At 72.5% G+C, this 54826-nt stretch carries 55 protein-coding genes and 1 pseudogene (1 of these 56 running past the window's edge); 22 read left to right on the top strand and 34 right to left on the bottom strand.

The features are described 5' to 3' along the window. Positions 1–288: 288 nt before the first annotated feature. From ACWEVP_RS40175 to ACWEVP_RS40155, 5 genes are all read left to right on the top strand, one after another. The gene (locus tag ACWEVP_RS40175; protein WP_452067814.1) at positions 289–1671 is read left to right on the top strand and encodes an FAD-binding oxidoreductase; all 1383 of its coding nucleotides are present in this window, start codon (positions 289–291) and stop codon (positions 1669–1671) included. Then, positions 1668–3050: a carboxylesterase/lipase family protein gene (locus tag ACWEVP_RS40170; protein WP_452067813.1), complete on the top strand. Its 1383-nt coding sequence runs from the start codon at positions 1668–1670 to the stop codon at positions 3048–3050. The genes ACWEVP_RS40175 and ACWEVP_RS40170 overlap by 4 nt, the downstream gene beginning before the upstream one ends. Beyond that, complete coding sequence (locus ACWEVP_RS40165) at positions 3050–4612, top strand: helix-turn-helix domain-containing protein (protein ID WP_452067812.1); 1563 nt, start codon at positions 3050–3052, stop codon at positions 4610–4612. Before ACWEVP_RS40170 ends, ACWEVP_RS40165 begins: the two co-directional genes overlap by 1 nt. A gap of 117 nt (positions 4613–4729) precedes the next feature. Continuing rightward, positions 4730–4942, top strand: coding sequence for a DUF5988 family protein (locus tag ACWEVP_RS40160; protein WP_452067811.1), 213 nt, complete (start codon positions 4730–4732; stop codon positions 4940–4942). Between the two features lie 128 nt (positions 4943–5070). Continuing rightward, the gene (locus ACWEVP_RS40155; protein ID WP_452067810.1) at positions 5071–5196 is read left to right on the top strand and encodes a hypothetical protein; all 126 of its coding nucleotides are present in this window, start codon (positions 5071–5073) and stop codon (positions 5194–5196) included. 43 nt (positions 5197–5239) lie between these two features. Here the strand turns inward: ACWEVP_RS40155 and ACWEVP_RS40150 are convergent, their stop codons facing one another. The 4 genes from ACWEVP_RS40150 to ACWEVP_RS40135 form a co-directional block, all read right to left on the bottom strand. Next, entirely contained in the window at positions 5240–7984 is a 2745-nt protein-coding gene (locus ACWEVP_RS40150; RefSeq protein ID WP_452067809.1) for an alkaline phosphatase family protein, read from the bottom strand. Positions 7985–7989: 5 nt separating this feature from the next. Then, the gene (locus ACWEVP_RS40145; protein ID WP_452067808.1) at positions 7990–9342 is read right to left on the bottom strand and encodes an ABC transporter permease; all 1353 of its coding nucleotides are present in this window, start codon (positions 9340–9342) and stop codon (positions 7990–7992) included. After that, the gene (locus ACWEVP_RS40140) at positions 9339–10262 is read right to left on the bottom strand and encodes an ABC transporter ATP-binding protein (RefSeq protein WP_452067807.1); all 924 of its coding nucleotides are present in this window, start codon (positions 10260–10262) and stop codon (positions 9339–9341) included. Before ACWEVP_RS40140 ends, ACWEVP_RS40145 begins: the two co-directional genes overlap by 4 nt. A 174-nt stretch (positions 10263–10436) precedes the next feature. Continuing rightward, the gene (locus ACWEVP_RS40135) at positions 10437–11093 is read right to left on the bottom strand and encodes a response regulator (protein WP_452067806.1); all 657 of its coding nucleotides are present in this window, start codon (positions 11091–11093) and stop codon (positions 10437–10439) included. A 35-nt stretch (positions 11094–11128) separates the two neighbouring features. Here ACWEVP_RS40135 and ACWEVP_RS40130 point away from each other — a divergent pair, with 35 nt between their 5' ends. Further along, a complete protein-coding gene (locus ACWEVP_RS40130; protein WP_452067805.1) occupies positions 11129–11803 on the top strand; it encodes a hypothetical protein in 675 nt (224 codons plus the stop codon). Positions 11804–11846: 43 nt separating this feature from the next. Here the strand turns inward: ACWEVP_RS40130 and ACWEVP_RS40125 are convergent, their stop codons facing one another. The 3 genes from ACWEVP_RS40125 to ACWEVP_RS40115 form a co-directional block, all read right to left on the bottom strand. Continuing rightward, positions 11847–12503: a polysaccharide deacetylase family protein gene (locus ACWEVP_RS40125; RefSeq protein WP_452067804.1), complete on the bottom strand. Its 657-nt coding sequence runs from the start codon at positions 12501–12503 to the stop codon at positions 11847–11849. Between the two features lie 4 nt (positions 12504–12507). Next, positions 12508–13167, bottom strand: coding sequence for a glycoside hydrolase family 11 protein (locus tag ACWEVP_RS40120; protein WP_452067803.1), 660 nt, complete (start codon positions 13165–13167; stop codon positions 12508–12510). A 104-nt stretch (positions 13168–13271) separates the two neighbouring features. Further along, the gene (locus ACWEVP_RS40115; RefSeq protein ID WP_452067802.1) at positions 13272–13874 is read right to left on the bottom strand and encodes a hypothetical protein; all 603 of its coding nucleotides are present in this window, start codon (positions 13872–13874) and stop codon (positions 13272–13274) included. 246 nt (positions 13875–14120) lie between these two features. Here ACWEVP_RS40115 and ACWEVP_RS40110 point away from each other — a divergent pair, with 246 nt between their 5' ends. Both ACWEVP_RS40110 and ACWEVP_RS40105 read left to right on the top strand, forming a co-directional pair. Next, positions 14121–14981: a helix-turn-helix domain-containing protein gene (locus ACWEVP_RS40110; protein ID WP_452067801.1), complete on the top strand. Its 861-nt coding sequence runs from the start codon at positions 14121–14123 to the stop codon at positions 14979–14981. Further along, positions 14911–15213 carry a DUF397 domain-containing protein gene (locus tag ACWEVP_RS40105; protein WP_452067800.1) on the top strand — a complete coding sequence of 101 codons (303 nt, stop codon included), beginning with the start codon at positions 14911–14913 and terminating at the stop codon, positions 15211–15213. Before ACWEVP_RS40110 ends, ACWEVP_RS40105 begins: the two co-directional genes overlap by 71 nt. A gap of 38 nt (positions 15214–15251) precedes the next feature. Here ACWEVP_RS40105 and ACWEVP_RS40100 read toward each other — a convergent pair whose 3' ends face one another. Then, positions 15252–15908, bottom strand: a complete 657-nt coding sequence (locus tag ACWEVP_RS40100; protein ID WP_452067799.1) for a hypothetical protein — start codon at positions 15906–15908, stop codon at positions 15252–15254. Between the two features lie 148 nt (positions 15909–16056). Here ACWEVP_RS40100 and ACWEVP_RS40095 point away from each other — a divergent pair, with 148 nt between their 5' ends. Then, positions 16057–18915: a BTAD domain-containing putative transcriptional regulator gene (locus ACWEVP_RS40095; RefSeq protein ID WP_452067798.1), complete on the top strand. Its 2859-nt coding sequence runs from the start codon at positions 16057–16059 to the stop codon at positions 18913–18915. Between the two features lie 11 nt (positions 18916–18926). On the opposite strand, the gene ACWEVP_RS40090 is transcribed toward ACWEVP_RS40095, so the two are convergent. Continuing rightward, a complete protein-coding gene (locus ACWEVP_RS40090; protein WP_452067847.1) occupies positions 18927–21455 on the bottom strand; it encodes an ABC transporter permease in 2529 nt (842 codons plus the stop codon). Between the two features lie 2 nt (positions 21456–21457). Then, the gene (locus ACWEVP_RS40085) at positions 21458–22192 is read right to left on the bottom strand and encodes an ABC transporter ATP-binding protein (RefSeq protein ID WP_452067797.1); all 735 of its coding nucleotides are present in this window, start codon (positions 22190–22192) and stop codon (positions 21458–21460) included. A 124-nt stretch (positions 22193–22316) separates the two neighbouring features. Between ACWEVP_RS40085 and ACWEVP_RS40080 the strand changes: the two genes are divergently transcribed. From ACWEVP_RS40080 to ACWEVP_RS40070, 3 genes are all read left to right on the top strand, one after another. Then, the gene (locus tag ACWEVP_RS40080) at positions 22317–23516 is read left to right on the top strand and encodes a sensor histidine kinase (RefSeq protein WP_452067796.1); all 1200 of its coding nucleotides are present in this window, start codon (positions 22317–22319) and stop codon (positions 23514–23516) included. After that, a complete protein-coding gene (locus ACWEVP_RS40075; RefSeq protein ID WP_452067795.1) occupies positions 23504–24160 on the top strand; it encodes a response regulator transcription factor in 657 nt (218 codons plus the stop codon). Before ACWEVP_RS40080 ends, ACWEVP_RS40075 begins: the two co-directional genes overlap by 13 nt. A gap of 71 nt (positions 24161–24231) precedes the next feature. Continuing rightward, positions 24232–24429 (top strand): hypothetical protein, encoded by a 198-nt coding sequence (locus tag ACWEVP_RS40070; protein WP_452067794.1) that lies wholly within the window; start codon positions 24232–24234, stop codon positions 24427–24429. Here the strand turns inward: ACWEVP_RS40070 and ACWEVP_RS40065 are convergent. The 10 genes and pseudogenes from ACWEVP_RS40065 to ACWEVP_RS40020 all read right to left on the bottom strand — a co-directional run bounded on the left by ACWEVP_RS40065 (position 24395) and on the right by ACWEVP_RS40020 (position 33325). Next, complete coding sequence (locus ACWEVP_RS40065) at positions 24395–25441, bottom strand: MFS transporter (protein ID WP_452067793.1); 1047 nt, start codon at positions 25439–25441, stop codon at positions 24395–24397. The genes ACWEVP_RS40070 and ACWEVP_RS40065 overlap by 35 nt on opposite strands. A 173-nt stretch (positions 25442–25614) precedes the next feature. After that, the gene (locus ACWEVP_RS40060; RefSeq protein WP_452067792.1) at positions 25615–26559 is read right to left on the bottom strand and encodes a GlxA family transcriptional regulator; all 945 of its coding nucleotides are present in this window, start codon (positions 26557–26559) and stop codon (positions 25615–25617) included. 21 nt (positions 26560–26580) lie between these two features. Continuing rightward, the gene (locus ACWEVP_RS40055; protein ID WP_452067791.1) at positions 26581–27147 is read right to left on the bottom strand and encodes a TetR/AcrR family transcriptional regulator; all 567 of its coding nucleotides are present in this window, start codon (positions 27145–27147) and stop codon (positions 26581–26583) included. Between the two features lie 59 nt (positions 27148–27206). Further along, complete coding sequence (locus ACWEVP_RS40050) at positions 27207–28520, bottom strand: ABC transporter substrate-binding protein (RefSeq protein WP_452067790.1); 1314 nt, start codon at positions 28518–28520, stop codon at positions 27207–27209. Continuing rightward, entirely contained in the window at positions 28507–29577 is a 1071-nt protein-coding gene (locus ACWEVP_RS40045; protein WP_452067789.1) for a branched-chain amino acid ABC transporter permease, read from the bottom strand. Before ACWEVP_RS40045 ends, ACWEVP_RS40050 begins: the two co-directional genes overlap by 14 nt. Further along, on the bottom strand, positions 29574–30425 hold the full coding sequence (locus ACWEVP_RS40040) for a branched-chain amino acid ABC transporter permease (RefSeq protein WP_452067788.1): 852 nt from the start codon (positions 30423–30425) through the stop codon (positions 29574–29576). Before ACWEVP_RS40040 ends, ACWEVP_RS40045 begins: the two co-directional genes overlap by 4 nt. A gap of 28 nt (positions 30426–30453) precedes the next feature. Then, positions 30454–31160, bottom strand: a pseudogene (locus ACWEVP_RS40035) (ABC transporter ATP-binding protein). Continuing rightward, a complete protein-coding gene (locus tag ACWEVP_RS40030) occupies positions 31153–31944 on the bottom strand; it encodes an ABC transporter ATP-binding protein (protein ID WP_452067787.1) in 792 nt (263 codons plus the stop codon). Before ACWEVP_RS40030 ends, ACWEVP_RS40035 begins: the two are co-directional and overlap by 8 nt. A gap of 194 nt (positions 31945–32138) precedes the next feature. Continuing rightward, a complete protein-coding gene (locus ACWEVP_RS40025) occupies positions 32139–33110 on the bottom strand; it encodes an ABC transporter substrate-binding protein (RefSeq protein ID WP_452067786.1) in 972 nt (323 codons plus the stop codon). Next, positions 33050–33325: a hypothetical protein gene (locus ACWEVP_RS40020; RefSeq protein WP_452067785.1), complete on the bottom strand. Its 276-nt coding sequence runs from the start codon at positions 33323–33325 to the stop codon at positions 33050–33052. The genes ACWEVP_RS40025 and ACWEVP_RS40020 overlap by 61 nt, the downstream gene beginning before the upstream one ends. Before the next feature lie 127 nt (positions 33326–33452). Here ACWEVP_RS40020 and ACWEVP_RS40015 point away from each other — a divergent pair, with 127 nt between their 5' ends. After that, entirely contained in the window at positions 33453–34364 is a 912-nt protein-coding gene (locus ACWEVP_RS40015) for a Kelch repeat-containing protein (RefSeq protein WP_452067784.1), read from the top strand. Positions 34365–34368: 4 nt separating this feature from the next. On the opposite strand, the gene ACWEVP_RS40010 is transcribed toward ACWEVP_RS40015, so the two are convergent. The 4 genes from ACWEVP_RS40010 to ACWEVP_RS39995 all read right to left on the bottom strand — a co-directional run bounded on the left by ACWEVP_RS40010 (position 34369) and on the right by ACWEVP_RS39995 (position 37342). After that, on the bottom strand, positions 34369–34632 hold the full coding sequence (locus ACWEVP_RS40010) for a hypothetical protein (protein WP_452067783.1): 264 nt from the start codon (positions 34630–34632) through the stop codon (positions 34369–34371). Between the two features lie 11 nt (positions 34633–34643). Beyond that, a complete protein-coding gene (locus ACWEVP_RS40005; protein WP_452067782.1) occupies positions 34644–34973 on the bottom strand; it encodes a hypothetical protein in 330 nt (109 codons plus the stop codon). 127 nt (positions 34974–35100) lie between these two features. After that, positions 35101–36345, bottom strand: coding sequence for an MFS transporter (locus ACWEVP_RS40000; RefSeq protein ID WP_452067781.1), 1245 nt, complete (start codon positions 36343–36345; stop codon positions 35101–35103). A 19-nt stretch (positions 36346–36364) separates the two neighbouring features. Then, on the bottom strand, positions 36365–37342 hold the full coding sequence (locus ACWEVP_RS39995) for a methyltransferase (protein WP_452067780.1): 978 nt from the start codon (positions 37340–37342) through the stop codon (positions 36365–36367). 140 nt (positions 37343–37482) lie between these two features. Here ACWEVP_RS39995 and ACWEVP_RS39990 point away from each other — a divergent pair, with 140 nt between their 5' ends. After that, positions 37483–37656: a hypothetical protein gene (locus ACWEVP_RS39990; protein ID WP_452067779.1), complete on the top strand. Its 174-nt coding sequence runs from the start codon at positions 37483–37485 to the stop codon at positions 37654–37656. On the opposite strand, the gene ACWEVP_RS39985 is transcribed toward ACWEVP_RS39990, so the two are convergent. Then, on the bottom strand, positions 37605–38219 hold the full coding sequence (locus ACWEVP_RS39985; protein WP_452067778.1) for a thioesterase II family protein: 615 nt from the start codon (positions 38217–38219) through the stop codon (positions 37605–37607). The genes ACWEVP_RS39990 and ACWEVP_RS39985 overlap by 52 nt on opposite strands. Before the next feature lie 184 nt (positions 38220–38403). Here ACWEVP_RS39985 and ACWEVP_RS39980 point away from each other — a divergent pair, with 184 nt between their 5' ends. The 3 genes from ACWEVP_RS39980 to ACWEVP_RS39970 all read left to right on the top strand — a co-directional run bounded on the left by ACWEVP_RS39980 (position 38404) and on the right by ACWEVP_RS39970 (position 43192). Next, on the top strand, positions 38404–41487 hold the full coding sequence (locus ACWEVP_RS39980; protein ID WP_452067777.1) for a BTAD domain-containing putative transcriptional regulator: 3084 nt from the start codon (positions 38404–38406) through the stop codon (positions 41485–41487). A gap of 134 nt (positions 41488–41621) precedes the next feature. Beyond that, positions 41622–42389, top strand: coding sequence for a GntR family transcriptional regulator (locus ACWEVP_RS39975; RefSeq protein ID WP_452067776.1), 768 nt, complete (start codon positions 41622–41624; stop codon positions 42387–42389). A gap of 38 nt (positions 42390–42427) precedes the next feature. Continuing rightward, the gene (locus ACWEVP_RS39970) at positions 42428–43192 is read left to right on the top strand and encodes a hypothetical protein (protein WP_452067775.1); all 765 of its coding nucleotides are present in this window, start codon (positions 42428–42430) and stop codon (positions 43190–43192) included. Here ACWEVP_RS39970 and ACWEVP_RS39965 read toward each other — a convergent pair. From ACWEVP_RS39965 to ACWEVP_RS39950, 4 genes are read right to left on the bottom strand one after another with little or no spacing between them, the layout of a single operon-like run. Further along, positions 43155–44462: a hypothetical protein gene (locus tag ACWEVP_RS39965; RefSeq protein WP_452067774.1), complete on the bottom strand. Its 1308-nt coding sequence runs from the start codon at positions 44460–44462 to the stop codon at positions 43155–43157. The two genes, ACWEVP_RS39970 and ACWEVP_RS39965, sit on opposite strands and share 38 nt — an antisense overlap. Continuing rightward, positions 44459–44848, bottom strand: coding sequence for a PTS sugar transporter subunit IIA (locus ACWEVP_RS39960; RefSeq protein ID WP_452067773.1), 390 nt, complete (start codon positions 44846–44848; stop codon positions 44459–44461). Before ACWEVP_RS39960 ends, ACWEVP_RS39965 begins: the two co-directional genes overlap by 4 nt. A gap of 11 nt (positions 44849–44859) precedes the next feature. Next, a complete protein-coding gene (locus tag ACWEVP_RS39955; protein ID WP_452067772.1) occupies positions 44860–46479 on the bottom strand; it encodes a PTS system mannose/fructose/sorbose family transporter subunit IID in 1620 nt (539 codons plus the stop codon). 6 nt (positions 46480–46485) lie between these two features. After that, entirely contained in the window at positions 46486–46962 is a 477-nt protein-coding gene (locus tag ACWEVP_RS39950) for a PTS sugar transporter subunit IIB (RefSeq protein ID WP_452067771.1), read from the bottom strand. 527 nt (positions 46963–47489) lie between these two features. On the opposite strand from ACWEVP_RS39950, the gene ACWEVP_RS39945 reads away from it, so the two are divergent. Beyond that, on the top strand, positions 47490–48434 hold the full coding sequence (locus tag ACWEVP_RS39945) for an MBL fold metallo-hydrolase (RefSeq protein ID WP_452067770.1): 945 nt from the start codon (positions 47490–47492) through the stop codon (positions 48432–48434). Here the strand turns inward: ACWEVP_RS39945 and ACWEVP_RS39940 are convergent. Then, positions 48431–48610: a hypothetical protein gene (locus tag ACWEVP_RS39940; RefSeq protein WP_452067769.1), complete on the bottom strand. Its 180-nt coding sequence runs from the start codon at positions 48608–48610 to the stop codon at positions 48431–48433. The genes ACWEVP_RS39945 and ACWEVP_RS39940 overlap by 4 nt on opposite strands. Before the next feature lie 139 nt (positions 48611–48749). Between ACWEVP_RS39940 and ACWEVP_RS39935 the strand changes: the two genes are divergently transcribed. Genes ACWEVP_RS39935 through ACWEVP_RS39925 form a run of 3 tightly spaced genes read left to right on the top strand, consistent with a single transcriptional unit; the run spans position 48750 to position 50579 of the window. Beyond that, entirely contained in the window at positions 48750–49310 is a 561-nt protein-coding gene (locus tag ACWEVP_RS39935; RefSeq protein WP_452067768.1) for an RNA polymerase sigma factor, read from the top strand. After that, a complete protein-coding gene (locus tag ACWEVP_RS39930; RefSeq protein WP_452067767.1) occupies positions 49307–49744 on the top strand; it encodes a hypothetical protein in 438 nt (145 codons plus the stop codon). The genes ACWEVP_RS39935 and ACWEVP_RS39930 overlap by 4 nt, the downstream gene beginning before the upstream one ends. Positions 49745–49772: 28 nt before the next feature. Then, positions 49773–50579 (top strand): esterase/lipase family protein, encoded by an 807-nt coding sequence (locus ACWEVP_RS39925; RefSeq protein ID WP_452067766.1) that lies wholly within the window; start codon positions 49773–49775, stop codon positions 50577–50579. On the opposite strand, the gene ACWEVP_RS39920 is transcribed toward ACWEVP_RS39925, so the two are convergent. The 4 genes from ACWEVP_RS39920 to folP form a co-directional block, all read right to left on the bottom strand. Continuing rightward, positions 50569–51411 (bottom strand): ABC transporter permease, encoded by an 843-nt coding sequence (locus ACWEVP_RS39920; protein WP_452067765.1) that lies wholly within the window; start codon positions 51409–51411, stop codon positions 50569–50571. The genes ACWEVP_RS39925 and ACWEVP_RS39920 overlap by 11 nt on opposite strands. Further along, positions 51408–52319, bottom strand: a complete 912-nt coding sequence (locus ACWEVP_RS39915; protein ID WP_452067764.1) for an ABC transporter ATP-binding protein — start codon at positions 52317–52319, stop codon at positions 51408–51410. The genes ACWEVP_RS39920 and ACWEVP_RS39915 overlap by 4 nt, the downstream gene beginning before the upstream one ends. Next, positions 52316–53443, bottom strand: a complete 1128-nt coding sequence (locus ACWEVP_RS39910; protein ID WP_452067763.1) for a hypothetical protein — start codon at positions 53441–53443, stop codon at positions 52316–52318. Before ACWEVP_RS39910 ends, ACWEVP_RS39915 begins: the two co-directional genes overlap by 4 nt. A 102-nt stretch (positions 53444–53545) precedes the next feature. Beyond that, positions 53546–54418: a dihydropteroate synthase gene (gene folP, locus ACWEVP_RS39905; RefSeq protein ID WP_452067762.1), complete on the bottom strand. Its 873-nt coding sequence runs from the start codon at positions 54416–54418 to the stop codon at positions 53546–53548. Positions 54419–54514: 96 nt separating this feature from the next. Between folP and ACWEVP_RS39900 the strand changes: the two genes are divergently transcribed. Next, positions 54515–54826 carry the 5' portion of a rhomboid family intramembrane serine protease gene (locus ACWEVP_RS39900; RefSeq protein WP_452067761.1) on the top strand. The gene runs 342 nt beyond the window's last position, so only the first 312 of its 654 coding nucleotides appear in the window; its start codon is at positions 54515–54517; the stop codon falls past the right edge of the window.

Genomic DNA, 54826 nt, shown 5'->3' with positions numbered 1-54826 from the left:
GGTCGGCTTGCTCTGCCGGCTGCCCGTTCACAACTGGCGCGCGCGGGTCGGGAACGCCCCCACAGCCATCCCCGCCTGCCGGGCGAACCGACGCAGTAACGTCGCGCAGGACATCGACCCCTGCCGGCTGAGCCGCTCGATCGGCCAGTCCTGCCCCGGGTCGGTAACTGCCGTCCACGCCCTGTGGGGTGAGCACACCGGCGACGCCACCCGGTGGGCACTTTCCCCATGGCCAGACCGGCGCCGCCGCCCTAGCGTGGGAACCCGGTGACGAGGAGGTTCCCGCGGATGCTGATCGACGACCTGGCCGCCGTGCTGCCGGCGGACCGGCTGGTCCGTGACCCGGACGTCGTGGCGGGCTTCGCCCACGACGAGGCCGAGTGGGCGCCCTGCGGCCGGCCCGCGGTGGTCGTCCGGCCGCACACCGCCGAAGAGGTCCAGGCCGTGGTCGAGGTCTGTCTGCGGAGCCGGACCCCGCTCGTCACGCGCGGGGCGGGCACCGGCCTCTCCGGCGGGGCGAACGCCGTCGACGGCTGCGTCGTGCTGGTCACCGACCGGCTCACCGCGATCAAGGAAATCGACGAGCGGGAGCGGTACGCCGTCGTCGAGCCCGGCGTCGTCAACGACGACCTGCGCGCCGCCTGCGCCGGGCGCGGGCTCTGGTACCCGCCCGATCCGGCCAGCTCGCCGTGGTCGACCATCGGCGGCAACGTCGCCACCAACGCCGGCGGCGTCTGCTGCGTCAAGTACGGGGTCACCCGCGACTACGTCCTGGGCCTGCAGGTCGTCACCGGCACCGGCGAGCTCGTCCGGCTCGGCCGCCGCACCGCCAAGGGCGTCGCGGGCTACGACCTGACCGGGCTCATGGTCGGCTCCGAAGGCACGCTCGGGGTGATCACCGAGGTCACCGTGCGGCTGCGGCCCGCCCGCGCGGCCGAGCGGACGGTCGCCGGGTACTTCGACACGACCGTCGCCGCCGGGCAGGCCGCCGCCGCGGTCGCGGCCCGGGGCGTGCTGCCCTCCGCGCTCGAACTCGTCGACCGGCACTGCCTGGCCGCCGTGGACCGGTGGAAGAACATGGGGCTCAGCGCCGACGCGAACGTCGTGCTGCTCGCCCGCACCGACTCCCCCGGCGCCCTCGGCGAGCACGAAGCCGCGGAAATCCTGGACTGCTTCGCACAGGCCGGCGCGACGTGGGCCGCGCAGTCGACCGACCAGGCCGAGGCCGACGCGCTGTTCGCCGCCCGCCGCCTCGCCTACCCCGCGCTCGAACGGCTCGGCCCGCTGCTCACCGAGGACGTCTGCGTCCCGACGCAGGCAGTGCCCGAGATGCTCGCCCGCATCGACGCGACGGGGCAGCGCCACGGCGTCCTCATCGCGAACGTCGCGCACATCGGCGACGGCAACCTGCACCCGCTGCTGGTCACGCCGACCGGCGACGAGACCGCGCGGAAGAACGCCCAGGCCGCGTTCGACGACATCATCGCCGACGCGCTCGACCTCGGCGGCACCGTCACCGGCGAGCACGGCGTCGGCCTGCTCAAGCAACCCGGCCTCGCGCGCGAGCTCGGCCCCGCGGTCGTCGAAATGCACCGCGCGGTCAAGAAAGCCCTGGACCCGCACCACATCCTCAACCCCGGCAAGGTCTTCCCCGAAGGGACACCCGCATGATCGTCCGCACCACCTCCGGCGACGTCCGCGGCGAGCCGATCGCCACCGGCGTCCGGTTCCGCGGCATCCCCTACGCCGCCGCGCCCGAAGGCGAGCTGCGGTTCGCCGCGCCGGCCCCGGCGCGCGCGTGGGACGGCGTGCGCGACGCCCGCGAGGCCGGGCCCACGGCGCCGCAACGGCACCGGACGATCCCCGGCCTCGACCTGTCCGCCGTGGTCGGCGACGGCTGGCGGCCGGGGCCGGAGTACCTGACGGTCGACGTCTGGACCCCGGACCCGGGCGCGGCGGGCCTGCCGGTGCTGGTGTTCGTGCACGGCGGCGCGTTCATCGGCGGCACCGGCTCGGCCCCGGTCTACGACGGCACGGCGTTCACGCGCGGCGGCGCGGTGCTTGTGACCGTGCAGTACCGGCTCAGCGTCGACGGCTTCGTGCCCCTCGACGGCGGCGCGACCAACCTCGGCCTGCGCGACCAGCTCGCCGCGCTGCGGTGGGTCCAGGAGAACATCGCCGCGTTCGGGGGCGACGCCGGCAACGTGACGCTCTTCGGGGAGTCGGCGGGCGGGATCAGCGTCGCGTGCCTGCTCGGTTCGCCGCTGTCGGCCGGGCTCTTCCGCCGCGCCGTCGTCCAAAGTGGACACGCGAACATGGTGCGGGGCCGCGCGGAACTCGAGCGGCTCGCCGGGGTGATCGCCGGCGGGCTCGGCGTCGAACCCACCGCCGCCGCCTTCCGGAAGCTGCCGACCGAGCGGCTGCTCGACGCGCAGGACGCCGTCCTCAAGCCCGGCGGCGGCCCCGACCTGCGCGGCGAAGACGGCCTGGACCGCAGTTACGGCCTCAGCCCGTTCCTCCCGCTGGTCGGCGACGACGTCCTGCCGCGCCACCCCGGCGAGGCGATCCGGAACGGCGCGGGCTCGGACATCGACCTGATCGCAGGCACCTGCCGCGAGGAGATGCTGCTCTACTTCGGCCCGACCGGGCTGCTCGACGTGCTCACCGACGAACAGGCCGTGGCCATGTTGTCGGCGTCGCACCCCGACGCCGACGGTGTCCTTCGCGGGTACGGCCTTGGCGAACGGAAAGCGGGCGAGGTGTTCGTCGAGGCCATGACCGACCTCGTGTTCCGCGACGGCGTCAAGGAACTCGTCGAGAGCCACCGGGGCCGCTCGTTCCGGTACGAGTTCGAGTGGCGGGCCCCGCGGCTCGGCGCGTGCCACGGCATGGAGCTGCCGTTCGTGTTCGACTCGCTGGCCGCGTCCGCCGGCATCGTCGGCGACAACCCGCCCGCGGAGCTGGCCCGGGAGGTCAACAGCGCGTGGACGCGGTTCGCCGCCACCGGCGACCCGGGCTGGGCCGCGGCCGAGACGACGCACCTGGGCTGATGGACGCCCACGGCCTGCGCGAGCTGTACGACCTCGTCCTGCGCCTGTCGGCGGTCCACGACCTCGACGCGCTGGTGCAGGAGGTGGTCGACCACGCCCGGCGGCTGCTCGGCGTGGACGTCGCCTACCTCGCGCTGGCCGAGCCGGACGGTTCGCTCGTCATCCGGGTCACCGACGGCTCGCTCGGCCCGCGGCTGCGCGGCGTCGTGCTGCCGCCGCACAGCGGGCTGGCCGGGCGGGTGGCCGACACGGGCGAACCCGTGCAGAGCACCGACTATCTCGGCGACGCCGCCCTGACGCACTTGGGCGAGGTCGACCGCGTCGCCGAGGGCGAAGGCCTGCGCACGATCCTCGGCGTGCCGCTGCGGCTGCGCGGCAAGGTGGCCGGGGTGCTGATGGTCTCGCAGCGGGCGGTGCGGCGGTTCACCGCGGCGGAGTCGTCGCTGCTGACCTCGCTCGGCTCGTTCGCCGCGATCGCCATCGAGAACGCGAAGCTGGTCACCGCGCTGGCGGAGGCGAACGACCGGCTGGAGCGGGCGGTCCGGCTGCACGACCGGCTCGGCGAGGTGGCGCTGCGCGGCGGCGCGGCCGAAGACGTCGTCGTGGCGCTGTCGGAGCTGGTCGGCGGGCTGGTGCTGGTCGCCGACGAGCACGACGAGGTCCGCGCGGCCGCCCGCGCCGGCTCGCTCGTCGAGGCGGCGCTCGACGGAAAGCCGTCGGCGCTGTTCGCCGGCGCCCGGCGGACTCGCGTGGACGGGCGGACGGTGACCGTGCCGCTCGCCTCGGCGAACGCGTACTTCGGGGCGCTGCAAGTGGTTCCCGACGCCCCGCTGGCCGAGGCGGACGTCCGGTTGCTGGAGCGTTCGGCGACGACCGTGGCACTGGTGGCGTCGGTGGAGCGCGCCGAACGCCGGACGGTCGAGGAGCTGGTGGAGCACCTGGTGACCCGCCGGGTCCGCGAGATCCCGGCGTACGCCCGTGATCTGCGGCGGCCGCACCTGGTCGTGGTGAGCGAGGACCCGCGACTGCGGAGCCACGCCACCCTGTCGTCCATTGTGGATGGTCAGCTGGTCGCCCTGGTCCGCGCCGACGAGGCGACGGTCCGTTCGTGGTCACTGGGCACGACCGGCCTGGCGGGACCGGCGACCGGCCCGGCCGCGCTGGCTGACGCCTACGATGACGCGTCCGCCTGCGTCCGGGTCCTGAACGCGCTGGGACGCAACGGTTCCACGGCCTCCCCGGCCGACCTGGGCCCGTACCGCTACCTGCTGAGCCGGGCCGGCCGCGAGGAAGCGGGCACGTTCGTCACGCGCACGCTCGCCCCGCTGCTGGCCCACGACGAGGAGCGCGGGACGGACCTGGTCCGCACGGCGGAGGTGTTCCTGCGCGCGGGCCGCCGCAAGACCCCGGCGGCCGAGGAGCTGACGATCCACCCGAACACGCTTTACCAGCGCCTGGACCGGATCACGGCGTTGCTGGGTGAGGACTGGCAGGAGGGCGACCGGGCGCTGGACGTCCACTTGGCACTGCGCGTCCACCGTTTGGCCGCCGAACTCGCGTAAAACCCCTACCGTCAACCCCTGTAGGGGCCGATTGACACAGCGAGTGCACGTCAGGGATCGTCGAGAGACGAACAACACACTTTTCCCTCCGCGCAGACGAACCCACGGAGATGACTCATGACGAACATCAAGGTGACGCTTTCCGGCGGTCCGGCAGAACTGGTCGAACGGCACCGGGAATGGACGGTCGGCGGCCTCGGCGAAGTCGCGAAGGTCGGCTTCGGCGCCGGCTACGAGCACTTCGCCCACGCGGGCGAGTTCACGACGACCAGCGGTGGCGACCAGGTCCCGGTGTTCGCCTGGTGCGGTCGCACCAGGGTCGCCGAGTGACCCGCGGCCCCGGCTCCACCCGGATCTCCACCCCGGGGAGGTCCTCCTCCACCCGGCCCCGGCGTTAGTTTCTTCCGGGTCGGGCGCCGCGGGAAAAGCGGCGCCGCCGTCCGGAGGGAAATTGCGCCATGAGTGAAGTGCTCGGTTTCATGCTGCTTCGTTTCGCCGTCATCGGCGGCGGGATCTTCCTGCTGATCCTGGTGCTCGGCGTGGTCGCGTTCGCGGTCAAGAAAGCGGGCCGGGGTCGTGAGTGAGAAACAGGGTCAGCACCCTGTTTCTCACTCACGGCAGCCGCTGCTAGCCGTCCGACTCGGCCGAGGGGAGGTACGCCCCCGGCACCTGCTCGGGCGCGACCACCTGGTTCTCACCCGGGTACGGCACCTGCCAGCCGTGCGTCTGGTACCACGTGAAGTGGTTCATCTGCGCGGGGTTGGCGTAGTCCGCGACGGCGTTCGGTCCGGTCAGCCGCTGGTGCGTCGTCCACTCCTGCCACTGCGCCGCCACCTGCGCCTTGTCCGCCGGCACCGCCGAGGACGGTACGGGCGCCGCGGCCGGGTCCGCCGCGGCCGGAACGTCCGGCCCGCACGACGGCTGCGTCGCCAGCCCGCCCGTCAGTGACGTGCGGTTCGGCAACGCGGTGAACGGCGTGAAGTCCGGCTTCCTGGTGAAGGCCGCGCTCATCGGCGTCGCCGCGCTGTCCTTCTGGTTCATCGGCTTGACCCCGAGGATCTGCTCGATCGTCCGGATCATCGTGATCTGCGAGTAGAAGTGGCTGTCGACGACACCGTGCTGGGCGTACGGGCTGATGATCTGCACCGGCGCCCGGTGCCCGTCGACGTGGTCGAGACCGGCCTGGGAGTCGTCCTCGACGACGAAGATCGCCGAGTCCTTCCAGTACTGGCTGTGCGAAATCTCGTCCACGATCCGGCCGACGGCGAGGTCGTTGTCGGCGACCTGGGCGGCGGCGTTCGGCGGGCCGCCGGTGTGGTCGCTGGACAGCCAGAACATGTTCAGGTTCGCCGGCCCGTTCTTCTCGAAGTCGTCCTTCCAGATCTGGTACCGGTAGACGTCCGGCACCGCCGTGTCGAACTTCGGGAAGCCCGGCACCGAAACGGTGTTCAGCGACGGGATCGGCGACGACGACACCAGCGGGTAGGCCGTCGGCTCGCCCGTGGCGGCCATGTTCTTCGCGTCGCAGTACAGGTTCTGCCAGCTCGCCCCGGCGGGCTTGGTCAGGAACTGCTGGAACTCGCCGAAGTCGCGCACCGACTTCCCGGCCGCCTGCGCGCCGGTCCAGAGGAACCCGGAGCTCTGGTGGCCGAGGGCGTCGTCCTCGGTGTCGTAGCTGCGCAGGTACTCCCCCGCCGACGACTCGGTGTACTCGGGGTTGTCGGCCTGCATCAGCCAGTTGTGGCCCTCGGCGGAGTTCGTGCCGATGTCGTAGGTGTTGTCGTACAACCCGAACTGCTTGGCCAGCGCGTGCTGGTTCGGCGTCACGTTCTCGCCGAACTGCGTGACGCTCGGGTCACCGTTGCCGCGCGGGTCGTCGCCGAAGACCTGGTCGTAGGTCCGGTTCTCCTTGACCAGCAGGAAGACGTGCTTGATCGTCGACGGGTCGCCCAAGCGCGCCGGTACCGGCACCGGGCTGCGGTGGCCGTTGTCGGTGGCGAGCTGGACCGAGTCGTTCGTCCAGCCGTTCTGCTTGAACACCTGCGCGGTGTACCCGCGGATCGCGCGGTCGTCCGGCAGCCGGAACTTCTGCACGCTCGACGTCGTGTCGTGCGTGCCGTGCCCGGCCGCCGTGGTGGGCCGGAGGGCGTCGATGCCGCGGGTGTTGGAGACGACGACGTCCGGGCCGACCGTGGTGATCGCGGTCGGGAAGTAGTCGGTCGGCAGCAGGCCGACGTAGCTCACCGGCTCCTGCGCGCGGCTGTAGCGGTAGACGGCGACCGCGTTGGCGCGGCCGAGCGTCACCAGCAGGTGGCCGTCGCCGGTGAGGGTGACGCCGTCCGGCTCGTACCCGACCGAGGCCTGCGGCCACGGCTGGGTCGCGATGGTCTGCACGACCTGGTCGCGGGTGGGGTCGATGACCGAAACCGTGTTGCTCGCGGTGTTCGTCACGAACAGCGCACCCTTGGCGGAGTACACCGCGGTCGGGTGCAGGCCGACGTCGATGCTCTTCGGCGCGGCGGCCGCGTTCGCGAGGTCGATGACGCTGACCGTGCCGCTGGTCGTGGCGCCGGTGAACTGGCTGGCCGGCACCTGCGTGTTGTACGAGTTCAGCGTCGGCTCGCCGGGTTTCGCCGGGTGGCCGCCTTCGTTGCTGACGTACAGCTTGCTGCCGACGCGGACCAGGTCGCGCGGGGCGTTGCCGACGGCCCAGCTCTGTTCGATGGAGCCGGTCGCCACGTCGAGGGCGACGACGCGGTTCTGGCCGTTGACCGCGGAGTACACAGTGGACCCGTCGGGCGAGAAGACCGCCTGGGCCACCAAAGCGTGCTTGGCGCCGTCCGCCGGGATCTTGACCGAGGTGGGCGCGGCCACGGTGCCGTCGGCGTTCACGGTGAACTTCGTGTAGCCGTCGGTCTGCGCCAGCCACAGCGACTTCCCGTCCGGCGAGTACGCCGGGCCTTCCTGGCCGACGTCGTTGCCGGCGATGCGCAGGTTCGCCGTCGCGGAGTTGCCGACGAGCTGCTGCACCTTCCAGTTCTTCAGGTCGACGACGGTGAGCGCGATGCCGCCGTCGGTGGTCAGCGCGGCGAGGTGCGTGCCGTCCGGGCTGACCGCGGACGCCATGATCTTGCCGTTGTTCACGACCAGGCGGTCGCCGATCGGCTTGATGTACTGGTCGGCGGAGACGACCTGGCCGTTTTCGGTGACCTGGCCGACGTGCTCTTCGCCGAACTGCGCCGTCGACGCGACACCGACGCCGGTGCCGGTGGCGACGAGCACGAGCGTGGCGGAGCCGGCCGTCGCGTAGCGCAGCCGATGGCCGCTGCCGCGGCTCTTCCCGGCACGCCGTCTGCGGCGGGTTACCTGCATCGGGGTTATCCCTTCGTGGTGGTGAGCAGCTCGACGTTCCCGTCGAACTGCCAGAGGGGGTTGGGTTGGTCCCCCGCGGGGGTCCGCACCTGGAAGTAGCCGTTCACTTCCTTCGGTCCGTCGCCGTCGGCGACGTACCGCCCGTCCGAGGTGATGTCCAGCTGGTAGATCGCCTGTCCCGTCGCCGCGACGTCCGGCAGGTGCCAGGAGACGACGCACCGCCAGTCGTTGCCGGGGCCGTCCGGCTCGACCAGGCCGTCGCCCTTGGTGCACGCGGCCGTGGCGGCCAGCTGCTCCTCGGTGACGTCGGGCCGGTTGAGCTGCCCGGCCTGCAGCCGGTAGAGGTGGGCGAAGGCGGTGGCGACCGACCGCTGGACCTTGTCCAGGTCGATCCCGGACCCGGTGGCCGGCGTGGCCACCGCGACGATCCCCGCCGTCACGGCGAGCAGCGCGACCAGCGGCAGGACACCGGCGGTGAGCGCGCGGCGACCCCCGCCGTCGTGGGCGGGGTTGGTGAAGTCGCGGCGCACGAAGAGCAGGTAGGCCAGCGCGGTCGCGACGACGGCCCACGCGAGGCTGACGCCGACCGCGATCAGCAGCGGCCCGAGCTGGGCCGGGGCGGTGAACAGGCCGTTCCACGCGATGAAGGTGTAGCTGGGCAGCGCGAGCCGGACGGCGACGGGCAGCGGCAGCAGCTGGGCCAGCGCCAGCACGAGCGCGACGACGGCGGGCAGCAGCAGCCCCATCGGCGACCGGCCCCAGAGGACCGACCCGAGCAGCCCGATCGCGCCGAGGGCGAGCGTCGGGGCGAGCACGCAGACCCACGCGAGCAGGACCCGCACGGCGGCGTCGCCCGGGGTCAGCGAGTGGCCGTCGAGACCGACCAGCGGCCGGCTCCCCGCGGCGAGCACCCCGCCCACCGCGCCGGAAACGGCCAGCCCGGCCACGAGCACGAGGATCACGGTCAGGCTGGCAAGCGCTTTCGCGACGAAGATGCGGCGGGGCGAGCGGACGGCGACGAGCAGGTGGCGCCAGGTGCCGAGCCGGTCTTCGGAGGCGAAGACGTCACCCGCGACGACCGACGTCAGCAGCGGGAGCGCGTAGGTGCCCGCGAACCCGAGCATCACCAGCGGGCCCGCCCAGCCGGTCGCGTTCATCCACCGGCCGAACAGCGTGTCGACGGGCAGCGAACTCTGCTCGCTGACCACGGCGACGAACAGCGCCGGCGCGAGCCAGCAGGCCAGTACCAGCAGGCGGACGCGCCAGGCGGCGAAGAGCTTGACGAGCTCGAAGCGGTAGCCGCGGGTCACCGGGACGGGCCGGGCGGTCTCCGGTGCTTCGGTGACGGTCGCGGTCATCGGCCGGCCTCCGGCTGTTCGGTGAGGGCGAGGAAAGCGGCTTCCAGCGGGGAGACGACGGGAGCGAGCTCGCGCACCGCGATGCCGTCCTTCGCCAGCCGCAGCACCAGTTCGTCGAGCGCGGGGGTCAGCGCGCGCACCACGAAGACGTCGGCGTCGGGGCCGGCTTCGGCCAGGCGGACCCCCGGCGCGCCGGCGACCAGCGCACGGGCCTTGGCCGGGTCGGACGTGCGCAGCCGGTGGTCGAGTTCGCCGTTTTCGGCGGAGAGCTTGGCGAGCGGGCCGGTGAAGACGACGCGGCCGGTGGCGAGGATGGTGACTTCGGAGCAGAGCGCTTCGAGGTCGTCCATCCGGTGGCTGGAGAGCACGACGGTGGTGCCTTCGGCGGCGAGCCGGCCGAGGACGCCGTGGACGTGCTTCTTGCCGGCCGGGTCGAGGCCGTTGGCCGGCTCGTCGAGCACCAGCAGCCGGGGTTCGGTGAGCAGGGCCGCGGCCAGGCCGAGCCGCTGCCGCATGCCGAGGGAGAAACCGCGCACCCGGTCGTCGGCCACGTCGGTGAGCCCGACCTCGCCGAGGACGTCGTCGATCTCCGGCGTCTTCCGGTCGCGGCCGTACAGGCCCAGCAGCGCGGCGAGGTTCTGCCGGGCGGTGAGCGACGGGTAGAGGCCGGGGCCGTCGACGAACCCGGCGACCCCGCCGAGGTTCTTGCCGGCCGGCGCGCCGAAGATCTCCAGGCTGCCCTCGTCGGCGACGGCGAGGCTGAGCAGGAGGCCGAGCAGCGTCGTCTTGCCGGCCCCGTTCGGGCCGACGAGGCCGTGGATGTGGCCGGGCGCCACGTCGAAGTCGACGCCGTCGAGGGCGACGACGTCACCGAAGCACTTGGTGATCCCGCGCGCTCTCACTGCCAGGGGTGCGTCCATGGGTTCCTTGCTTTCGCTCTGCGGCTCGAGCAGGAAACTTAGGCACCGCAAATTACGGCGGCGGGCGAGCGGGGTGAACGCAGTCCGAACGGCAGCCGACCGACGGCCGCCGGCATGGTGAAATGTCCGGGTTAAGCCGGTCTCTTACGAGGAGTTAACCGAGCGCTTGTCTGTCTACTGTGGACGCTGCCGGTGCAGGCCGTGCCGCTCGGCGTAGCGCAGCGCCTCGACGCGGTTGCGCACGCCGATCTTGGCGAAGGCGTTGTTGATGTGCGTCTTGACGGTGGCCTCGCCGATGAACAGCTCGGCGGCGATCTTCGCGTTGCTCAGCCCGGCGGCGATCAAGCCGAGGACTTCGCCCTCCCGCGCGGTGAGGCCGTCCGGCAGTGCTTCCGTGCGCGCCTTCACCCCGGACAGGGCACCGGCGACCTGACCGGAGACGTCCGCGCCGAAGGTGAGCTGCCCGGCGACGACGGCCCGCAGCGCGGCGCCGATCTCGTGCCGTCCGGCGTCTTTGGTCAGGTAGCCCTTCGCGCCCGCGGCGAGCGCCCCGGCGATGGACTCGTCGTCGGAGTAGGTGGTGAGCACGAGGACGGCGACGCCGGGGTGCTCGCGCGTGAGCCGTCCGGTCGCCTCGACCCCGCTCAGGACGGGCATGTTCAGGTCCATCAGCACGACGTCGAGGGAACCGAGTTCGCCGGCCAGCTGGAGCGCCTGCTCGCCGTTCGCGGCCGAGCCGACGACGTCGACGTCGACGAGCAGGTCCAGCAGCGCGACAAGGCCTTCGCGCACGGCCTGCTGGTCGTCCACCACCAGCACCGCGATCGTCATGATCGGCAGTCTGCCGCATGCGGGAGGATGACCGGGTGCAGATCCCCGAAAGAGTCAGGACCCACTGGTGGCGCGGCGCGCTCGTGGTGGCGGCGGTGGTCGTGGCCTGCTTCTCGGTGAGCCCGTTCGCCGGGCTGTTCGGCGTGGTCCCGATGCTGGTCTGGGCCGGGCTGGCGCCGTCGCGGCGGTCCGGGTTGATCGTCGGCGCGGTGCTGCTGGCGCTGCTGGCGTGGTTCGTGGTGCCGGGCGCGCTGGGGTTCGCCGGGCGCTGGGTGCCGGCGCCGATCGAGGTGTACTGGCTGCACACGACCATCGCGGCGGTGGTGTGCGCGATCGGCGCCCGGCGCGGGGTCGTCCCGCTGTTCTTGCTGGTCATCGCCGGGTTCGTCGTCACCGGCGGCGCGCTCTTCGCCGCTTACGAGTCCCCGCCCGGCGACGAAGGAGTGGCGCCCGGTCCAGCCGAGCTGCGGATCACCCGGGACTTCAACTGCGGTTCGCACAACTGCTGGGGCGTCCTCGAGGCCACCGGCGACCACGCCCCCGAGGTGCTTCGCGACTACGTCACGGCCCGCAACTTCACGCCGGCAGCGTCGATCGCCAACGCCCCGCGGTTCTGCCGGCACACCGGGCTCGTCGTGGACCACGAGGTCTGCGTGGAGGTCCGGCCGCTCGGGCCGGACGCGGCACGGCTGGAGTGGTACGTGGACTGAGGAAGGTGGCGCGGCGGGTCCGGAGCCGCCGCGCCACCGGGTCTCAGCCCGGCGCGACGGCGCGGCCGGTCTGCGGCGAGATCATGCCGGCGCACAGGCCGCGGCTCGCCAGGTTCTGCGCGATCCGCGGGATGGCCGCCCGGGTGTTGGCGGCCCACTCGTGCATGAGGATGACCTGCCCGTTGCCGAGGCGGCCGTTGGCCGCGACGATGGCGTCGACACTGGCGCCGTTCCAGTCCTGCGAGTCGACGTCCCAGATGATCTGCCGCAGGCCGTACTTGGCTTCGACGGCCTGCAGCGTGGAGTTGGTTTCCCCGTAGGGCGGCCGGAAGAGCTTCGGCGTGCCGCCACCGGCCGCCGAGATCGCCTGCTGGGTACGGGAAACCTCGGAGTCCATCTGGGACTGGTTCAGCTGAGTCATGTGCGGGTGGGTGTAGCTGTGGTTGCCGACCCACATGCCGGCGCTCACTTGTGCCCGCACCTGCCCCGGATAGGCGGCGGCGTACTGGCCCTCGTTGAACATGGTCGCGCGCAGGCCGTTCTGCTGCAGGGCACTCAGCAGCGCGGGGGTGTTCGAGTTCGAGGGACCGTCATCGAAGGTGAGGCCGACGTAGCCGTTGCAGGCGGCGGCCTGCGCGGTCGCCGGGTCGACAGCGCTGGTCACGGCCAGCAGCGCCGCAGCGAGGATTGCTTTGCGCATCGCGTCAGCCCACCGAGATGTTGGAGTTGCCGCTGCTCTGGTAGCCCTCGGTGGCGAGGATCATGTAGTAGTTGAAGCTGCCCATCCGCATGCCGTAGCGGCCCCAGGCGTCGAAGTGGTTCCCGGTGGTGATGGTCCCGCCGGTCTTCTTCTGCTGCCGCACGGACCAGTACTGGTTGAAGGTCTTGGTCCCTTCGACCGACGGCGCGTTGTAGCGGGTGGTCTGGTAGATGTCGTAGGTGCCACCATCGCTGGTGACGGTGCCCTTGTAGGTGCCGGTGGGCCGGTAGGTGCCCCAGTTGTCGACGATGTAGTACTCGACGAGCGGGTTCGAGGTCCAGCCGTAGAGGGCGAGGTAGCCGTTGCCGGAGGGGTTGAAGCTCCCGGAGTAGTTCACGGTCCGCCGGCTGCCGTTGCTCCACCCCTTGCCACCGACGAAGTTCCCGACGTTGCTCCAGTTCATCCGGTAGTTGCCCCCGGAACCAAGGGTCATCTGCACGGAACCGCCACCATCGGTCCAGAAGGAGTAGTAGTAGCCCCCGTTGTTCCCGGTTTGACTGGTGGTGATGACGGTATCGGCGCGGGCGGTCCCGGGCAGGAAGGTGGCGACCAGCGCAAGGGCGGCCCCACCGGCGAAAACCCTGAAGCGGTTCTTGGTGAGCATGCTTCCTCCTCATCGAGGCCTGGCGATGGGGAAAGCATGTGATCGGGATGGGTGGTGGGACAATGACTTTCGGAAAGTTTCGCCAGTACGGCAGGGGTTGTCCGTCAGCCGGCGCGGCGTCGTCGTGACGGGGTGATGAGCCGGATCCAGGCTTTCCCGGCGGTGGTGCCGACGGGGCGGTAGAAGTGAGCGAAGCTGCGCTCGCTGTGCCGGATGACTTCATCGAAGAAGTAGTCCGACGCTGCAACGGCGAGGACCGCTTCGCTTTCCCTGAGCATTCCCTTCAGCTCGACGACATCGACCAGCTGCTGAGCGTGGAGAATGGAAGAGCCGATGACGCCGTGGTCGTCATAGGAGACTTCCCCGGCGTGCAAGGCGAGCCTCAGGCGGATCTGTTCGGGGCTCCGGTGAGCCTTGTTGTGGGCGGCGAGTTCATCGGCGAGGACGGGGACGAGAAGGTCACCGAAGAGGGCTTTGGAGATGCTGGCGGGAGCGAGGGCGAGAACGCCGTCCCCGAGATCTTCGTGCCGGCAGCCGGCCCAGGGAATCCCCGCCTCGAAGAAAGCGCGCTCAAGTGACCGGTACATCCCGCGCCGGATCCTGATCTTGTTCGGGTTGGTCCGGCTGTAGCGCCCGAACCCTTCGACGTCGACCACGACGATCGTGCAGTGGGCAGTGTTGAGACCGAGGCTGCCGTGCCAGTCCACGTCGCGGGTGCGCGGTCTCGGCGGAACCACGCCAACCCCACCTGGGAACACCTCGGACCGTAGGCGAGCTCGGCGAGGCCGTCCACTCAGGCGTGTCCTGGACTCCGACATGGCTGCATTTCATCCATTTGGGGGTACGTCGCGGTTGCTTGCGGTGCCGCTTTCAGGTTAGATGACCGCGGTGTCACCTACCGCGTACACCGACACATCGTTCGGTTACCGTAACCACGCGGGAAGGATGCCTGGATGACAACGTTGTCACCTGTCGTAGCGTCTTGGGAGCTCGCGCTGCGCCTGAAACGACAGCGAGAACGGTTAGGAATTGAAGTCAGGGCAATTACTGACACACTTGGTTTTTCGCGTAACTATTGGTCCGCTATCGAGAACGAACGCAAGATCCTATCCCCGGAAGCACTCGCGCGAGTAATCGACTTGTTCGAGTTCGACGACGAGGAGAAGGCCGAACTCTTGGCGTTGCGCACGGCTGCCAAGGCACGGGGTTGGTGGTCGAGCTACACGGCCCTTTTCGATTCCGACGTCCAACGGCTTTTCGGCTTGGAACATGGGGCCAGCAGCATCCGCGACTACGAAAGCCTGCTCATTCCCGGCCTCCTTCAGACGGCTGATTATATCCGCGCGATAATGATGCCCGCCGTCACGCTGCCGCAGGTTGAGGTCGACCAGCGCGTCGAAGCACGGTTGCGTCGACAGGCGCGGCTCACCGACTCGAACGATCCGTTCAAGTTGACGGCCCTTATCAGCGAAGCTGCCCTACGTCAGCAGATTGGCGGACGCCAGGTACTCAAGCAGCAGCTCGTGCACTTGGCGGAGCAAATCGAGCGTCATCCGGAAAAACTCGACGTCCGCGTCATCCCGTTCACCGCCACCGCATGCGGGCTCTTCGGAGCCGCCACGGTACACCTCATCGACTTCGGGAACCCCCGGCTCCCCACTCTGGCCTGGCAAGAGACGGTTACCGCCTGGGGCGTCATTGACGATAAAGACCAGATCCGGGACCTCGCCACCACATACAAAGATGCCTACGAAGGCGCCCTGCCGCGGGACAGGACCCTGCACCTGGTCCGCGACCACATCCGAGAACTCTAAGAAAGAAACCCCAGTGACTGTAGAGTCTTTATCTTCTTCCGCATCCCGTCGGGACGGATGGTTCAAGAGCAGCTACTCGAACGCGGGCGGGAGCTGTGTCGAAGCTCGGCTAACCTCTGATGTCGCCCTTGTGCGCGATACCAAAGATCAACGGCCGGATCAGCCGTTCATCGAGTTCTCGGCCACAGCATGGACGTCTTTCCTCAACCTGGTCGCCCCGGAGGGTATTTGACGCTCGACTGGTGAGGTGAGGGGCGATGCAGGGGCCCCTCACCCCGAAGCGCATTGATCCTGTTCATCCGAGCCGACCAACCGGATCCACGCCCGCGCCGTGGTTTCCTTCTCCCGGACGAACACCGGCTCGAACAACTCCGGACAGCTCAACGGGCTGTGCCGGATGATTTCCTCGTGGAACCACCTCGAAGCGATCACCGCGAGATCCCCGCCCGAGCAAGCCGAACTCTCCCTCAGCACAGCGGAATTCAGCAACCGAAACGCGTGCACAATCGCCGATCCCGTCGACCCATGCATGTCGTAAGTGACCTCTCCCGCGTGGAGCACCAGGCGAAGCCCGAGTTGCTCCGGCGGCCGGTGGCAGCGGTTGTGTTCGGCCAATGACTTCGTGAGTGCCGCGGGGGCCAGTTCGCTGAACACCGCCTTCGGGTATTCCGCCGGCGCCAGCACGAGCACCCCGTCACCCAGGTCCGCGTGGTCGCAGTCGTTCCAGCGCACGCCGCTCTCGGCCAGGGCCTGCTGGAACACCCGGTACAACCCCGCCCGCAGCGCCAACCGGTGCAGGTTGGTGCGCTCGGGCGCCGAAAACCCGTCGATGCCCACCGCCAGAATGGTGCGGTGCACCGGGTCCGCGACCGGTTCCAACGGCAGCACCGACCCCCAAAGCCGCTGCCACACATCCGTCCACGACATGCCAGCGATCGTGAACCGCGCCGGTTGACACTTCGCTTACCAATCGGTGGACAAATTCTTGACAGCCCCTTGACCTGCACTGAATCCCGCGCGCCGCCGGGTTACCGTGCTCGACAGGAAGTCCCTGCCGACCCAACCACAAGGTGCGATGCAGTTCCGGATCCTGGGGCACGTCGAACTCCTGCTCGGCGACCGGGAGGTCGCGCTCGGGCGGGCGAAGGAACGGTCGCTCCTGGGCGTGCTCATGCTCAACCACGGCAAAGTTGTCGCCGTACGAACCGTCACCGAAGCCCTCTGGGACGATCCCCCCGATCACGCCCGGAAAGATCTGCACGCCTACGTCAGCCGGCTCCGCGCTTCCCTGCGTGACGCCGGTGTCTCCGCGAAGATCCTCACCCAGCGCGCCGGGTATCAATTCCTGCCCGAGGACGATGATCTCGACTACGCCCGCTTCAAAACGCTGTTCAAGAACGGTGAGCAGGCAAGGGAAGCCGGCCGGTTCGACGTTGCCGCCGCCGCGCTGCGGGAAGCCATGGACCTCTGGCGGGGGCCCGTCGTCGAAGATCTCGGGACCGTCTGGATGGAGCAGAAACGGGAGGACATCGACCGCTACGAACGCGTCGCCGGCTACCAGGCCCTGTGCGCCGTCGAGCTCGAACGCCGGAACTACCGCGGCGTGCTGCGGATCCTCGACGAGGCCATGGTCGACCACGAGCTGGACACCCAGTACATCGCCCAGCGCATCACCGCCCTGAACGGGCTCGGGCACTACGAAGCCTTCGACGCCTATTGGAAGCAGGTGTACGACCGGTTCGCGCGCTCGTTCGGGACCGGCCCCGGCCAGGAACTGCAGGACCTGCACCAGCAGCTGCTGCAGTCGCGCGACTCCCCCGCACCCGCCGATCGGCACCGCACCCGGGCGGCCCTGCGCGCCCTGCCGCCCGCGCAGCTGCCCTCGCCGGTCAGCCAGTTCGTCGACCGCGCCGACGACGTCGACCGGCTCGACGACCTCTACATGCGCTCCCGGGTCGGAGGGCCGCCCGCGACCCTCATCGTCGCCCTCACCGGGCCCGCCGGGGTCGGCAAGACCGAACTGGGACTGCACTGGGCGCACGCCGTCCGCGAGCGCTTTCCGCACGGCCAGCTGCACGCCGACCTCGGCGGCTACGGCAGCGGCCCGCCCCGCGACTCCGCCGACGTGCTGGCCGAGTTCCTCGACGCGCTCGGCGTCGCCGCGGCCGCGATCCCCGCCGGCCCGAGCGCGCGCGTCCGGATGCTGCGGACCCTGCTCCACGACCACCGCGTGCTCGTCTTCCTCGACAACGCCCGGAACTCCGGTCAGGTCGTGGATCTGCTGCCGGGCAGCGCGCACTCCGTGGTCGTCGTGACGAGCCGGCACCGGCTCAGCGACCTCGTCACCCACCACGGCGCCTTCCGGCTGGAGGTGCGGCCGTTCTCCGAAGCCGAAATCGAACGACTGCTCGGCAGCCTGCTGCGCGACACCCCGGCCGAACCACCCGACCCGGCGGCGGTGCTGGCCCTGACCGGCGGCGCCCCGCAGGCCGTCCGCACCCTCGCCGAGCTCCTGCCCGGCACCGGCGGCCTGCCGAGCCCGGCGGAGCTCCTGCTGGCCGGCGAACTGGCGTCCGGCACGATCTTGACGTCGGTGCTGTGGTCCTACCACGCTCTCGGCGCACCGGCCGCGCGCCTCTTCCGCTCACTCGCGCCGCACGTCTCGCCCGGCCTCGCGCTGGAGGCGATCTTCGCCCTGGACGGGACCGACGAGGAAGCCACCCGCGGCGCGCTGACCGAACTGGGGTCGTTGTACCTGATCAGCCGGGAGGACGGCCGCTACCGGATGGACGCCCTCACCCGCGAGGCCGGGGAACGGCTCGCGCGCGCCCACGACTCGCAAGAGGATCGCCGCGATGCCGAGGCGCGGCTCCTCGACTGGTACATCGCCCGCGTCACCGACGCGGCCGAAGCCCTGGCGCCGGCGCTGCGGCGCACCGCGGAACTGCCGGCCGGCCGCCTGCCGGATTTCGCGGCCGCGGAAGCATTCCTGGCCGGTGAAGAGGCGAGCCTGTGCGCCGCGGTCCGCCGCGCGGCGAGCGGCAACCTGCCGCGGGCGGTGACACTGCTGCGGCTCGTGCGGCCCCACCTCGCCTTCGACGGCGCGGGATCCGACTGGCACGAAGCCGTCGAGACGGTTTTGCTGGCCGCCCGGGAAGCTCACGACCTCGACGCCGAAGGGCAGGCGTGGGCCACGCTGGCGCGGATCCACGACGATCCGGACAAGATCGCGGGAGCGCTGGCGCTGGCGAACACGATCTTCGGCAACACCGGCAACGGCCGGGACCGGTCCGAAGTCCTGCTCCTGCTCGCCCGCCACGAGGAAGCGGCCGGCGACCGGGCGCTGTCGCACCTGCGGGAGGCCCTTGACATCCAGCACAGCCTCAACGACCCCGGCCAGTGCGCCGCCGCGCACGGCGACCTCGGCACGCACCTGCGCCGGCAGGGCGAGCTGGACGAAGCAGAAACCCATCTGTCCCAGGCGAAAGCGCTCTACGCCGAGCTGCGCGACCACCGGCGGCACGCCGCGATGGCCCTGGAGCTCGGCCTGCTCAACCGCCGCGCCGGCCGGACGACGGAGGCGATCCGGCAGCTCACCGAGGCAGTGGAGCTGCACGAGCGCCACCCGGCCGGCCACGAGCAGACGCTCACGGCGCTGGTCGAACTGAGCGAAGCCGCCTGCGACGCCGAGGAACACGGCGATGTCCTGCTGTACGCCCGGAAGGCACTCGGTATCGCCCGCGCCGACCACGTCCACGTGGTCCGCGCGCTGGTCGCACTGGTGCGTTCCCTGGCGGCGACCGGGCGGCAGGTCGAGGCGTGGAACGAGTCCCGCCAGACGATCGCCCTCGTGGCCGACGTCGACGACCCGGTCCGGGGCCACGTCCGCGAGCAGTTCACGAAGCTCGGGCTGTGGCCGCCGGACCGGGATTGACCGCCGCGTACCTACTCCCGCAGCCCGATGGCGTCGATCGGCCGGGCCCGCAGCGCCACGAACGTCGACAGTCCCATCGCCAAGAACCCCAGCGCCGCCGCCCCGCCGATGATTCCGAAGTAGACCGACCACGGCCCCGACGGCACCGGGGTTCCCCGCAACCCCACGTTCAGCAACCCCAACGGCACCACCGCGACAACCGTCCCGACGACCACCGCGATCCCCACCGTCGCCAGCGCCTCGAGGCGCATCATGCGGGTCACCTGACGCCGGGTCGTCCCCACCAGCCGAAGCAACGCGAACTCCCGCGACCGCTGGGCCGTCGTCAGCACCAGCGTGTTGGCCACCGAAATCGCCAGGTACCCGACGATCACCCCCGCCGCCACCAGGTTCAGGTAGAACTGCGCCTGCCGGTCGCCACCTTGCGACGACGCGGACGACGAGGCCGAGGGAGCCACCGTCAACCCCGGGTACGGCAGCGAACGCAACGCCGTGGCCACCGCCGCGGGATCGGCGTCCGGCGAGCGGCGGACCAGCACCGAGTCGTCCAGCCGGCCGCCGTTGTGCAAGCGTGCCAGCGAAACCGGGAGCACGAAGTCGCCGAACGCCTTGTCGTGCGTGTACGTCGCCACCAAACGCAGCTTCGCCGGGACGCCGTCGCCGAAGTAGAACGTCACCTCGTCGCCGATCTTCTTGTCCTGCCAGTCGGCCTCCGCCCGGCTCAGCGCCACCGTGTCACCCGTCAGATCGGCGAGCCGCCCGGAGTCGACGCCCAGTTCCAGCACCCCCTGAGAAGGACCGAGCCCCTGCGCCGGTGTCCGCTGGACCTCCGTGCTGTCGCCGACCTTCGACACCGTCAGCACCGATGTGCGCACCACCGGCGTCGCCGTGGCCACTCCCGGCAGCCTCGCCGCCGCGGCGGCGACCTCGGGCGAGACCCCCGCCGGGCCGCTCAGCACGTAGTCGGCGGTGGTCGACGCCTCGGTCTCCGAAGCCGCGGCCGCCGTGGCGGACGTGGGGCCGTAGAACATCGCCAGCGCGAACGCGATCGCCAGCATCAACGGCGTCACCGCCGCGGCCAGCCGGCGGGTGCCCGCCGAAGCGTTCGCCCCGGCCAAGTAGCCGCTGATCCGCCACACCCGCGCCAGCACCGGGCTCAGGAACCGCACCGCCAGCCCGGTCACCTGCGGCCCCACCACCGCCAGCCCGACCACGATCACCAGCGTCGACATCGACGACACCGCCGTCGCCACGTCGCCGCGCAGGAACAGCGGCACCAGCGCGCCGCCGATGCCCGCCAGCACCAGGCTCCAGCCGGTGATCGCTCGGCCGCGGCCGAGCTCACGGCGTTCGACCGCCGCCTCGCCGAGCGCCTCGACCGGCTTGATCGACGACGGCCGCCGCGACGCCGCCCACGCCGCCAGCCGGGCCGCGCCGAGTCCCAGCAGCACCGCGGCCAGCGACGGCAGCGGGCTGATCGCCAGCCCGAAGTCGGCCGGGATCACGCCGATCGCGGCGAACGCGTCGCGCAGCCCGGACGCCACCACCAGGCCCAGCGCGCCACCCAGGACGCCGGCGACGAGCGCGACGATCGTCGTCTCGGTGCCGATCAACTTGCGGATCTGGCGCGGGGTGGCGGCGACCGCGCGCAGCAGCGCGAACTCCCGGCGCCGCTGGTTGATCGTCAACGCGAGCGTGCTCGCCACCACGAACACCGCCACGAGCAGCGCGAACCCGCCGAACGAGCCGGCGATGGCGAGCAGCAGCGTCCGGGTCTGGCTGACGTCGAGGAACTCGATCGTGCTGCGCTCGACGCCGGTGGTGACTTCCGCGCCGACGGCCACCGCGCCGATCCGCCCGGCCAGCGCCTCCGGGTCGACGCCGGGTTCGGCGAGGACGCCGATCGCGTGCGCCTGGCCGGGGCGGGCGGCCAGTTCCGCGGCCCGCGAAGGCGTGAAGAACAGCGCCGACTGCCGCGAAAGGGCGTTGACGATCCCGCTCACGCGGAACACGGCCGGCACCGACCGGGTCATGATCCGCACCTGCCCGTCGACGCCGACGCCGGCCTGCCGCGCCAGCTCGGCGTCGAGCACGACCTCGTCCGGGGCCCCGGGCGCCCGGCCCGCGCTCAGCCGGAACGGCGCCAGCACGGCCGCGTCCCAGTTGTGGCCCAGCGACTGCGGGCCGCCGATGACCTCGCCGGAGGCCGTGACGACCTGCGCCGGGAAGCTCTGCTCCGCCACCGCCGACCGCACGCCGGGCACCGAAGCGATCCGCCCGGCCAGCGAGTCAGGCACCGACGGCTGCTCGCCGACCTGCTCGAACGTCAGCGCGTCGGCGCCCGGTGGCCGCACGGTCTGGGCCCCGCCGACGACGACGGCCGCGGCGGCGTAGCGCTGGGTGGGGACGCCGGCCCGCAGGCCGGACTCCATGAGGACCCCGCAGCCCGCGACCAGCGCGGTGCCGCAGAGGATCGCGACGAAGGCGCCGGTGAACCCACCGAGCCTGGTGCGGATGGTCTGCCACGCGAGGGTCAGCACGCTCACCACTCCCCGAGGTGCGTCATGCGCTCCGCCACCCGCTCGGGGGTGGGGTGCGGCAGGTGCCCGGCCAGCTTGCCGTCGGCCAGGAAGAGCACACCGTGCGCGGCCGAGGCGGCGACCGGGTCGTGGGTCACCATCAGGACGGTCTGCCCCATCCCGTCGACGACGGCCCGCAGCAGGTCGAGGACCTGCCGCGCGGTGCGGGTGTCGAGCGCGCCGGTCGGCTCGTCGGCCAGCACGACGTCGGGCCGGGCGATGAGCGCCCGGGCGATCGCGACGCGCTGCTGCTGCCCGCCGGACAGCTCCGCCGGCCGGTGCTCCAGCCGCTTGGCCATCCCGACGCCTTCGACGATTTCCCGCAGCCACTGCGGGTCGGGCTTCGCGCCGGCCAGCCGCATCGGCAGCGTGATGTTCTGCAGCACGTTCAGCGAAGGCAGCAGGTTGTAGGCCTGGAAGACGAACCCGACGCGGGTGCGCCGCAGCCGCGTCAGCTCGTTTTCCTTCAGCCGCCCGATCTCGGTGCCGCCGAGCACCACCTTCCCCGACGTCGGGCGGTCCAGCCCGGCCGCGCAGTGCAGGAAGGTGCTCTTGCCCGAGCCCGACGGGCCCACCACCGCGGTGAACGTCCCCCGCGGCACGCCCGCCGTCACGCCGTCGAGCGCGGTGACGGCGCCGTCGCCGGAGCCGTACACCTTCCGCACCCCGGCCAGTTCCAGCGCGTTCCCTGTGGTCATTTCCGATCCCCTTCGTTCTCTCGCAAGAAAACTAGGGCCGCGACCAGCGGCGATCGATCCCGTGGAGAGGTGGATCGGGGGTAGCGCCAGCACCACCACGGTGGTGGGGTGGGACACTGTCGCCGTGACGACCCGCCTGCGCGAGTGCTGGTCGGCGGCTCGTTACCTCGTGGTCGGCGCCGGCACGTCGCTCCTGTCGATCCTGGCCCTCGCCGGGCTCTTCGCCGTCCTGCTGCTGTGCCCGTTCGGCGTCGGCATCCCGTCGCTGACCCCGGCGATCAAGCTGGCGCGGTGGCCGGTCGGGGTCGACCGCCGCCGGGCCGCGCGCCGGCTCGGCGAGGCCATCCCCGAGCCCTACCGCGACGGCTCCCCGCTGAAGGACCCGGCGACCCGCCGCGACCTCGCCTGGCTCGCGATCCACGCCGCGACCGGGCTGATCCTCGGCAGCCTGGCGATCGGCCTGCCGCTCGGCGCGCTCCAGCAGGTCGTCACGGTCCTGATCTGGCCCGTGGTGCCCGGCGGGATCGAGGGCTCGCTCGGCATCATGGTGAACTCGTGGCCGAGCGCCGGGCTGGACTTCCTGGTCGCCGTGGGAATGGCCACGGCGACGCTCCTGCTGCCGCGCGCCGCGCGGTGGCAGGCCCGCACCGCGCGAAAGCTGCTGCGGCCGGCCCCCGGCGTCGTGCTGGCCGACCGGGTCGCCGAACTGACCGCGACGCGGGCGGCCGCGCTGGAGGCGCACGGCGCCGAGCTGCGCCGCATCGAGCGCGACCTGCACGACGGCACCCAGGCGCGGATCGCCGCGGTCGTCCTGCAGCTCGGCATCGCCGGCCAGCTCTACGACCGCGACCCCACCACGGCCCGTGACCTGCTGGTCAAGGCGCAGGACACCGCCACCGACGCGCTGGCCGAACTGCGGACCGTCGTGCGCAGCATCTACCCGCCGCTGCTGAGCGAGCGCGGCCTCGCCGGGGCCGTGCGCGCGCTCGCCGAGCACTGCCCGGTGCCGACGGCCGTCCACGTCGGCTACGAGACCCACCGCCCGGCCGCGGTCGAGGCCGCCGCGTACTTCGTCGTCGCCGAGATGCTGGCCAACGCCACCAAGCACGCCGAAGCGTCCACTGTGGACATCACGCTCGGCGGCACGGCTGCCCTGCTGTCGCTGGAGATCCGCGACGACGGCCGCGGCGGCGCCGACGAGCGGCGCGGCAGCGGGCTCGCCGGGATCCGGCGCCGCGCCGAGGCCTTCGACGGGACCCTCACCCTGACCAGCCCACCCGGTGGGCCGACCGTGCTGCGAGTGGAGCTGCCATGCGGGTCGTGATCGCCGAGGACGACGCCTTGCTGCGCGAAGGCCTCGCGCTGCTGCTGAAGACGGCGGGCATCGAGGTGGCCGCGACGTTCGACAACGCCGAGGACTTCCTCGAGTTCGTCGAAGGCGACCGGCCCGACGCCGTCGTGATGGACGTCCGGATGCCGCCGACCCACCGCGACGAGGGCCTGCGCGCGGCCGTGCGCGCCCGCGAGATCCACCCCGGACTGCCGGTGCTGGTGCTGTCGGCGCACGTCGAAACCAGCTACGCGGTCGAGCTGCTCGCCGACGGCGTCGGCGCGGTCGGCTACCTGCTCAAGGAGCGCGTCGGCAAGGTCGAGCGGTTCCTCGACGCGCTCGAGCGGGTCGCCAAGGGCGGCACGGCGATGGACCCGGAGGTCATCGGCCAGCTGATGTCCCGCCGGCGCGCGAAGGACCCCCTGGAAACGTTGACCGCGCGGGAGCGGGAAGTGCTGGCGCTGATGGCCGAGGGCTACAACAACGGCACGATCGCGGAGCTGCTCGTCGTCAGCGACGGCGCGGTGCTCAAGCACATCCGCAATATCTTCGCGAAGCTCGGGCTGCCGTCCGACGAGGGCGGCGGGCACCGCCGGGTGCTGGCGGTGCTCGCCTACCTCGGCCGCGACGCGGGGTAGCGCTGGCGCTACCCCGGATCCGGGTGCCGGCGGGATCGTTCCGTGACCTGCGCGTTCGTAGTGTTCCCGGCATGACGAACACCAACGCACCCACCCGCACCGCCGCCCCCGCCCTCCTCTGGGCGGTCCTCGTGATCAGCGCCGCCGTCAACGCCGGTGGTTCCGTCACGGGACTCGACTTCACGCTCCGGATGATCGCCGGCGCAATCGCGCTCGCCGCGACCGCCGGCCTGATCACCTACTACGTCCGACGACGGCGGCAGCGGTGAACGCCGCGGCGACCCAGAACGGGTTCAGCGTGCCGGCGAGGATCGGGCCCGCCGTCGCGCCGACGTTGAGCGCGGCGGTCGCGTAGGAGCCCGCCATGGTGGGGGCGCCGGTGGCTTCCCGGAGGACCCGGGTGATCACCGTGCCGCCGACCGCGAAGGCCAGCGCGCCCTGCGGAAACGCGAGGAACACGAGCGCCGCCGGAAAGAGAGCGAGCACGAGCCAGCCCCCGAGCAGCAGCGCCCCGCCGAGGGCGACGACCCGGCCGGGCCACCGGTCCGCGAGCCGCCCCGCCGCGGTGATGCCGGCGAAGCACCCGGCACCGAAGAGGCCGAGCACCACCGGCGCGGGCGCGGCACCTTCGCTCAGCGGCGCCAAGTAGGTGAAGACACCGAAGGTGGCGGCGTTGACCAGCGCCGCCCGGAGCAGCACCGGGGCGAGCGGGCGGAGCTCGGCGAACTCGCTCCGCAGGTCGGCCACCCCGCCGGCGGGGGTGTCCGGAACGCGCGACACCGCGGCGAAGGCGGGCAGGCACAGCGCGGCGACGGTCCAGGAGGCCGTGGGCCAGCCGAGCAGCGCCCCGCCGGGGATGCCCGCGGCGCAGGCCGAGGTCGTCCCGCCGAGGAGGACGGCGAGCGCGCGTCCGGTGCGGTCCGGCGGCACGAGCGAGGTGGCCGCGGTCAGGGCGACGGCGAGGAAGCCGGCGTTGGCGACGGCGGCGACCGACCGCGTGGCGAGCAGGACGGCGAACGACGACGTCAGCCCGCCGAGGACGTGCATCGCGACGAAAAGGGCGAGGAAGGCGCGCAAGGCGGTCCGGCGCGGCCAGCGCCGGGCGAGCGCGGCCATGAGCGGCGCGCCGACCACCATCCCGAGGGCGAACGCACTGGTCAGGTACCCGGCCTGCGCCGGTGAGACGTCGAGGGCGGCGGCGATGCCGGGGAGGAGCCCGGCGAGCATGAATTCGGACGTGCCCATGGCGAACACGCCCAGGGCGAGGAAGTACAGGGACACAGCGAAACTCCAGGGAGCACGAAGGCGGTGGACGCTTTCGTGGTCACCCGGGAGCCCGGGAAGGTGTGGGAGCTACCGGGCTGCCGGAGTGACCGGCAGCCCCGCCCTGGACGCTTCGGGGCTCGACATGGGCCGACCTTAACGCAGGCCCACCAGGTCGCGGCCGGCCCGGGTCAGCCCACCGAAGCCCGGAAGCTCGCCCGGTAGGCCTGCGGGCTGGTCCCCACCACCCGCTTGAACCGTTCCCGGAACGCGCCCGGCGACCCGAACCCCACCAGCCCCGCGATCCGGTCCACCGGCTCGCCCGTCGACTCCAGCAGGTGCTGCGCCCGCCGCACCCGGGCGCGGAGCAGCCACTGCAACGGCGTCGTCCCCGTCTGCTCGCGGAAGCGGCGGTTCAACGTGCGCGTGCTCATCCCCACCTGGGCCGCCACCCCCGACAGCGTCAGCTCCGACGCGCAGTTCTCCTCCAGCCACGCCAGCACCGGCTCCAGCTCCGATCCGCGCGGCGTCGGCGGCACGTCGTGCGCGATGAACTGGGACTGGCCGCCTTCGCGCTCCAGCGGCATCACCGACAGCCGGGCCGCGTCCGCCGCCACCGCCGACCCGTGGTCGCGGCGGATCAGGTGCAGGCACAGGTCCAGGCCCGCCGCCGCGCCCGCCGAACTCAGGATCTGCCCGTTGTCCACGTACAGCACGTCCGGGTCCACTTCGACCGCCGGGTGCGACCGGGCGAGCTCACCAGCCGCCGCCCAGTGGGTCGTCGCGCGCAGGCCGTCCAGCAACCCCGTCTCGGCCAGCACGAACGCCCCCGAGCAGATCGACGCGATCCGCGCTCCCCGCGCCGCCGCCGACCGCAACGCCGAGACCACGTCGACCGGCACCGGCGGGTTCGCCGAACGACCCGGCACGATGATCGTGTCGGCGTCGAGAAGGCCCGACAGGTCCCACGGCGGCCGCAGCGTGAACATCCCCGCGTCCAGCTCCGGCGCGGGACCGCAGATCCGGACCTCGTACGCGGGCCGGCCGCGCCGGAGTGTCCGCGAGAAGACCTCGATGGGCGTCGCCAGGTCGAACGGGACGACCTGGTCGAGCGCGAGGACCGCCACGATGTGCATGCCCCCACGATAGATCGTCCACTATGGACGGAGGCTGCGCAGCATCAGGTTCGCGAAGTGCTCGCCGACCTGCTCCCCCGACAGCGGGCCGTCCGCGTGGTACCACATGTGGAGCCGGTGGATCGCGCCGAAATGGTAGTTGATCACCAGGTCGGCGGGGACGTCGTCGCGGAAGACCCCCGCGCGCTGCCCCTCGGCGACGAGGTCGCGCACGCGCTCGTGGTAAAGGCGGCGCTCGGCGCGCACCTGGATCTGCTTGCTCTTCTCCAGCAGCGGGAACGACTGGAAGAACACCGTCGCCGCGTCGAGGTCGGCGATGCTGGTCGTCACGACGTCGGCGATGATGGCGTGCAGCCGCTCCGGCAGCGGCAGGTCCGAGTCCGCGATGGTCCGCATCCGCTGGGCCTGCATCCGCAGCATCGCGGTGTAGATCTCCAGGAGCAGGTCGTCCTTGGACTCGAAGTAGTGGTACAGCCCACCCTTGGTGACGCCGGCCTCTTCGACGATCTCGCGGACCGTCGTGGCCTCGAACCCCTTGTCCGCGAACAGGCGGACCGCCGCCCGCACGACCTTGTCCCGCACGTTCATGTCGCCACCCTATGTGAGCGGGCGGGCCGGTCCGCACGGCCTGCGGACCGGCCCGGTCCTCACTTGCCCAGCAGGTTCACCTGCTCCGGAGTGGCGCGCTCGCCGGTGTACGGTGTGATCGCCCCGGTGCCCCGGTCGGTGACCGACGGTGGCTGGATCACCGTCGTCGTGGTGTCCGGGTTGATCTTGAACACGAACCCGCCGGTGTACCCGGAGTGCGAGTCCTTCGAGAACCCGAACGGCGTGAGGCCCGGGCCCTTCAACTGCCCGGAGCTCATCGCTTCGACGATCTTCTGGCGCGTCGGGTCCGGCCCGGCGGCCTTCAGCGCCTGGCCGAACGTGTACGCCAGCACCATCCCGTAGAACAGCGTGTTGGTGAGCGGCTCCTTCGGGATGTACTTGTCGTGGATGCCCTTGAAGTAGGCGACCCACGGGTCGGCCGTCTGCGAGACGTCGGGCAGGTAGCCGGTGCCGATCAGCCCGGACAGCAGCTGGGCGCTCGAGACGGTCGCGCCGCCGCGCTTGGCGAAGTCCTGCAGCAGCCCGGACAGCGTCGCCGGGTCGGCGCCGATGCTGCTGACGACGAACTGCGGCCGGTAGCCGATCTTCGCCGCGGCCAGGATCGACAGCGCGGTGAACGCCGGGATGCACTCGCAGACGACGACCTCGGCGCCCGCGGCCTTGAGCGCGGACAGCTGCGGTGTGACGTCGGTGTTGGCGCTGTCGTAGCCCTGCCGCGCGACCGTCTGGTCCTTGACGAACTGGTCGAGCCCCGCCTGGGTGTCCCGGCCGATGTCGTCGTTCTGCGTGAAGTACCCGATCTTCTTGCCCGCGAAGGTGTCCTTGATGTACTTGCCCTGGATCTTGCCCTCGCGCGTGTAGTCCAGCTGGTAGCCGAAGGTCATCGGGTCCTTCTGCGGGTTGTCCCACGCCAGCGCGCCCGAGGAAACCAGCAGGTCCGGCACACCTTCGGTGTTCAGGTAGTCGACGACCTTCGAGTGCGTCGGCGTCCCGAGCCCGCCGACGATCGCGAACACCTTGTCCTGCAGGACGAGCTTCTTCACGACCTCGACGGTCTTCGTCGGGTTGTACCCGTCGTCCTCGACCTTGTAGTCGATCTTGCGGCCGTTGATCCCGCCGCCGTCGTTGATCGCCTGGAACACCGCGCGGGCGCCGACGGAGATCTTGCTGTACCCGGGCGCGGCCGGGCCGGTCAGCGGCTGGTGGGTGCCGATGGTGACGGTGTCCTTCGTGACGCCGACGGCCGAGTCGGCGGCCTGCTGGCCGCCGCCGTCGCTCTCCCCCGCACCGCCGCACGCGGTCAGGGCCAGGGCGAGAGCGAGGAAACCCGCGCCGTACCTACTGGTTCTCATGGTTCTCCTTCTTTTCGGCGGGTCGACGGAGAATTCCGCGCAGCTTCTGGAAACCGCCCTGGATGCCGCGCGGGAAGGCGAGCACGACGACGATGAGGATCACGCCGTACACCGCGAGCGGGAGGTTGTTGGCGACGTCGGTGTTCAGGTGCAGGACATCGGCGAGGTCCTCGGACCAGGCCTGGAAGTAGACGAGCGCGACCGCGCCCCACAGCGCGCCCCACAGGGAGCCGAGCCCGCCCAGCACGACCGCGGCCAGCAGGCTCAGCGACAGCGCCGGGGTGAACGAGCCGGGTGCGGCGGTGCCGAGCAGGAACGCCTGCAGGCCACCGGCGAGCCCGCCGCACACCGCGCTGATGAGGAACGCGAGGATCTTGGTGCGGCCGACGGCGATCCCGCTCAGCGACGCGGCGACCTCGTCGTCGCGGACCGCGCGGAAGTCGCGCCCGAGCCGGCCGCGCACGACGTTCACCACGAGCACCAGCGCGATGAGCACGCTGAGCCAGACGATCCAGGTCTGCCAGCGCAGCTCGGGCACGCCGATCCCCGCCGGTCTGCTGTGGACGGTGAAGCTGAGCCCGTTGCTGCCGCCCAGGAAGTCCTGGAACCGGCGGGTGAGGGCGGGCAGCCCGACGGCCAGCGCGAGCGTCGCCCCGGCGAGGTACGGGCCGCGCAGCCGGGCCGCGGCGGCCCCGGCCAGCAGTCCCGCGAGCCCGCCGGCGGCCGAGGCGAGCAGCAGGTCGGCCCACAGCGGGAACGACGGCACGTGCTTCACCAGCAAGGCGACCGTGTACGCGCCGATGAACATGAACGCGCCGTGGCCCAGCGAGACCTGGCCGGTCAGGCCGGTCAGCAGGGTCAGCCCGGCCACCGCGACCAGGTAGTAGCCGATGGTCGCGATCCGCAGGTTGGTGAACTCGTCGGTGACCAGCGTCAGCAGCACGACGGCGGCGAACGCGGCCAGCGCGTACAGGGTGTGGCGCAGCAGCGGTGGCAGCACCCGCCTCTTCGCGGCGGTCTCCACGCGGGTCCGGGGAAGGCTCGTGCGCACCGTCATACCCGCCTCACCTTCGCCCGGCCGAACAACCCGCTGGGCCGCACGATGAGCACGACGACGAGGATCGCCAGCGCGGCGATCGTCACCATCTCCGGTCCCAGGTAGCCGGACACATAGGACAGTCCGACGCCGAGCACGAACCCGCCGGCGATGGTGCCCAGCGGGTTGTCGAGCCCGCCGAGCACGGCCGCGGTGAGGGCGTAGACGAAGACGCCGTCCAGGACGTTCGGGAAGAGGAACGGCGGCGTGGCGAGCAACCCGGCCAGCGAGCCGACCGCCGCGGCCATGCCCCAGCCGACGGTGAGCATCAGCCCGACCCGCACGCCGAGCGTGCGGGCGACGTCCGGGGCGAACGCGGCCGCCCGCATCCGCAGGCCCAGCGGCGTGTACTTGAACACCACCAGTACCAGCGCGGCGATGGCGAGCACCACCAGCACCACGAACAGGTCGTTGGCGGAGAACCGGCCGCGGAAGTCGAAGGCGTACGGGAACGCCAGCGGCTCGTTGGACCAGATCATGCCCGAAACCGCTTGCAGCACCAGCAGCAGCCCGAGGGTGACGATGATCGAGCTCAGCTCGGAGCGGTGCCGCAGCGGCCGGATCAGCAGCCGTTCGGTGGCCACGCCCAGCGCCGTCCCGGCCACGATCGCGACGGCGAAGCCGAGCCAGTAGCTGCCCGTCGCCTTCGTCACCGAGTACGCGAGGTAGGTCGAGATGAGGGCGAGGGCGGGCTGGGCGAAGTTCACCACCCGGGTGGCGCGGTAGATGATGACCAGCGCGAGCCCGAGCGCCGCGTAGACCGCGCCGGCGGAGATCCCGCCGAGGGTCAGGTCGAGGAATTCCTGCATACCGGACCGTTCTCTCCCTGATGGTTGCTCAGAAACCGAGGTAGGCGTGGCGGAGGCCGTCGTCGGCCAGCAGTGCGGCCGCGGTGTCGACGGCGACGACCCGGCCCAGCGCCAGGACGTACCCGCGGTCGGCGATGGACAGCGCGGAGTGCGCGTTCTGCTCGACGAGCACGACGGTCAGCCCGGTGGCGGCCCGCAGGTCGCGCAGGATTCCCATGATCCGGGCGGTGATCAGCGGCGCGAGGCCGAGCGAAGGCTCGTCGAGCAGCAACAGGGACGGCCGGCTCATCAGCGCGCGGCCGATGGCCAGCATCTGCCGCTCGCCGCCGGACAGCGTCGACGCGGGTTTCGCCGAACGTTCCGCCAGGGGCGGGAAGAGCTCGTACACCTCGCGCTTGGCGGCCGCGCGGTCGGCGCGGTCCCGCCGCCACAGCGCGCCCAGCCGGAGGTTCTCGTCGACGGTCAGTTCGGTGATGACCCCGCCGCCTTCGGGCACGTGCGCGACCCCGCCGCGCGCGATGCGGTCGGGCGCCAGGCCGGTGAGTTCCCGGCCGTCCCAGGCGATCCGGCCGCCACGGGCGGCTGCAGGCCGCTGATCGTGCGCAGCAGCGTCGTCTTGCCGGCCCCGTTCGCCCCGAGCACGGCGGTGATCCCGCCCCGCTCGACCTCGATGCCGACGCCGTCGAGCGCGCGGACGGCGCCGTAGGCCACGGAAAGCTCGTCGATCTCAAGCACTCGGTGCCTCCTCGGCGGGGTCGCCGAGGTAGGCCTCGGCCACGCGGGGGTCGGCCTGGATCTCGGCCGGCGTGCCCGCCGCGATCACCTCGCCGAAGTTGAGCACCACGACCCGGTCGCACACCTGCATCACCAGGTCCATGTGGTGCTCGACGAGCACGACCGCCATCTGCCGCCGCAGCGACCGGATCAGCGCCGACAGCTCGGCGAGCTCGGCGGCCGACAGCCCGCTCGCGGGTTCGTCGAGCAGCAGCAGTTCGGGTTCGGCCACCAGCGCCCGGGCGAGGGCGACGCGTTTTCGCACGCCGTAGGGCAGCACGCCGGGCAACCGGTCGGCGAGGTCGGCGATCCCGAGTTCGCCGAGCGTGGCGCGGGCCCGCGCGGCCAGCTCGGACTCGTCGCGCGCCGAGCGGCCGGCGCCGGCGAGCGCGGGCAGGGCGCCGGTGCGGGCGTGGCGGCCCGCGCCGGCCATCACGTTCTCGAGCACGGTCAGCCCGGCGAACAGGCCGAGCCCCTGCAGGGTCCGGACGATCCCGAGGCCGGCGAGCTGGTCGGGGCGGTGCCGCACGAGGGGCCGCCCGCGCCAGACGACCCGGCCGGACTGCGGCCGGACGAACCCGCAGACGACGTTGAACAGCGTGGTCTTCCCGGCGCCGTTGGGGCCGATGACCCCGACGACCGTGCCGGCGTCGACGCTCAGCCGGACGTCGCGGAGCGCGGTGAGCCCGCCGAACCGGACGGTGAGGCCGTCGACCACGAGCAGGTCTTCGCTGGGAGGGGTCATCGTCGACTCTCCTGTCTGCGTCCCACTATGTGGACAGTGCCGTACCGCGCGGTCGGTATGAAGAGAGTGGGGTGTGCGGCCGGTCATGTCAAGGCGTCAAAGCGGACGTTTCCGGCATCCAACGCACGAAAAGGGGCCTTCCCTCGCTTCGAACGCGAGGGAAGGCCCCTTTCGGCAGCGGGTCGCCCGGGGGCTCAGCCCGTGCTGGCCTGCGGCGTGATCATCGAGGAGGCGTCGAGCTTCGTCTGGACGACACCCAGCTGCTGCAGCAGGTCCGGCACGCGCTGGATGCGGCGGGCGTCGAGGGTGGACCCGAACGCCGGCATCACCATCAGGCTCGCGATGTCCTGGTCCACGTGGGCGTTGCGGACGACGAGCGGCTCGATCCGGCCCCGGTCGACCGCGGCGCGCGTGGCGTTGAGCATCGCGCGCTGGAACGCGAGCATCGTCTTCGGGTGGTCCTGGACCCACTTCCCGGTGGCGCCGAAGCCGGTCAGGGGGAAGGCCTGCGTGCTGCCGCTCGCGGCGTCGATGACCGGGAACGCCCCCGCCGTCTTGGCGGCCTGGGTCAGGAACGGCTCCGGCTGGTACGCGGCGTCGACGCGGCCCTGCGCCAGCGCGTTCCCCATCTCCGGCAGCGGCATCGGGACCCACTGCACCTTGTCGAACGCGACGCCGTGGTCGCGCATCACCGACCGGGTCAGCACGTCCGAGGCGGCGTTCTTCGAGCTGATGGCGATCCGCTTGCCGTTCAGGTCGTTGACGGACTTCACCGGCGAGTTGGGCACGGTGACCAGTTCGTTGCTGCGCGGGCTGGCCGACGTGGCGTCGGTGACCAGCTTCACGTCGGACCCGTTGTTCTTCGCCAGGAAGAACAGGGTGTAGGTCGAGAGCGCGAGGTCGTCCTGGCCGTTCGCCATGCGGGTGAGCGATTCCTGCCCGCTGGCGGCGGCGTCGGCCTGCACGTCGAGGCCCTCCGCCTTGAAGTAGCCACCTTCCTGGGCCAGCCAGAACGTGGCGAGGTCGACGGTGGCGAAGACCGCGACCCGGATCGACGGCTTTTCGACGGCACCGCCACCGGAGGCGGTCCGCTGGCTGCACGCGCTCACCAGTGCGAGGACGAGCGCGAGCACGGCGAACCGGCGTGTCGAGGCGCGTTTGCGCATAGCACTCCTCGGAAAGAAACACGGGGACCACGGATTCCGGCTTTCGAGCCGTTGATCGCCGGACTGTAGATGACGATTTCCCGGACCGCAAACACGTTGCCGAGAAATACCGCGCCGATGATCACCATCGGAAACAAACCAACGAGAAGTGGCCACACAGCGTGATCGATGTCCGCCATCCGGCCCAGCCCACTGCGTCGGATGATCGTCAGCATGGTTCGTCCTCGCCGAGTCATCCGAAAACGAATAACCCGCGCGACCGCGAATGGCGGAAATCGAATCCGTCGTAACAGACGGGCCCGCCGCGGAGACTCTGGCGTCGAAAAAGAGGGGTGGTGGACGATGAACGAATCCTGGAAGTACCGGCCGCCGATGCTCTCGCCCCGGTTCGCCCACGAGGTGGCGACCGTCGGCGACGACGTCTTCGTGTTCGGCGGCACCGACGGGAACGTCGGCTACGGCTCGGTGGAGACCCGCAAGCTGACCGGCAGCGGCGAGTGGCACTACGTCAGCCCGATGCCCACGCCGCGCGGCAACCACGCGGTCGGCGTCGTCGGCGAGCTGGTCTACGCCGCCGCGGGGATCACCCCGGACGAGCGCACGACCGACGTGGTGGAGATCTACGACCCGGCGGCCGACGCGTGGCGGCCGAGCCCGCCGCTGCCGGTCCCGCTCGGCGCGGCCTCGGCGGCCGGGCTGGCCGGAAAGCTCTACGTGGCGGGCGGTTTCGTCGGCGACAGCGATCCGGAGGAGCACGCCACGGACGCCGTGCTCGTCTTCGACCCGGCGGCGGGGCACTGGGCGCCGGTCGCCCCGATGCTCACCCCGCGGGCCCGGTTCCGGCTCGTCGCGGCCGGCCGGCACCTGTACGCGCTCGGCGGGCTGCCCAGCAGGCAGCAGAACGCGCTCGACTCCGTGGAGCGGTACTGCCCGGACACCGATCGCTGGGAGGCGGTCGCCCCGATGCGCAAGCGCCGCGGCGCGCCGGGCGCGGTCCGGGTGGAGGACCGGATCGTCGTGGTCGGCGGCGGTCCCGCGCCGGTCGAGGACCCGACCGCCCGGGACCGCACGGCCGAGGTCCTCGACGTCCGCACGGGCGAATGGGTACTGCTGGGCACCCTGCTCCCGCACGGGCGCGCATCGCTCGTGTGCGCGGCCACCCCGGCGCGGCGGGTCCTCTCGATCGGCGGCAGCGCGAACCTCTACGGCCAGCGCGTGACGGTGCCCGACGTGCTCTCGCTCAAGGTGCCCTGAGCGGTCAGCAGAACCAGCCGGCCTGGATCCAGCCGCGCTGGTTCACGTGGCCCATGGCGTAGCCCTCGGCCCAGTCGCCACTGGGCGAGTACCGCGACAGCTCGAAGTGGTCGCCGCGGTAGAGGGTGCCGATGATGACGCCGGCGGGCTGCGTCCGGACGTAGAGGTCCTGCGCGCAGATTTCGCGCACGGTACCGGCGGTGGCGGCGGGCGCGAAGGTGATCGCCGCGGCGGCGGCGAGGACGGTGGTCAGCAGGGCGCGGTTCATCGGGTTCCCTTTCAGTTCAGGGTGAAGCAGTCGCGGAGGAGGAAGCCCCACTTGCCCGTGCCGTGCCAGAAGACGTCGGCGGAGTAGTGGTCGGCGGTGATGTACCGGACGCCGATGTAGTTGCCCTGGACGAGCGTCGCGATCGGGTCGGAGTGGCCTTGGCCGGGGGTGTAGTTGCCGAAGAGGGTGGCGGTCTGGCAGGTGATGTGCGCGGCCCGGGTCGGCACCCAGGGGTCGGTGATCGTGCCGCTTCCACTTTGGACGGACGCGTGCGCGGGGACAGCGGTGAGGGCGGCCGCCGCGACGGCGATGGCGGCGGCCGCGCGGATGCGTTTCGGCATGGCGGGTCCTTTCCGGACGGGCGAAAGGTGTTGTCGGGAAAGGACTACCCGTCGGCGCGCCGCGGTGGAAGACCACGGCGTGCCGGTGCGTGCACACTTCGGGTCCGGCTGTGCACCGGCGGGCTCGCTACTCCGCCGCGGCCTTGGCCGGCGTCGCGAAGCGGCGCAGTCCCGGTGTTCCCGCGCCCACCCACGCCACCGCCAGCACGCACAGCAGCCCGCCGCTGACCAGCGCCGCCGTTCCCGAGGTCGCGCCCGCCACCAAGCCGGCCCGCAGGTTGCCCAGGTCCGGCCCCGCCTGGCCGACGATCTGCTCCGCCGCCGCAACCCGGCCCAGCAGCTCGTCCGGCGTGTTGAGCTGCACCAGCGCCCCGCGCGACACCACCGAAACCGTGTCCGCCGCGCCCGCCAGCGCCAGGCACCCCAGCCCCACCCACGGGTCCGGCGCCAGCCCGAACACCACCAGCGCCCCGCCCCACGCGGCCGAGCCGGCGAGCATCACCAGCCCCGGCCGGGGCAGCCGGGTGAACGTCCCGGAAAACACCGAGGCCACCACCCCGCCGGCCGCGATCGCCGACAGGAACAGGCCGAGCGTCCGCGGGTCGCCGGCGAACCGTTCCGCGTTCACCAGCGGGAAGAGGCTGATCGGCATCGACAGGACCGTCGCCGCGAGGTCGGTCAGCAGCGCGCCCCGGACGACCGGCGTGCGCACCAGGAACGCCAGCCCGTCCAGCACCCCGCGCAGCCCCGGCCGCGACGGTTCGCCGTCCGGCCGCATCGCAGGAAGACCGAAGACGCCGTAGAACGCCACGGCGAACGTCAGCGCGTCGACGACGTAGCAGCCGCCCACGCCGAGCCGGCCCAGCAGCAGCCCGCCCAGCGCCGGGCCGAGCAGCATCGCGCCCTGGAACGCGATCCGGTTCAGCGCCAGCCCGGCCGGCAGTTGCGCGGGCGCCAGCAGCCGCGGGACGAACGTCCGCGCCACCGGCCCGCCGCCCGCGACGAAGCACGACTGCGCGGCCACCAGCCCCAGGACGAGCAGCACCGGCACCTCGCCCAGGAAGCCCTGCACGGCGAGGAGCACCGAACAGACCGCCTGCCCGGCGGTGGTGACCAGCGCGAACCGCCGCCGGTCGACGCGGTCCGCCAGCGAGCCCGCGAGCAGCCCGAACACCACCACGGGCAGGGCCTGGGCGAGCCCGACCGCCCCGGTCCAGACCGTGCTCCGGGTCTGCTCCCAGACCTGGAACATCACGGCGACGAGCGTCATCTGCGAGCCGAAGCCCGAGAAGACGCGGCCGATCCAGAGCCGCCGGAAGGCCGGCGAGACGCGCAGCGGGGTCAGGTCGACGAAGGCACGGGACAGCGGCACACCAGAATTGTAACAGCGCTTATGTAATTCTGAACTCCAAGATCGACCGCCCGCCCGCGTCCGTCACCGAGTCCAGCGCGAGCCCGTGGTCCGCCGCGAGGGTTTCGAACTCCTCGACCCGGCGTTCGCGGCCGCCGAAGATGACGAGCATGGCCAGGTCCGAGTCGGTCCCGGCCTGCCGCCCGCCGACCGGTTCGACGACGACGATCCGCCCGTCCGGCGCGGCCGCCTCGACGCAGCGGGCCAGGATGCGGTGGGCGTGCTCGTCGTCCCAGTCGTGCAGGATGTCCACCAGCAGGTAGACGTCCGCCCCGGCCGGCAGCGGGTCGAAGAAGCTGCCGGCGACCACCGTGGCCCGCTCCCCGAACCCGTGCTCGGCGAAGGTCGCCGCGGCCGCGGTGACGTCGAGGTCGACCAGCCGGCCCCGGATCCGTGGGTGGGCCGCCAGGACACCCGCGAGCACCGTGCCCGGACCGCCGCCGAGGTCGACGATCGTGGCGAACCGCCCCCAGTCGAACCCGGTCGCGAGGTGCGGCACGCCGGCCCGCAGCCGGTGCGCCATCTGCCGGTCGAAGGACTCCCGCAGCGGCGGGTGCGCGGCGAGATCGGACCAGAAGTCCTGCCCGTACCGGCGGTCGTACCCGGCCTGACCGGTGGTGACGCTGTGCAGGAGCTCGGTGAACGCCAGCTCGGCGCGGCCGCCCGCGGTGTCCAGGTTCAGCAGGACCGTGGTCAGGCTGTCGCCGCACAGGTTTTCGCCGTAGTCCGTGGTGCGGTAGCCGGTGGCGGTCCGCTCGAAGAACCCCAGCGTCGCGAGGTGCCCGAGCAGCAGCCCGAGCGGAACCGCCCGGACGCCGAGGTCGTCCGCCAGCCGGTCCACGGCGACGTCCTGATCGCGCAACCGGTCCGGCAGCCCGAGGGTCACCGCCACCCGCAAGGCCATCGGGGTCGCCAGGCTCGCCATCCGCAGAATCGTGTTCGTGTCGTCACTCCCCATGACCACGCATGGTCCCAGCCCGGCGATTCCCTCCACAAGGGACGATCGGTGAGCGTACGACCACTGCGCGCGAAGGGAAGCGGATTGGAAGTCCGCTCGGGCAAGATCGACGCGCATCCCGAAGCGTGAGGAGTCGAAACATGAAAGCCCGTGTTCTCCAGGCCGTCATCGGTACGGCCTTCCTGGCCGTCCTCGTCCTCGCGCCCGCCGCGCAGGCGGCCGAGACCCCACCGCAGCCCGGCCCCTCGATCGGCGTCGGTCCCTACATCGGCGACTCGCCCAAGCCCGGGACGGCCAACGCGGAAACCAGGTAGGCCGAGCGCAGGACGGCGTCGCGCAGCAGCGCGCCGCTGTCCCGCTCGCGCGCCGGGGCGAGCACGAACCCCGCTTCCGTGTGCTCGCCCCAGCCCGTCATCAGGTGCGGCTCGCCGAAGCCCCGGATCGGGCACGGCAGCGGCGGTGCCACGGGCACGTGCGCGTCGCTGGCCAGCAGGCTGACGTCCGCGCGGGCCGCCTGCTCCGGCACCACCCGCGCGGCCCGGTCCGGCGGCGCCTGGTGCGCCACGACGAGTGCCCGCGGGACCCCCAGTCCCGCGGCCACCCGCCGCTGCGCCAGCCGGTAGGCCACCAGCGCGCCCAGCCCCGCGCCGAACAGCACGTGCGGGCGGGCGAGCACCCCCGCCAGCTCCGCCGCCAGCGACTCGACCAGCAGCCACATGTCCCGGTACGGGTGCTCGGCGCGGCGCTCACCGCGACCGGGCAGCTCGACGACGTGCACGGCGATCCGCGGATCGCGCCACGCCCGGTACCGGCCGGCTGCCTCCCCCGCGTCCGGGAAGCAGACGAACAGCAGCCGCTCGGTCTCGTCGGTGTCCACCCACGGCCTCCTTTTCCCTCGCCCCGCCGTTGCCGATCCGACCAAAGCAGGCCGCCCCCCGGGCTGAACGCGACCGTTGCTGTGGAGCTATGGCCGTGGCTGCGGTCGGATCGGCGACGAGGCACACAGTAGGGTCGGGCACGGCACTTCCGTTCCGCTTCGGTCGGCCTTCTGGGGGCTACTCGTGCGCTACCGCCTGCTCGGACCGGTCACGGTCCTCGGCGACGCGGGCGCCGTCCGGCCCGGTGGCCAGAAGCAGACGTCGGTGCTGGCCGCCCTCCTGCTGAACCCGAACCGCGTGGTCAGCGAAGACCGGCTCATCGACCTGACCTGGGGCGAGAACGCGCCGCCGAGCGTCCGCGGGCGGCTGCAGGTGCACATCTCGGAACTGCGGAAGCTCCTCGGCCGCGACGCGATCGTCCGCCGCGCGCCCGGTTACGTCCTGGAAGTCGCACCCGGCGACCGCGACCTCGATGTGTTCGACGACGAGGTCGCCCTGGCCAGGGCGACGACCGGGCCGGCCGCCGTCGCGCACCTGCGGGCCGCGCTCGCGCTGTGGGACGGCACCCCGCTCGGCGGGGTGAGCGAAGCGCTGGCCGCGCACGAAGGCCCGGCGCTGGCCGAACGCCGGCTCGTCGTGCTGGAGGAGCTGTACGAGCAGGAGCTGGCGTCCGGACGCCACGGCGAAGTGGTCGGGGAGCTGCGCCGGATCGTCGACGAGCACCCGTTCCGCGAACGGCTGCGGGCCGCGCTGATGCTCGCGCTGCACCGCTGCGGCCGCACCCCGGAAGCGCTCGACACCTACGCGCGGGCGCACGAACTGCTCGTCGACGAGCTCGGCATCGAACCCGGCCAGGCCCTGCAGGACCTGCGGCTGCGCATCCTGCGCGGTGAGGGGGAACCGGCGCCGGCCGCGGCCCCGGTCGTGCCGCGGCCCGCCGAGCTGCCACTGGACGTCCGCGGGTTCACCGGCCGAGCCCCGGAGCTGGCCGCGCTCGACGAGCCGGGTGACGTCTGGGTGATCACCGGGACGGCCGGGGTCGGCAAGACCGCGCTGGCCGTGCACTGGGCCCACACCGCGCGGGCCCGCTTCCCCGACGGCCAGCTGTACGTCAACCTGCGCGGCTTCGACGCCGACGACGAGCCGCTCACCCCCGCCGCCGCGCTCGCCCAGCTGCTGCGCACCCTCGGCGTCGACCTGCGGGACGTGCCGCCCGGCGTCGACGACCAGAGCAAGCTCTACCGCTCGCTGCTGGCCGACCGGCAGGCGCTCGTCGTGCTGGACAACGCCCGCGACGCCGCCCAGGTGCTGCCGCTGCTGCCGTCGTCGGGCCGGGTGCTGGTCACCAGCCGCCACCGGCTCGACGAGTTCGTCGCGCGCACCGGCGCCCGGGCGCTGGGCCTGGCGCAGCTGCCCGAAGACGACTCGCGCGCGTTGCTGACCGCGTTGCTCGGCGAGCGGGCCACCGCCGAACCGGACGCGGCGGGCGAGTTGGCCCGGCTCTGCGGGCACCACCCGCTGGCGCTGCGGATCGCGGCAGCGAACACCGGGGTCGCGAGCCTCGGCGAGCTCGTCGACGAACTGCGCGGCGACCCGCTGGCCCAGCTCGGCTTCGACGGCGACGAAGAAAGCGCCGTCGCGAAAGCGTTCTCGGTGTCCTACCAGGCGTTGCCGCCCGGGCTGCGGCACGCGTTCCGCCTGCTGGCGCTGGTGCCGGGGGCCGACTTCACCGCGATCGACGCGGCCGCCCTGCTGGACGTCCCGGCCGAGGAGGCGGCGCGGCGGCTGCGCGGGCTGACCGCGGCGAACCTCCTGGAGGCGCACGCTCCCCGCCGCTACCGGTTCCACGACCTGGCCCGGCGCTACGCCGAGCGGTGCGTCGTCGCCGACGAAGACGAGATCGCCCGCGAAAAGGCGTGGGAGCGGCTGTTCACCGGCTACTGCGCGGCCGCCGACGCCGCCGTCGCGCTGCTGGGCGCGCGGATCGTGACGCTGCCGCGTGAAGACGCCCCGGCGGCGCCGAGCCCGATCGCGTTCGCCGACGCCGCGGCCGCCGTGGCCTGGCTGGACGTCGAGGCGACGAACCTGGCGGCGGCGCTGCGGCTGGCGGCGACGCGCGGGCCGTACCCGGCGGCGTGGTACCTCGCCGACGCGCTGCGGCGCTTCTTCCACGACCACGGCCGCCGCGCCGAGTGGCTGGAGCTGGCGCCGATCGTGCTGCGCGCGGCGCGCGACCACGGCGCCCAGCCGGCCGAAGCGCTGGTGCACCTGTCGGTCGGCGGCGCGTACTTCCGCGAAGGCCAGCACGAGGCGGGTATCCGGCATTCGGAGAAGGCGGTGCTGGCCAGCCGGGCGTGCGGCTGGCGCGAGTGCGAGGCGACGGCGGTCGCGAACCTGGGCTCGATGCTGGAGTGGACGGGCCGGCTGTCGGAAGCCGTCGAACACAGCCGGCGCGCGATCCAGCTGTTCCGCGAGCTGGCCAACTCCTCGGGCGAAGCGCTCGCGTTGAACTCGCTGAGCTGCCACTACCGCCAGCTGGGCCGGCTGGAGCAGGCGGAAGACTGCCTGTGCGAGGCGGTCGCGCTGTGCCGCCGGGAAGACCTGCGGTTCTGGGAAGCGGCGAACCTCGCCGACCTCGCGTGGGTGCGGCTGGAAACGGGCCGGTTCGACGAGGCGGGCGAGGCGGGCGAGCAGTCCCTGGCGGCGTTCCGCGAGCTGGGTTCGAGCTTCGGCGAAGCGACGGCGCTCACCGCGTTGAGCGCATTGCGGGGCGCTCGCGGAGACCACGCGGCGGCGGCCCGGACGGCGGAGGAGGCACTGGACCGCGTCCGCCGCGACGGCGACCGCCAGGTGGAGGCGGCGGCGCTGATCGCACTCGGCCGCGCTTCGGAAGCCGCCGGCGACCTGGCGCTGGCGGAGCGGGTGCTTTCGGAAGCCCGTGAGCTGGCGGTGGAGTCGGGGCTGCGGGGCCAGCTGGCGGAGGCGTCGGCGACGCTGGCGGGGGTGCTGGCGGCGGCCGGCCGGGTTCCGGAGGCGGGCGAGCACGCGCGGACGGCGCTGGACGCGGCCCGCGCGGGCGGCTACCGGCTGCTGGAGGCCCAGGCGTTGCTCGGGCTGGCTGCGGTCGAGGGCGCGGCCGGCCGGCCGATGCTGGCCGCCGGGACGGCCCGCGAAGCCAGGGGGCTGTACCGGGCGGTCGGGCACGTGACGGGGGAAGCGCTGGCCGAACGCTTCTTGACCGACCTCGCCCGCCGCGCAACGGGCTGAGCTGATCGCGCGCCGCCGCTGGCCCCGACGGCAGGCCGTGCCTGCGCCCGAACGTCGTCACCACCACGTCCTGGCCGCCGCGCCACCGGATGAGCGGTGTTACCCCCGGACCGGCGGCGCGACATACTGAACCCATGCCCCGTCCCAAACACGTCCCCGCGAGCGATCTCCGCCTCCCGGACGCGCTGCAGCCGGGGCGGCCCAAGGGCGACCAGCTGCGCGAAATCCTGGAGAGCGTCGCGACCGAAGCCGGGCCCGGGCGCCTGATGCCGTCCGAACGGTTCCTCGCCGAGCACTTCGGCGTCGCGCGCGGCACCGTGCGGCAGGAGATCAACCGGCTGGTCTCCGACGGCGTCCTCTACCGCCAGCACGGCACCGCCACCTTCACCGCCGAGCGCCAGGCCGCGCACATCGACATGCTCACCTCGTTCACCGAGGACATGAAGGCCCGGGGCGTCGTGCCGAAGACGAAGGTGCTGCACGCCGAGGTCGAGTCCGCGCTCCCGCGCCTCGCCGGCCGGCTCAACGTCCCGCCCGGCGCGCGAGTGTTCCACCTGGAGCGCCTGCGGTACGTCGACGACGAGCCGTTCGCCGTCGAGCGCACCAACCTCTCGGTCGACCGGTTCCCGGGCATCGAGCTGTTCGACTGGGAGACCCAGTCCCTGCACCGCACGATCGAGGAGCGCTGGGGCGTTCAGGCGGAGTGGAACGACACGGCGATCTCGGCGGTCCTCCCGGACGCCGGCGACGCCGCCCTCCTCGGCATCGAGCCGAGCCAGCCGTGCCTGATCATCGAAGGCACCCTGCACGACCAGAGCGGCGGCGTCATCGAGGCGGGCCGGTCGCTCTACCGCGCGGACCGCTACACCGTCTTCACGCAGGCGCGGCGCAGCCCGGCCTGACCGGGCAACCCCCGGCGTCCCGCCCGCGTGCTAGCGGCATGGCACGCCGAACCAAGCTCTTCGCGCTCGCCGCCGCCCTCCTCGGGTCGACGGCCGCGCTCGCGGCGTGGTCGGCCCGCCGGCCCCGCACGACCCCGAAGCCCCCGCCGAAGCCGAAGCCGGAACGCCGGCCGAAACCCCGGCCGGTGCCGGACGACGACCCGGGGTGGCGACTGGAGAAGGTCTACCGCCGGCTGGTGTTCGCCGGCGTCCTCGCGGCTTCGGCGGCGATCTCGGTCTGGGCCGCGCACCAGGAAACCCGGGGCGGGGAGGCGGTCGTCTGCATCGCCGGCTTCGGCGGGCTCGGCGCGGTCCTGTGGGCGGTCGCCTGGTGGCGCGGAGCCTGGATGTGGGACGCGGACTACGGCCAGCTGACGTTCACCATGCTCGGCTTGGCCGTCCTGGCGCTCTCCGGCCCCGGCTTGGTCACCGACCTGGTCCTGACCCACCGCGGCACGCCCGTCCTGATCGAAGTGGCACCGGCGCAGGGCCGCCACTTCGTCCCGCTCGTCCTGCCGGGCGGCTCGACGCCACTGCGCGGTGACCTGCGCAGCACCGCCGAAACCGTCGTGGGCGAACGGTTCACCGTGGTGTACGACCGCGGCGGGTTCGTCCGCCCGGAGCTGCCCGACGAGGTGAACCCTTCGCTCGGCACGGTGTTCGTGCTGGCGGGCGCCGGGATCCTCGGCGTCACCGTGCTCGGCTTCGGGTTCCCCCTCGAGTGGCCTAGGTGGGGTCCGCCTGATGAGCCCGCAGCAGTTTGACGCAGTGCTCCACCAGGACGTCCCCCGCGTCGGGCTCGAACAGCGTCACGTACGACTCGTACACGCCGTTGCGGTGGCCGTCCGCGTCCGGCAGGTATCCCAGGTAGCCGTCGGAATAGCCGATCACCCGCGTGTGGCGGAACGGGCTGCCCCGCCGGATCCGCAGCCCCAGCGACGCGAACAGCTCGAACGGCGTGTGCAGCCAGGCGATCTCCCCCAGCGACACGACGCTGACCGGGACCTCCGCGCAGCCCGTCGGCCGGTCGGTGGCCGCCATCGCGGCCAGCATCGCGCAGCCCTCGTAGCGCGTCTGCGCGATCCGGACGGCCGGGTGGTCCTCGCCGTGGTGCGCCAGCTCGCGCTGCCACTCCCGTTCGGCCGACTCCCGCAGCTCCAGACTGTGTTCCAGCGTCGGCACCTCGCGGTACGGCAGGTGCAACGCCGAGCGCGTCATGCGAACCGGGCCGGTCTCGGCGCCGGAAGACGCCGCCGCGAGCGTGCGGGCGATCGACGTCGCCAGGTGGCCGCCGAGCGTGCGGACTTCGTCGTGGTCGCGGCCGCGGCGGACGAACCGGGAGCTGGCGTCCCCCGCCGCGCCCTGGAGGAACGCCGCGACCGGCTGCCCGATCAGCGCCGCCAGCTCGCGCCGCGTCGCGCCCGGCCAGTCCGCCGACCAGTGGAGGTTGTCCGGCCCGAGCACGGTCGGGTGGCTCGCGTAGTCGAACAGCAGCGCGGCCGGGGAACCGTCGTCGCGGCGCAGCTCGAGCACGCCGAACGACGTGTCGTGCGGCCCGTCCCGCCGGTAGCGGTTGCTGCCGACGGCTTCGGTCGACCCCGCGTGCCAGCGGGCCCGGACGCGGCCGCGGCACGCGCGCAGCCGCAGCGCCGCGCCGGTGACCGTCTCCGCCATGCGGCCGACGAGCCCGGCGTCGCGCCGCCCCGGCAGCCCCGGGTGCAGCGGACCGGTCCAGCCCTCGGGCCCGGAATGCGTGTGGGACGCGCAGAGGACGACCCGCTCGGGGTCGATGCCGACCGCCGCGGCGACGGCGTCGGCCAGGGTGCGGGTGAGGCCGGCGTCGACCGCGAGCGCGTCGAGCGCCACCCACAGCACGCCCGGGTCGTCCTCGGTGGACAGCCAGATCAGCGACGCCTCGAGGTCGTCGTGCGTGCCGGTGGCGACGCCGTGCCGGGCCAGGTAGCCGCCGAGCGGGTGCCCGGGCTCCGGCGTGATCCGGACGTCTTGCGCGGCGAGCAGGAGCGCGGCGGTCACCAGGTCGATTCCAGGACGTCGACGACGCCGTCGCGGCCGGCGGCGCGGGCCACCCCGGCCAGCTCGGTGACGTCGCCGGTCGTGTGCAGCAGGACTTCCAGCAGCATCGGCAGGTTGAGCCCGGACACCAGCTGGATGCGCGGGTGCACGGCGGCGAGCGCGCGGACGGCGTTGAACGGCGAGCCGCCGTGCAGGTCGGCGAGCACGAGCGCCTCGCCCGCCCCGCCGAGCAGCGCGAGCAGCCGGACGCCGAACTCCTCCGGGCTGTCGTGCGGGCTCAGCTCGCACACCTTGAGCCGCGACTGCGGCCCCAGGATCATTTCGGCGGCTTCCCCCACGCCGGAGGGCAGCCGCCCGTGCCCGGCGAGGACGATCGGGACGGACATGGCGGTGTCTCCTAACTCTTCGCCGGGGCCGACGGCGCGAACCAGCCGAGCCACCCCAGGAGGACCCCGGCGACGACGACGATGGCGATGATCCAGACGGGCCGCAGCCGGGCCTTGGCCGTGAGCAGGTACACCCCGGCGGTGACGAGCACCGGCAGCAGGAACGGGACGAGCTCGTCGAGCCGGTCCTGGATCGCCACGGCCTGCGTGACCGGCTGCCCCTGGACCGTCGTGGTCTGGCGGTAGGTCAGCGTGGTGACGACCTTGACGATCGACGGGATGAAGCCGCCGAGCACGACGAACCCGAGCACGGTCGCCCCCTGCGCCACACGCGCGAGCGCGCCGGCGGCGAGGTGACCGGCCAGCCGTTTCCCTTCCCGGTAGGCGAACCCGAACTGCCAGCGCCGGATCAGCGCGTAGGGCACGAGCACCATCACCGCGGCGAAGGCGGGGCCGAGCCAGCTGCCCTGCAGCGCCCAGGACGCGCCCATGGTGAAGACGATGCTGTTGTACAGCGCGAAGACGACGGTGTCGCCGATGCCCGCCATCGGGCCCATCAGCGCGACCTTGGTGCTCGCGGCCGACTTCGGCGTGCCCGCTTCTTCGAGGGCGACGCTCGAGCCGAGGATCAGCGGGCCGCCGACGAGCACGGAGGTGTTGAAGAACTGGAGGTGCCGCTGCAGCCCGGCGACGTAGTCGGCCTTCTCCGGGTAGAGCCGGCGTAGCACCGGCTCCATCGAGTACGCGAAGCCGAGCGCCTGCATCCGCTCGTAGTTCCAGGAGATCTGGCTCGACCAGAAGTACCGGCGGAAGACCCGGCGCAGGTCCTGCTTGCTCAACCGTACGTCCACAGTGGACTCTTCGGCGCCTTCTCCGGGGACCGCGATCGCCGGTTCGTCGCGCTTGAGCGTCACGAACAGCATCGCGACCGCGACGCCGATCAGCCCGATGCCCAACAGCGGCACGTGCAGGTAGGCGAACGCGACGAACCCGATCAGCAGCAGGTACCAGTACCGCGAGAGCTCCATCATGCCGAGCAGCAGCGCGAACCCGACGGCGGGCAGCAGCGACCCGGCGAGCGTCATGCCCTGGACGAACCCGGCGGGGATGCTCGCGGTGATGTCCTTGACCAGGCCGCCGGACGCGGCGAGCGCGGCGAGGAACGTCGGGATCGCGCGCACCGCCACCCACGGCACCAGGCTGACCCAGTGGATCACCGCGAGACCGCGGGCGTTGCCGTCGGCGGCGTAGCCGTCGGCCCGGTGGACCAGCGCGGTGGTGATGATCTTGCCGACCGGGTCGAGCGCCGACAGCAGGATCGCGGCGGGCAGCCCGACGCCGAGCCCGATGGCGACCTGGGCCGAGGTGTCCCCGGCGGCGCCCGCGGCCAGCGCGGTGCCGACGATCGCGCCGGTCTGGTAGTCCGGGATGGTCGCGCCGCCGTAGGTGTAGACGCCGAGCGCGGCCAGCTCCAGCGTGGCGCCGATCAGCAGGCCGAGCAGCGGGTGCCCGACGATCAGCCCGGCGACCGAGCCGGCGATGAGCGGGCGCTGGGCGTAGATGAGGAACGGGCCGAGCCCGTCGTAGGTGCAGTAGATCGCCCAGAGGGTCAGGGCCAGCGCGACGAGCATGCGGGGCTAAAGCCCTTTCCGGTCGAGCAACGGGACGAATTCGGCGGGCTTGTCCTGCGGCATCAGCTGGGTGACCAGCGGGACGCCGGACGCGGCCAGCTTGCGGTAGGCGTCGGCCTCGTCCGCGGTGACCGCGATCGAGCGCGTGACCATGGTGTAGGCGGTGCCGGGGCGTGGTGCGACATTGCCGACGTTGACGGTTTCCGGCCGGAGGCCGCTTTCCACCAGGCGAAAGGCGTCTTCGGGGTCCTTCGCGAGGATCATGACGTCCGTCTCGAGCGTTGCCTCGAGCGTCTCGGCGACGGTGAGGACGTCGGTGGGCAGCCCGCGGGCGGCCTGCGGGAGCAGCATCCGCTGCAGGTCGTCGGCGGCGACGTCGTCGTTGCAGACGACCAGCCGGCGCACGCCGAGCCGCCGCGTCCACGCCACGGTGACCTGCCCGTGGATCAGCCGGTTGTCGATCCGGACGTGTACCCCCGCCATGCGTCTCCTCCCGGCCGGCAGCGTCCATACTGGTTCGTACCAGTAGTTGTGTCAACGCTGTCCGTGACCGGCAGTGTCGAACGACGGCTTCGCGCGGCCGACGGAAGGACCCCTCAGACCTTCCGTCGGCCCGCGAGCGCGAAGCCCCCTCGGATTCACCCGGACCCTCCCATAAAGGTATATACCAGTATGGGCGTACGAGATCGACTGTCAAGACCTGCGCCGATGATCGGCGCGAAGATCCTTTTCAATCGTTCGGCCGAAATGCCGTCCGGGCAAGAACTGAGCGTGCCGCCGGTCCCGTGAGCGATTCACCTCAAGCTGTCCGTTCTTGTCAGTGACAGCCCCCTCACCCCCTGCCTATCATCCTCGGTGGTCTAGACCGCACTTCTCGTCCCCGGCCGTACCGGGAAAGGCGGAACTCCCCCATGACCGCGAGATCCCGGCGCTGGGTCATCTCCGGGTAAAACCCCGCAACCTGCTCGCGCCCCCGTCGTTATCCGCTTCGTCAGTCCAGGGGAGGAACCATGCCGGCCGTCACTTCGAACATCGTCCCGCTCCGGCACGCGCGCCCGGGAGTGGTCGCGTACGTGAAGAGCCCGGCCGAATGGTTCGTCTCCAACAGCGGCTGGATCCAGGGCAGCGAGGGGGTCGTGCTGGTCGACACCTGCGGCACCGAGCAGGCGACGCTGGAGCTGGTGCGCGACGTCCGCAAGTACGCGGGCGAGCAGGAACTCACCGTGGTCGTCACGCACGCGCACGGTGAGCACCACAACGGCGTCGGGGTCGCGCTGCGCGAGGGCGGCACGGCGTTGGCCGCCCCCGGCAGCGTCGAGGAGGTCAAGGCCGGCCCGCAGACCTACGGCAACGTCTTCACCTACACCCAGTGGGGCGTGCTCGAGCCGCCGGAGCCGGCCGCGGTCAAGCCGGTGCCCGGCTGGCAGCGGCTCGACCTCGGCGACGCGGTCGCCGACGTCGTCGCGGTGCCGGGTGTCGCGCACACCGCGGGCGACCTCGTGGTGCACGAGCCGCGCTCGGGCACGCTCTTCACCGGCGACCTCGTCTCCATCGGCGACACGCCGGTGGCGGTGCACGGCTCGGTTCCGGGCTGGCTCAGCGCGCTCGACTGGCTGCAGGACACGTTCCGCCCGCGGACGCTCGTGCCCGGCCACGGCCCGGTGGCGACCCCGGGGCACACCGCGCTGCACGCGATGCGCGTCTACCTCGAGTGGCTGCTCGAGGTGACCGAGCGCCAGAGCGACTTCACGCGGCTGGCTAACCAGGCCTCGCTGCGCTGGCCGCACTGGCGCAACCCCGAGCGGCACATCGGCAACCTGATGCGCGCGTACGCCGACCAGCACGGCCGCAAGCTCGACGTGGACCTGGCGGTGGACGCGGTCCTCGCCGCGGCGGGCGGCCGGATCGACCTGGACTGCGTGCTCGGCGGGGAGCCCGTCCGCCGCATCTCCTAGAGGCGCACCACTTCCGGCGCCACCGGCGTGTCGCCGAGCACCGTGCAGGCGGGTACGCCAGTGCTCGACGGCACCGGCAGCGCCCGGCCCACTTTCACGCCGGCCACCGGCCGTCCGCAGGCGGCGAGGTCCAGCACCAGCAACGGTATGACGAGCAGTACTTTCCGGATCCGCATATCAGCTCACCCCGGTTTTGTCTCCACACTCCCACCCGGCACACGGCCTTCACGGCGGCGCGGTTCAGTGCGAACGGGTGTATTTCCGCGCCGGCCCGCGGATCCGGGTGGTTAGCTGGGCGAGCCGATCGGAGGTGCGGTGGACACCACGACCCTGCTCGAAACGGCCGCGCGCGGCGACCAGGCGGCCTGGGACACCCTGGTGGACCGGTACGCGAGCCTGCTCTGGGCGATCGCGCGCGGCCACCGGCTTTCCGACGCCGACGCGGCCGACGTCGTCCAGACGACCTGGCTGAAGCTCGTCGAGAACCTCGGCCGGATCAAGGACCCGGACCGCCTGCCCGGCTGGCTCGCGACGACCGCGCGGCACGAGTGCCTCCGCCAGCTCCGCCGGGCCGGTCGCGAACGGCCGTCCGACGAGCGCGACTGGCCCGAAGAACCCGCCGGCCACGCGGGTGTCGACGCGGCCCTGCTGCTCGACGAGCGCAACGCCACGCTCTGGCGCGCGCTGGCCACGCTGTCGGAGCAGTGCCGGCAGCTGCTGCGGGTGCTGATGGCGACTCCGCCGCCGTCGTACGCGGACGTGGCGGCCGCGCTCGGCATGCCGGTCGGCAGCATCGGCCCGACCCGGCAGCGCTGCCTGGCCCGGCTGCGCGAGCGGGCGGGTGCCGCCGGGCTCGGGACGGAGGACCGGACGTGACCGACGACGAACTCCTGGACGAGCTGCGCGCGGCCGCCGCGCGGGCGGACCCGGTACCGGACCTCGTGCTGCGCCAGGCCCGCGCGGCGCTGGCCACCCGCGACCTCGACACCGAGCTGGCCGAGCTCGGCTTCGACTCCGACCTCGCGGCGGCGGGCGCGGTCCGCGGCGGCGACGTCCGCCTGCTGTCGTTCGAGTCGGCCCGGGTGTCGGTGGAGCTGCAGGCCGAGTACGAGGACGACCGCGTCACGCTGCGCGGCCTGGTGACGGGCGCGGCCGGCGACGCGGTGATCGAGGCGGCGGGCGAGCGCCACGTCCGGCCGATCGCCGCGGACGGCTGGTTCACCGCGACGGGCCTGCCCCGCGGAGCGACGCGGGTGCGGGTGACGGCGGCGGACGGCACCACGGTCACGACCGGCTGGACCAGTCTCTGACCGGCGCCGGCCGGGGCATCATGGAACCGTGCGGATCACGGCCTGGTGGCGCGGCATCAGCCCGCGGCGGCGGCTGCTCATGGGCGGCCTCGTCGTCGCGGTGGCGGGCGTGCTCGTCGCGTCCGTCGTCGCCGCCACCGGCACCAGCGCCGCGCCGCAGTCCGGCGTTCCCGACCAGGCCAGACCCGGGCCCGTGCTGCTCGTCCCCGGTTACGGCGGCGGCCAGGGCGCGCTGAACGAGCTCGCCGCCCGCATCCGGCAGACCACCGGGCGCGCCACCGAGGTCCTCACCCTGGCCGGCGACGGCACCGGTGACCTGGTCGAACAGGCCGGCGTCCTGGCCGAAGCCGTCGAGAACGCCTACGCCCGCGGAGCGCCCTCGGTCGACGTCATCGGCTACTCGGCCGGCGGGGTCGTGGCCCGGCTGTGGGTCAGCCGCGACGGCGGCGACCACCAGGCCCGCCGCGTCATCACGCTCGGCGCGCCGATGCACGGCACGGGCCTCGCGGCGGCCGGTGGCGCGCTCGTCCCCGGCGCCTGCCCGGCCGCGTGCGTCCAGCTGGCCCCGGGCAGCACGCTCATGCAGGAGCTGGCGAAGGAACCCGTCCCGGCGACGCTGCCGTGGCTTTCGGTGTGGACCGAGCGGGACGAGACCGTCACACCGCCCGACTCCGCCCGGCTCGACGGCGCCGTCAACGTCGCCATCCAGCAGGTCTGCCCCGGCAACCAGGCCGGCCACGGCGACCTCCCCACCGACCCCGCCGTCACCGAGCTGGTCCTGCAGGCCCTCGGCACCGGCCCGCTCGAAGCGCCCGCCGAGTGCCTCAGCTCGTGACGTCCTTGGTCGCGAAGTTCGCCCACGCGGCGCCGAAGAACACCACGACGTAGCCCGCCTGCAGCAGCAGCCCGTGGTCGATGTTGCGCCATAGCACGGGATCGCGGAAGAAGTCGATCCAGGACAGCCAGTAGTGCGTCGGCAGGTACGGCTTCACCGACGCGGCCGCGTCCAGCGTCTCCAGCACCGAACTGGTGATCAGCACCGCCAGCCCGCCGAGCGCGGCCCCCAGCGCCGAGTCGCTCAACGTCGAGAGGAACACCGTGATCGCGGCGAACCCCAGCATCGACGTGACGATGTAGGACACCGCGCCGAGCAACCGCAGGCCGAGCCCGGACGAGCTGAGCGACTGCCCCGACAACGACGTCACGCCGGTCGGCTGCCCACCCGGCCCGGCGACACCCGGCGTCCCGCCGGTGCCGAACAGGATCACGCCGAGCACCAGCGAAGTCAGCACGACGATCACGATCGCCGCGGTCACGTACACGGCCAGCGCGACCATCTTCGCGCCGAGCAGCCGCGTCCGGCCGACCGGCCGGACCAGCAGGTACCGCAGGGTGCCGCTCGACGCCTCCCCCGCGATCGAGTCGCCGGCGACGACCGCGACGGCGATCGGCAGGAACAGCGGCAGGACGAGCGCGAGCGCGGCCGCCGGGAACAGCGCGCCGTCGTTGACCACCGCCGAGAGGAACGCCCCGCCCTGCCCGGGTGGTGGCGCGAAGTCGGCCGTCGCCAGGAAGACACCGACGATCGCCGGCAGCAGGCAGAGCAGCAGCACGCTGACCCAGACCCGCGGCCGCAGCGCGAGCTTGCGCAGTTCGACGGCGATCACCCGGCGGCTCCGAACCGGTCCGAGCCCGGACCCGTCACGTCGAGGACGACCTCTTCGAGCGTCCGCCGCTCGGCGTGGATCGACGTCACGCGCACCCCCGCTTCGACCAGCAGCGCGTTCAGCGCGGCCGGGTCGCCGTGCCGGATGACCAGGCGGTCACCGTCGCGGGCCTCGAGCTGGCCGTCGAGGACCGCGGCCGCCGCGGCGGCGTCCGGCGTGCCGACCAGCACGCGGCCGGTCGCGGCCCGCAGCGTCGCCAGGTCTTCTTCCAGCACGAGCCGGCCGCGGTCGACGACGCCGACGCGCGTGCAGAGCTGTTCGACTTCGGCCAGCAGGTGGCTCGACAGGAACACCGTGGTGCCGGCCGCGTTCAGCGCGACGAGCAGTTCGCGGATCTCCTTGATGCCCTGCGGGTCGAGGCCGTTGGTCGGCTCGTCGAGGATCAGCAGCCGGGGCTTGCGCAGCAGCGCGCCGGCGAGGCCGAGGCGCTGCCGCATGCCGAGCGAGTACGCCTTCACCGGCCGCTGGTCCACCCCGCCGAGGCCGACCTGTTCGAGGGCCTCGTCGATCCGGCGGCGCCGGGTGCGCCGCCCGCCGCCACGCCCGGCGGCGTCGAGCAGCGCGAGGTTCCGCCGTCCGGACAGGTGCGGGTACGCGGCCGGGCCTTCGACCAGCGCGCCGACCTCCGGCAGCACCTCCGCGACCCGCTTCGGGACGGGCTTCCCGAGCACCTCGATCTCGCCGCCGGTCGCGTACACGAGGCCGAGCAGCATCCGGACGAGCGTGGTCTTGCCCGAGCCGTTCGGGCCGAGGAAGCCGTACCGGTCGCCTTCCCGGACGGCCAGGTCGACGGCGTCGACCGCGAGGGTGGTCCCGTACCGCTTGGTCAGCGCGCGCGTGACGATCATCGGCCGCTCCGGCGCAGCCGGGACAGCTCGTCGGCGACGGTCCGCAGCACGTCGGGCGTCACCGTCCCGGCCAGCAGGTACGAGCGGCGGAACACCGAGGACCGGACGATGGCCAGCGACAACGGCGTGATCGACAGCTGCACCACGGTCCCGGCGGCCAGCTTGACCTGCACCGCGCCGGCCTTCCCGGCGGCATCGGCCGCCGCGTTCCCGACGGCGCGCGGCACGGCGATGACCGCGAAGGCCGCGAGCCCGGTGCCGTAGAGCGCGGCGCCTTCGACGCCGCCGAAGTTCGACGACACCACCGGGCGCCCGGCGAGCGTCGCGGGCAGCGGAACCTGGCCCAGCGCGCCGAGCGCGTTCGAGACGTCCGGGGCGCTGGCGACGGTGAACCCCGAGCCGAGCACCGGCCGCGGCGCCTCGACGACCGGCGTCGTCTGGTCGAGCTGCCGGAACTCGGTGACCAGGATGGGCGCCTGCTGGCCCCGGGCGGTGACCTCGACGCGCACGGCCAGGCCGGTCGCCGGGTCCGCCCAGACGTCGACCCGCCCGATCGTCGTGGCCGGGTCGGCGGGCACGAGCCGCAGCCCGGACGCGGCGACCCCGGCGACGTTGCGGCCCGGCAGCGCGCTCACCGGGTCGCCCTTCGCCGCCTTCAGGATCCGCCGCGCGAGCTCGGGCGGCAGCAGGTCACCGGCCCGCGGCAGCCGCACGGCCGGTTCCCCGATCAGCTCGGTCAGCGTGTTGTCGCCGTAGTCCCAGGTGTATTCGCCGTCGGGCAGCCGGTAGACGTCGTGTTCGCCGGCGGTGCCGAGGATGTCGACGCGGTAGCGGTCGGGCCCTGCGTACCAGGCGCGCATCGGCGTCCGCATGGAGAACAGCGCCGTGACGGGAGCGAGGTTCGGCAGTTCCGGCAGGGCGAGCGAACCGGCGCTTTCGGCGTAGCCCTGGTACGGCTTTCCGGCGGAGCCCAGCACGAGGTCGCGCAGCCGGGCGGGATCGACGCTCGCGCCGGCCGGGGCGAGCGCGGCGAGCACCGACGGCACGGACACGAGCACCGCGGCCACGGCGGCGACGACCGCCCACCGGCGCCGCTTCGCGTGCCGCACCACCGAGGGCGTCATCCGGCATCACCTCTTCGTCCTTTGTACGCCATGCCGGACGCAACGCGGACTACTCGGCTGGGCACGCGCGGCCGAAGTCACGGACCTCCGGCACCTCAGTCCTTAAAGGACACCCAGGCCCGCGACCGCCTCGACGGCTTCCCGCGTCTCCCGGACGTTGTGGGCGCGAAAGACCGCCGCACCCGCGTGCGCCGCGATCGCCGTGGCCGCGAGGGTGCCCGCCAGGCGGTCGTGGGCCTCGACGTCGAGGGTCTCGCCGATCAGGTCCTTATTCGACAGCGCCACGAGCACCGGCCAGCCGGTCGCCACCAGCCGGTCGAAGTGGCGCAGCAGCTCGAGGCCGTGGCGGGTGCTCTTGCCGAAGTCGAACGTCGGGTCGACTAGCACGCCGCCGCGCGGGACGCCCGCCGCGACGGTCCGCTCGGCCGCCGCGGTCAGCTCGGCGACCACGTCCGCGACGACGTCGTCGTAGCGCGGCCAGAACGGGCGCTCCGCGGTCGGCTCGGGGTACGGGTCGGTGCGCACCGGCATGCCCCCGACGTGGGAGCAGACGTAGCCGGTGCCGAACTCGGCGGCCACCTCGACCAGCTTCGGGTCGGCGCCGGCCCAGGTGTCGTTGAGCAGGTCGGCGCCGGCTTCGCAGACCCGGCGGCCGACCTCGTGGCGCCAGGTGTCGACGCTGATGACCAGGTCCGGGTGGCGTTCCCGGACCTCGGCGACGAACGGCACGACCCGGTCGCTCTCCTCGTCGACGCCGACCTCGGGCCCCTCGCCCGCCTTGACCCCGCCGATGTCGACGATGTCGGCGCCCGCCTCGACCGCGCGGTCGACGGCCTCGAGCGCGGCGTTGCGCGCGAACGTCGCACCCTTGTCGTAGAAGGAGTCGGGCGTGCGGTTGACGATGGCCATGACCAGCGCGCGGTCGCCGGGCATGCGGCGGCCGCGGAAGACCGTCTCCGGCCGGGGTGGCGTCATGTCCCCAACCCTGCCAGGTCACGGCTCGGTCCGGAACGCCGCGTCCGGGGCCGCCGCCCGGTTATCCTCGGGCGCACACCGAGCAGGGGGAACGACATGACGAGCGCCGAGGGCCCGGCCCGCAGCGAAGCCGAGATGATGATCGCCGAGGCCAAGAAGGCCTTGTGGGTGATGGTCGGCCTGCTGGCCGTGGTGTGGGTCATCCAGCTGGTCAACGCGCCCACCGGCTACGACCTGAGCAACGAGTTCGGCATCGAGGCGCGGAACCCGGCGTCGCTGCCGGAAATCTTCACCGCCCCCTTCCTGCACGGCAGCTGGGGCCACATCGAGGGCAACTCGGGGCCGCTGTTCGTGTTCGGCTTCCTCGCCGCCTACCGCGGCGTGAAGAAGTGGCTCGGGGTGAGCGTG

The sequence above is a fragment of the Amycolatopsis sp. NPDC003865 genome (assembly GCF_053605345.1).
Note: the sequence above shows the minus strand (reverse complement) of the source record. Positions and strands in the feature narration are given on the sequence as shown.

Excerpts from the sequence above, each read along its gene's own strand:
- ACWEVP_RS40025 (WP_452067786.1), bottom strand. The coding sequence starts at position 33,110 with ATGCGCAAACGCGCCTCGACACGCCGGTTCGCCGTGCTCGCGCTCGTC.
- ACWEVP_RS40120 (WP_452067803.1), bottom strand. The coding sequence starts at position 13,167 with ATGCTCACCAAGAACCGCTTCAGGGTTTTCGCCGGTGGGGCCGCCCTT.
- ACWEVP_RS40070 (WP_452067794.1), top strand. The coding sequence starts at position 24,232 with ATGACGAACACCAACGCACCCACCCGCACCGCCGCCCCCGCCCTCCTC.
- ACWEVP_RS40060 (WP_452067792.1), bottom strand. The coding sequence starts at position 26,559 with ATGCACATCGTGGCGGTCCTCGCGCTCGACCAGGTCGTCCCGTTCGAC.
- ACWEVP_RS40125 (WP_452067804.1), bottom strand. The coding sequence starts at position 12,503 with ATGCGCAAAGCAATCCTCGCTGCGGCGCTGCTGGCCGTGACCAGCGCT.
- ACWEVP_RS40045 (WP_452067789.1), bottom strand. The coding sequence starts at position 29,577 with ATGACGGTGCGCACGAGCCTTCCCCGGACCCGCGTGGAGACCGCCGCG.
- ACWEVP_RS40050 (WP_452067790.1), bottom strand. The coding sequence starts at position 28,520 with ATGAGAACCAGTAGGTACGGCGCGGGTTTCCTCGCTCTCGCCCTGGCC.
- ACWEVP_RS40100 (WP_452067799.1), bottom strand. The coding sequence starts at position 15,908 with ATGTCGTGGACGGATGTGTGGCAGCGGCTTTGGGGGTCGGTGCTGCCG.
- ACWEVP_RS39940 (WP_452067769.1), bottom strand. The coding sequence starts at position 48,610 with ATGCGGATCCGGAAAGTACTGCTCGTCATACCGTTGCTGGTGCTGGAC.
- ACWEVP_RS40020 (WP_452067785.1), bottom strand. The coding sequence starts at position 33,325 with ATGCTGACGATCATCCGACGCAGTGGGCTGGGCCGGATGGCGGACATC.
- ACWEVP_RS40135 (WP_452067806.1), bottom strand. The coding sequence starts at position 11,093 with ATGACGATCGCGGTGCTGGTGGTGGACGACCAGCAGGCCGTGCGCGAA.
- ACWEVP_RS40150 (WP_452067809.1), bottom strand. The coding sequence starts at position 7,984 with ATGCAGGTAACCCGCCGCAGACGGCGTGCCGGGAAGAGCCGCGGCAGC.
- ACWEVP_RS40055 (WP_452067791.1), bottom strand. The coding sequence starts at position 27,147 with ATGAACGTGCGGGACAAGGTCGTGCGGGCGGCGGTCCGCCTGTTCGCG.
- ACWEVP_RS40015 (WP_452067784.1), top strand. The coding sequence starts at position 33,453 with ATGAACGAATCCTGGAAGTACCGGCCGCCGATGCTCTCGCCCCGGTTC.
- ACWEVP_RS39960 (WP_452067773.1), bottom strand. The coding sequence starts at position 44,848 with ATGTCCGTCCCGATCGTCCTCGCCGGGCACGGGCGGCTGCCCTCCGGC.
- ACWEVP_RS40005 (WP_452067782.1), bottom strand. The coding sequence starts at position 34,973 with ATGCCGAAACGCATCCGCGCGGCCGCCGCCATCGCCGTCGCGGCGGCC.
- ACWEVP_RS40105 (WP_452067800.1), top strand. The coding sequence starts at position 14,911 with ATGCCTACGAAGGCGCCCTGCCGCGGGACAGGACCCTGCACCTGGTCC.
- ACWEVP_RS40095 (WP_452067798.1), top strand. The coding sequence starts at position 16,057 with ATGCAGTTCCGGATCCTGGGGCACGTCGAACTCCTGCTCGGCGACCGG.
- ACWEVP_RS40085 (WP_452067797.1), bottom strand. The coding sequence starts at position 22,192 with ATGACCACAGGGAACGCGCTGGAACTGGCCGGGGTGCGGAAGGTGTAC.
- ACWEVP_RS40175 (WP_452067814.1), top strand. The coding sequence starts at position 289 with ATGCTGATCGACGACCTGGCCGCCGTGCTGCCGGCGGACCGGCTGGTC.
- ACWEVP_RS39910 (WP_452067763.1), bottom strand. The coding sequence starts at position 53,443 with ATGACGCCCTCGGTGGTGCGGCACGCGAAGCGGCGCCGGTGGGCGGTC.
- ACWEVP_RS40075 (WP_452067795.1), top strand. The coding sequence starts at position 23,504 with ATGCGGGTCGTGATCGCCGAGGACGACGCCTTGCTGCGCGAAGGCCTC.
- ACWEVP_RS39975 (WP_452067776.1), top strand. The coding sequence starts at position 41,622 with ATGCCCCGTCCCAAACACGTCCCCGCGAGCGATCTCCGCCTCCCGGAC.
- ACWEVP_RS39950 (WP_452067771.1), bottom strand. The coding sequence starts at position 46,962 with ATGGCGGGGGTACACGTCCGGATCGACAACCGGCTGATCCACGGGCAG.
- ACWEVP_RS40140 (WP_452067807.1), bottom strand. The coding sequence starts at position 10,262 with ATGGACGCACCCCTGGCAGTGAGAGCGCGCGGGATCACCAAGTGCTTC.
- ACWEVP_RS39955 (WP_452067772.1), bottom strand. The coding sequence starts at position 46,479 with ATGCTCGTCGCGCTGGCCCTGACCCTCTGGGCGATCTACTGCACCTAC.
- ACWEVP_RS39995 (WP_452067780.1), bottom strand. The coding sequence starts at position 37,342 with ATGGGGAGTGACGACACGAACACGATTCTGCGGATGGCGAGCCTGGCG.
- ACWEVP_RS40040 (WP_452067788.1), bottom strand. The coding sequence starts at position 30,425 with ATGCAGGAATTCCTCGACCTGACCCTCGGCGGGATCTCCGCCGGCGCG.
- ACWEVP_RS40030 (WP_452067787.1), bottom strand. The coding sequence starts at position 31,944 with ATGACCCCTCCCAGCGAAGACCTGCTCGTGGTCGACGGCCTCACCGTC.
- ACWEVP_RS39970 (WP_452067775.1), top strand. The coding sequence starts at position 42,428 with ATGGCACGCCGAACCAAGCTCTTCGCGCTCGCCGCCGCCCTCCTCGGG.
- ACWEVP_RS40170 (WP_452067813.1), top strand. The coding sequence starts at position 1,668 with ATGATCGTCCGCACCACCTCCGGCGACGTCCGCGGCGAGCCGATCGCC.
- ACWEVP_RS39990 (WP_452067779.1), top strand. The coding sequence starts at position 37,483 with ATGAAAGCCCGTGTTCTCCAGGCCGTCATCGGTACGGCCTTCCTGGCC.
- folP (WP_452067762.1), bottom strand. The coding sequence starts at position 54,418 with ATGACGCCACCCCGGCCGGAGACGGTCTTCCGCGGCCGCCGCATGCCC.
- ACWEVP_RS39945 (WP_452067770.1), top strand. The coding sequence starts at position 47,490 with ATGCCGGCCGTCACTTCGAACATCGTCCCGCTCCGGCACGCGCGCCCG.
- ACWEVP_RS40145 (WP_452067808.1), bottom strand. The coding sequence starts at position 9,342 with ATGACCGCGACCGTCACCGAAGCACCGGAGACCGCCCGGCCCGTCCCG.
- ACWEVP_RS40110 (WP_452067801.1), top strand. The coding sequence starts at position 14,121 with ATGACAACGTTGTCACCTGTCGTAGCGTCTTGGGAGCTCGCGCTGCGC.
- ACWEVP_RS40165 (WP_452067812.1), top strand. The coding sequence starts at position 3,050 with ATGGACGCCCACGGCCTGCGCGAGCTGTACGACCTCGTCCTGCGCCTG.
- ACWEVP_RS40160 (WP_452067811.1), top strand. The coding sequence starts at position 4,730 with ATGACGAACATCAAGGTGACGCTTTCCGGCGGTCCGGCAGAACTGGTC.
- ACWEVP_RS40155 (WP_452067810.1), top strand. The coding sequence starts at position 5,071 with ATGAGTGAAGTGCTCGGTTTCATGCTGCTTCGTTTCGCCGTCATCGGC.
- ACWEVP_RS39915 (WP_452067764.1), bottom strand. The coding sequence starts at position 52,319 with ATGATCGTCACGCGCGCGCTGACCAAGCGGTACGGGACCACCCTCGCG.
- ACWEVP_RS40010 (WP_452067783.1), bottom strand. The coding sequence starts at position 34,632 with ATGAACCGCGCCCTGCTGACCACCGTCCTCGCCGCCGCCGCGGCGATC.